The organism is Flavobacterium sp. (genome assembly GCF_046153165.1).
Lineage (GTDB): Bacteria > Bacteroidota > Bacteroidia > Flavobacteriales > Flavobacteriaceae > Flavobacterium.
The window spans coordinates 1-57,671 of record NZ_JBJXEN010000071.1 but is presented as its reverse complement, the minus strand read 5'-3'; the positions used below and the strand labels follow the sequence as shown (position 1 = coordinate 57,671).

The window sequence follows — 57,671 nt, the reverse complement described above, 5'->3', positions numbered from 1 at the left end:
CTGAATCGCATTAAGCGAATTGAATATAAAATGCGGATTCATCATTGCTGAAAGTGCATTTTGTCTCAACTCAACAATTTTATTATTGGTTATATTTTCTTGCTGTTTTTTTGTTTTTATTTTCTTAATTTGGTAACGATAAATCCCGTATACTAATGTCAATAAAAAGATATTTACGAACAAAACAAACCACCATTTCAGGTAAAAAGGATATTCTTTGTAAACAGGAATTATTTTTGTTGTCCAGTCAGAATTTACATCTCGAACACGAACAACAACAATATGACTTCCGTACGAAAGTGACTGAAAATAAAGATTTTTACTTTGAGAAATAATCCATTGTGAATCGTCAGTTTTGTACTGAATTATTTGATTTTTTGTAGCATAAAAATTTTGAATTTTAAGATTTATTTTAATTGAATTTTTTTTAGCTTCAATATCGATATTTTGAATTTTTTTTAAGTTATAAAAAATATCAAAAATGGGGCGATCTGATTTTTTTTCGATTAAACTATTGTTTACTTTGCCCAGACCATCTTTAGTTGCAACTAATAATTCGTTATCAAATAAGGACACATTATACACGTCGTTATTAGGCAAAAAATTATACTTATTTAGAACTCGATTTCTATTTTTAGAAATTTTAAAAAGTCCGTTTCCTGCACAAAGGAAAACAGCATTGCCTATTGGTTTTATTTTGTGAATATTGTCTAGTTTTACATAATTTACTTGGGTAATACTATCTACAATTCTTTCGTTATAAATTTTAAAAATTGTGCTGTTGGTAGCAATCCACATGGTATCTTTTATAAAAACAAAATCTTCTATGTAACCTTTTATTTTAAATTTTAATTCTCTTTTTTGACATATAAAATTATCATCAAAAGTTCTGATATTTATTTTCTCGGCATTGTTAAAATAGTATTCGTTTTTATAAAAAATAACTTGTTTTATTTTCTCTTTTTTGGGGATTTTAGAGTGAATAGAATTAAAATTTACTTTCCCTTTTTCAAAGAGATTAATTGTTGAATTTCCTGCCAAAACATAATATTTGTTATTCTCCATTTTTATGATTTGTTTGCCAGAAACGGTCAGTAAATTTGTCTCGTTATTCCAACTAATCTCATTATTCATAGGAATGTAAAAAATAGGGTAATCATTATAATTTCCAATTTTAATTTCTAATTCAGATTTTTCTAATAGACTTAATTCTTTGGATTTATAAGAATACAGATTGAATTTTGTGGAAACAAATAATGATTTTTCATCTAACGAATTGGCAAAACCGTTAAAATAATTTTCTTTATTTTTAAATTGAATGCTCGAAACAAACGTATCTGGAATGCAAAATAAACCACTTTCATTCGTTGCAATCCATGTTTTTCCTTTTTTGTCACAATATAAAAAATTGATATTGTCGGAAGCATTTAAACCTAAATTTTCGCTAATTGAGTTCCAATTATTATTTTTTAGTATAAATAGTCCTTTGCCTTGAATACTCAGCCAACAATTTTCTTCTTTATCAACAATAAAATCATATTTATATATAGGATTTATAGAAAGTGATTGTGGCAATATTATTTTATTTTTTATTTTTCCTTTGTAATCAACAAAAAACAGGGAGCTTTCATCGAGGAGACAAATATCATTTTTTCTAAAAATCACTTTATGCAAAAGTTTTACTTCATCAGGAAGCGGAACTTTCAAATTATTATAAATCAGATTATTATTTTTAAATCGTATTTCTTGATTATTTTGAACTAATATTGGAGGTGCAATTCTTTGTGAAATAGTTGTGTTTTTTGGTTTAAAAACTAACCAATTATATTTATTTATTTCGTTATAACCATAGCATTTGTTACTATACCTGTTTTGTATTGTGTACAAAAATAATTTATCTTTTATATTGAATAATTGGTTGTAGGTCTCTGTAAAAATAGGTGTATTTACAATTTTATTATTCTTGAATTTTTGTAGTTTCCCATTGTAGTTTATCAACCAAATAGTTCCTTTTTCATCTGTAGAAACTGCCGTTATATAAGGATTAATAAGCCCGTCTTTTATATTATAGTTTCTAAAATCGTTACCATCAAAAAAAGTTAAACCATTGTCAGTTCCCAATACAATATTACCAGTATTATCTTCAGTTATACTATAAATCGAGTTAGATGGCAAGCCTTCATCTGTAGTAAAATGGTTGAATTTGTATTGAATTTGAGCGTTTGCAATTGTAAATAAAAAACATAATAAGAAGGATAAAAGCACTTTCATGACAAAATTATTTATTCAGTACCTCATTTAGATCTTTGTAATTACGCCTAGAAATGGGTAATTGTGTTCCTTCATTCAATTCAAGAAAATAAGCTTCTCGGGTTAAAATTTTTGTTACAAATTTCAGGTTAACTATAAATGATTTGTGAATTCTAAAAAAATTAGTTTGCAAAACAGCTTCAAAATGTTTTAATGTTTTTGCCACTGTAAGCTTCCTATTCCGAGTAAGATAAATTGTTGTTATATTATCGAATCCCTTGAGATACAAAATTTCATCGAAATCTAATATTGATTTTCCTCCTTCGTAAGTTATAGTTAGTTTATTCTCCGTATTGGGTTTATTAGTTAAGCTATAAACTTGCGAAACTTTATGAATAGCAATTCTCAATTCTGAGGTTAAAATAGGTTTTAACAAATAATCTATCGCTCCAACACGAATAGCTTGTATAGCATAATCTTCGTGGGCTGTAACAAAAATTACTTGAAAATCTCTAACCGGAAAATATTCTAATAAATCGAATCCGTTTTCAATTGGCATCGAAATATCTAGAAAAAGCAAATGTATTGGATTATTTTCTATAAACAATTTTGCATCGATAACGGTTTGAAATGATCCTAGAATTTCTATTTCAGGGAAATTTTCATTTAGTATGATTTCTAAATTTTTTAGATTTAGAATTTCGTCGTCAACAAGTATTGTCTTTAGTTTCATAATATTTTTTAAAAATAAGAAAAAGTGACAGACAAACCATCACTTTTTCTAAATTAACCAAGCAAACTAAACTTTTATTGTATTGCATTTATGGCCGCAATCATTTGGGCTTCAGTTCCTACTGTTGTTTCAGCTAACGAAAATGAATAAACGGCTCCTGCTGTTGTAGTTACTGCTTTTATACCATATCTCCATTGCCCGCTTTCTTCGGTTGCAAAAATGATGTGACATAATAATCCAATTGGAATTTGACCATAGTGTTCGCTAAACTGCTGCGTTACTGCATTGTAAGTATCAAATTTCGCTAATTGATTTTGACCTTCGCCATCTACAGACAAATAAATAGAACTATTTGTGTTATCATATCCTGCTGGAACAGTAGCTAGTATTTGAGTTTTAGGTCTAGGATCATTATAAAAACGATCTATATTTGTCCACCCAAAATTTCCAAAAGACATATTGTAGCTATTTTGATTAAATCCTACAGCACCACCTTGACCTCCCGCTGGTGTACCTCCATCTCTTTTCCAAGCTAAATTGTCTGAATCGGTTGTATCTCCTGTCCAAAATGTCATTGTATTATCTAGAGGATCTCCTGATAAGTTATTTGGCACATTTAGTTGTATTGATGACAATGTTACCAATTGCACTCCTCCTTGTGTAGCATTTATATAAAATTCTCCTCCAGAAATTAAAATTCCCTTATCACCACTTGGCATAACACCCATTGTAGGTTTATTTGTTACTAACATGGTTCCTTTGTCAAAAAGTTCTATGAATTTTATATCGAAAGTTCCTGTTACTGGATTCCCGTTTTTGGTAAGATTATTTCCGTCCAATGTTATGGTTACTCCTTTTGCCGATGTTAGTGTAATGATTCCAGTCCCTGCTGTTGCTGTAAATGATTGCGTTTGATGTTGCAAAGCCGTTTCCCTAATTCCTTGAAATTCCTGAGATGATGGCGGTAATTCTTGAATAGGTTCATCATCATTCTTACTACAACTTATTAATGACGCTGTTGCTAATACTGCTAGTGAAATGTTTTTAAAATTTTTCATGATTTCTAATGTTTTAATATTGTTATTATTTGTTTGTATAGCTATATCAATTAAGGTTTGATATTGTTACCCTTGTTTTGAAATTATTTTTTTATTGAAATACAATGTCTATGTAAGGAATTCCGTAGTTAGGTACTGGACCTCCACTTCCATAAAAATTAGAAGCCGTAATAGTTAATACACCATTAGTAGCAGGAAATTGGTTTGGCCCAGCGTTTTTTCTGCAAATTCTACCTATTGTGTTTCCTATGTTTCCAAGATAGTTATTAGCATTTCGTCTAATCGTGTAGCTATTTCCGGCAACAAGTGGTGTTGGTGTAATGGGTTGATAATCGGTCGAGGCAGAATTAAAGACGATGTTTCCAGAATAAACCATAGTACTAGTTGTATTATTATAAATCTCCATCGTGTAAGGAATACTACTCGCAAAAAGAGTTGCGTTGCCTTGATATCCAAGTGTACAAACAGTTTTATTTGTACTAACTGTAAAAGTATATTCGTGAGTAACTAAATCCATTGTGAGATAATTATCATAAAGAGCATTGCTTACTAGAGTTGCAGCATACAAGTTTTGAAAATCTGTTCCTACTGTATTACAAGCCGAAGGAGGAGGAAGTGGTAATGGTGGGTTACTTGGTGAGCAACTTGCTAATGTAATGACTAATAAAGCTAATTTTCCTAATTTTTTAAATTCTGATTTCATGATTTCTAGTTTTTGATGTTGTTATTCATCGTTTATATATTCATATCAACAGAGTATTTAATTTGTTACCCTTTTTTTTATTATTTTCGACAAAAAAGTTTTTTATGCCAAATAATACTATTCCTTCGTCCGTTCGTCTTTCAGGCTTGAGTCATGAAGATCAGTTTTATGTTGACGGTCTTGCTAATAATAATTCAGCAGTAATTCAATCTATATATAAAAAATTTGCACCTAAAGTAATTTACTATATTAAAACAAATTCTGGAGACGAAGATCGTGCTCAAGATGTCATTCAAGAAGTGCTTATTACAATTTACAATCAAGCAAAAACAAAGGGATTACAACTCACTTGCCCATTTGACGCGTATTTTTTCTTGTTGTGTAAAAGACGTTGGTTAAACGAAATAAAAAAAGCCACAAACAAAGAGGTAACAATTAGTGATGATAATGTATATAAAGATGAATCGACAGTAGAAATGGCAAATCAAACTGAAATTTTTGAAGAAAAACAATCATTATTTGATGAGATGTTTCAAAAATTAGGCGAAAAATGTCAAGAAGTTCTCAAGCTAAGTTTTGCGACAAAAACGATGGAAGAAGTAGCTCAGAAACTAAATGTAACCTATGGCTATGTGCGTAAGAAAAAATCACTTTGCACAGGACAACTTACAGAAATGATTCAGCAATCAGGCAAATACAAATCATTAAAATCCTAAATCATGAACGAAGAATTATACCTATCCTTTGAAAATTATCTTAGCAACGAACTTTCATCGGAAGAGAGAATACTATTTGAAAACCAACTTCAAAATGATTTAGATTTTAAAGAAAAATTTGAAATCCACAAAGAATCTAATCAGTTTTTAAAAACTAAATTTTCGACAGAAACTGATGCGTTCAAAGAAAATTTGAAAGCGATCGCAAAAGAATCATTTATAGAAAATAACCCTAAAAAAGGAAAAATAATTCAATTAAAAACTTTTGTATATGCCATTGCAGCAGTTCTTGTTTTGTTTTTTGGTTTACAGCTTTTTCAAAATGACAATCCGGAATATGGAGATTTTAATAAACATGAAGAAGCTCATTTTACAGAACGCGGTGATCTTGTTAAATCACTAAAGCTAGCACAAGATGCCTTTAACAATAAAGACTATAAAAAAGCAATTATTAATTTTGAGTTGGTTATAAAAGAATATCCAAGACCAGAAATTAAATATTTTTATGCCATTTCATTGCTTGAAGAAAACCGATTTACAGATTCTGAAATAGTTTTAAATGACATTATAAAAGGAAAATCTATTTATAAAAACACCGCAACTTGGTACTTAGCATTATCTAAACTTAAACAAAAAGATTATAAGTCTTGTAAAGCAATTTTGCTCACAATTCCTTCAGACTATGAAGATTATTCTCAAGTTGAAAAATTATTAAAATCTTTAGATTAGTAGCAATTTACTTTTTACTTTCTAACTCATCAATTTCCGCATCAGTATGTTCCAAGATATCTATAGTAGGTTCTATAAATTCTTGTTCGTTCGATAATGTTTTGTTTAGTGATAAAACAAGTGCTGGAAGCAAAACTAGGTTAGATAACATTCCGAAGAATAAAGTTATTGCTACTAACCCTCCAAGCGCTACTGTTCCTCCAAAACTGGACAACATAAAAACCGAAAAACCGAAAAACAAAACAATCGAAGTATAAAACATACTAATCCCTGCATCGTTAAACGTTGCAATAACTGATTTTTTTATCTTCCAATCATTTCTAGCTAATTCTAACCTGTATTGGGCAAGGAAACGCAAAGTATCATCGACCGAAAGTCCGTAAGCGATTCCGAAAACTAATATGGTTGATGGTTTTAGCGGAATTCCTAAAAAGCCCATTAATCCTGCGGTAAGTACTAATGGTAATAAATTGGGAATTAATGATACAATTACCATTTTGATAGAACGAAACATAATTAAAACCAATAACGAGGTAATAAGAAATGCAAAAGCTAATGATGAAAGCAAATTATCTAACAAATATTGCGTTCCTTTCTGGAAAACTGAAGCTTTTCCGGTAATAATGACATTGTACTGTGACGACGGAAATAATTTATTGGCTTTGGCTCTTATTTGAGCTTCAATAGCATTCATTTTTTCTCCATTTTCATCTTTAATAAAAGTCGTAATCCTAGCAAATTGCCCTGTCGAATCCACGTAGCTTTTCATCAAGTTCTCTTTAGCATTTTGTGTAGCATTTTTTGCATACGACAAAATAAAAGCTTGTTCTTGTTGTGTTGGCAATTCATAATATTCAGGATTCCCATTATAGTAAGCCTGTTTCGAATATTTAACTAAATTTACTATCGAAAGTGGTTTTGCAAGTTCAGGAATCTCTTGAATCGTCTCTTCAAGTTCTTCCATTCGTTTTAGCATAGATAGTTTCATGACACCTTTTTTACGTTTGGTATCAATCATAATTTCTAATGGCATTACACCATCAAACTCTTTTTCAAAAAACCGAATATCATCAAAAAAAGCAGTTTTCTTTGGCATATCTTCAATAATACTCCCAGAAATCCTTATTTCATAAATGCCTATTATACCAAAAACCAGTAAACATATTGAAGTAATGTAAACGCCTATTCGATTGTACTTTACAGTTCGCAAAATCCAATCCATAAATGAAGTAAGATATTCACGTTCTAAATGTCCTAAATGCCTTGGAATTGGCGCTGGTATATAACTAAAGAATATTGGAATAACAAATAGACATAACAAATAAAGCGCAATAATATTTATCGAAGTTACAACACCAAACTCTGTAAGTAGCACATTATTTGTAACTATAAATGTGGCAAATCCTAATGCAGTAGTTAGGTTAGTCATTAGTGTTGCTGTTCCTGTTTTAGTAATAACACGTTGCAATGATTTAGCTTTATTACCATGAACTTGGTATTCCTGATGGTATTTATTTATTAGAAAAATACAATTTGGGATTCCTATAACAATAACTAATGTTGGAACAAGTGCGGTTAGCACTGTGATTTCGTAACCTAATAATCCTAACAATCCAAAAGACCACATAACCCCAATAATCACAATGACCATAGAAACTAGTGTAGCTCTAAACGAGCGAAAGAAAAAGAAGAAAATAAGCCCCGTTATTAGTAGCGCAGCACCAATAAACAAACCTATTTCATCAAGAATTGTTTTTGCATTTAGCGTTCTTATGTATGGCATTCCTGATGTTCTAAGATCTACACCAGTTTCGGTTTCAAACTTTTCTATTTCAGGAATTAATTTATTAAGTACAAACTCTTTCCTTGCTTTTGTATTAATTATTTTTTTGTCCAAATAAATAGCCGAACGAATTGCCCCCGATTTTTTATTAAATAATAAACCTTCATAAAATGGCAATTTATTTAATAATTCAGATTTTATTTGAGATAAATAGGCTTGATTCTGAGTTTTATTAGCATTTATTAATGGTATAAGTTCAAACTTTTCGAGTGAATCATTTTTAACTAATTTCTTTAAGTTACTAATAGAAATTACTAAATCGACCTCTTTGTTTGATTGAATCCTAGTCATCAAATCATTCCACGCTTTATAAACTTTTGGAGTAAATAATTTTGGATCTTTAGTTGCAATTACAACGAGATTACCTTCTTCTCCAAAATTTTTCAAGAAAGATCTATAATCTACATTTATTTGGTCATCAAACGGAATAAGATTGGCTTCGGTTTGTGTAAACTTAATGTTTTTCCATTGCATGGAAAACAGAATAGTAATTATTACAATTCCTGATAAAAAAACAATTCTATTTCTAAGGATTACTCGAGCAATAAACTCCCAAAATCCTATGCTTAACATTTTTTTCATAAAGCTTAAAAAGGATTGCAAAGGTAATTAAATGCACTAAAAATTAGTTAAATAAAACAAAACTTTTAATTAGATTATCTTCTAATGCTAAATTTAGATGATTAATCTATCTAATGTTTTTATTTGTATGGTAATTTTGTCATCTTTGTAGAATATAAGGCTGATAATTCTCTTATTTTTTTATGAAAAATTTAAAAAATGCATTGTTTTATTTTACTGTTACTGGTGTTTTTACAGCTTTAATCTATTGGGTTGTTGGACAAGGGAAAAACCTTGAAATTGGGAGAAGAATTATAGCTCCTTCGTCGAAAAACACACAATGGAATCAGTTTTTAGAGTCATTAACTCATAATCTTCATCATCCGTTAGCAATTTTATTAGGTCAAATAATTACCATAATTATTGTAGCTCGTTTTTTTGGTTGGATTTTCAAAAAAATTGGTCAACCTTCAGTAATTGGAGAAATAATTGCGGGTATATTTCTTGGACCATCGGTTGTGGGAATGTATTTTCCTGAGTTTTCACTGGCATTATTCCCAACTGAATCTCTTGGAAATCTTCAGTTTTTGAGCCAAATCGGTTTAATCCTTTTTATGTTTGTCATAGGAATGGAATTAGACCTTAAAGTTCTAAAAAACAAAGCAAATGAAGCTGTAGTTATAAGCCATGCAAGTATCGTTATTCCATTTGCACTGGGAATCTCGCTAGCCTATTTTGTTTATTATAAGTTTGCACCACAAGGTGTCGAATTTCTTTCTTTTAGTTTATTTATGGGAATTGCCATGAGTATCACTGCATTTCCTGTTTTAGCAAGAATTGTGCAAGAAAGAGGTATTCATAAAACAAAATTAGGTAGCATTGTTATTACTTGTGCTGCTGCTGATGACATTACTGCCTGGTGCTTACTAGCAGCCGTTATTGCCATTGTAAAAGCAGGAACGTTTATAAGTTCTCTTTATGTTATAGGATTAGCTGTGCTTTACGTTTTACTCATGTTATTTATTGTAAAACCTTTTTTTAAAAGAGTTGGGGATTTATATTCCAATAATGAAAATCTAAGCAAGCCCGTTGTTGCTATTTTCTTTCTAACTCTTATTTTGTCCTCATATTGCACTGAAGTAATCGGAATTCATGCACTTTTTGGAGCTTTTATGACAGGTGTTATTATGCCTGACGTCTCTAAATTTAGAAATGTTTTCATCGAAAAAGTTGAAGATGTTGCCTTGATTCTTTTGCTACCACTATTTTTTGTTTTTACAGGATTGCGTACCCAAATAGGATTAATTAACGATCCATATTTATGGAAAATTACAGGATTTATTATTTTGGTTGCAGTTGTCGGAAAATTTATAGGGAGCGCTCTTGCTGCAAAATTTGTAGGACAAAACTGGAAAGACAGCTTAACCATTGGCGCATTAATGAACACACGTGGATTAATGGAACTTGTCGTTCTAAATATTGGATATGATTTAGGGGTTTTAAATTCTGAAATATTTACTATGATGGTCATTATGGCGTTAGTAACGACATTTATGACTGGACCTGCATTAGATTTAATAAATTATGTTTTCAAATCTAAAAACTTACTAGCTGGCGATGAAGATATTGATACAAATAAATACAAGATTCTTATCTCTTTTGGAAACTACGAAAAAGGGAAATCATTACTTCGATTAGCAAATAGTTTAATTAAAAAACAAAAAGATGCTTCTACAATAACAGCGATGCACTTATCTGTAAGTGATGAAATGCATGGCTTTAACCTTGAAGAATATGAAAAAGAAACCTTCATTCCTATTCTTGAAGAATCTAAATTATTAAACCAAGACATAAATACCATCTTTAAAGCTACAACAGATATTGAGACAGATATTGCTGAAGTAGCAAATCAAGGAGATTATGATTTGCTTTTAGTGGGTTTAGGGAAATCTATTTTTGAAGGAACTTTACTTGGTAAGGTTTTAGGGTTTACAACAAGAATTATAAATCCAGATAGATTACTTGACAAAATAACAGGAAAAGAAGGCTTATTTACTAATTCAATTTTTGACGAAAGAACACGTCAAATTATTGCTAAAAATAAAATGCCTTTAGGTATTCTTGTTGATAACGAATTAAATTATACCGATAAAATTTTTGTCCCATTTTTCGGAAATGAAGATGCTTTTTTAGTAGATTACATCCAAAAATTTATCTATAATAACAATTCTAAAATTAAAATTATCGATGTAAATAATCAGATTAAAAATAATTTTTTAGTAAAAAATGCCATCGAAACATTGGAAGAAACATATCCAGATAACATTACTTTGGTTAGTGATTATCAAATTTTGAAACCATTTTTAATCAAACAAGATTTAATGATGATTAGTCTAGATAGCTGGAAAAAACTAGTTGATTCTCAGAGTGTCTGGTTAAGCAATTTACCCTCTGTACTAATTATTAAGCCTTAATTACTAAAGACCTAAATCTATTTTAACACTCAGTTTTATTGCAATATTATCTTCAAAATCTGGCAACTGATTAGGACCGTATCTGTAAAAAGCAACAAATCCTAAGCCTCTATAAATTTGGTTTAGCTCAAACCCGGATTCCATATAACCTTTTTCTAGGGTTTTAAAGTTTATGTACAAATGTCGATCTGCATTATCTAAACTTCCAACACCGTATTTAGTAATAAGAGAAAAAACTGGTTTTATTCTTTTACTAATTTGAAATTTAGGAAATTGATGTTCTAATTGAAAAAATGCATATTTATTTGAGAAAAACTCATTAAAGTACATTGTTTCAAAACTATCTTTTCCTGCAAAAGTAATACGTTGTATAATTTTATCTTTGTTTAAATTATTTGGCGAATGATTATAAACATTTGTAATTGGAATATCTCCGAAAGCATAACCTCCTTCAAAAAGGAACATTAATTTATGATTTGAATTAAACTTTTTTTGATAATCAAATCTAAAATCTACTTTACCAAAATTGAAGTTATTATTCCATAATTTAGGTATTGTTTTTGAAAACTGAAAAGTAAATTTTGGATAATTTTTATCTATCTCAATTGTTTTATTTGGTGTTTGCATGTATTTGCTAAACGGATTCCATTGTAAGGAAACTGCTAATAAAGTAGATTTAAAATTTGTATATAAATCATCATTTAGTTTGTACTGATAGTCGAATCTAGGGGTAATATCACTTTGCGAAATTTGCCAGATGCTTTCAGTTTTTGGAATAATTTTAGTTTCTATAAATCCTTTCCAAGTAACATGATTATAGAAAGTACTTAGATTAAGTGGTCTTGGATCATAAATTTTGAAAGTTGGTTTATCTATCTCAAAAGAAGTACTTGCGATTTCATTTACATCATCCTTGTATGAAAAACCCAACCAAGTTTCCGAGCGATTATCTACTCGAAATGAATTAGAGATAAAGCCTTTAAAAAACCCATCCTTTGTTCCATAAACATAATATCCTTCTAGTTTATAATTCTTGGCTAATTTTTCGTTAGTGACACCTCCTAACCCCAATCTAAACCCTTCATAATTATTATAACGAAAAATATAACGTAAATCAACATCGAAAAAACCAATGGGATAATAGCCTTTTAGTACTTTTCTTCCAATTTTAATCTTTTTTTCGTACTTTCTTTTCTGAATTAAACTATCTAATGAAAAATAGGTTGTACTACTTCTCACATCAGTCGAGTCATTAAAATAATTATACCAAAGTGATTCTTTTTTTGAAATAGCATTTTCACTTATTGATATAGCAATATCTGGATGTTTTATTTTTAATATCTGGTTAAATTTCGGTTCAAAATAGCTTGTATTAGATCTTATCTCTACAAAATCTGAAGCATACTTTTTCCCTTCTGGATTTAATTTTGAATCTGTTCCTTCAAAAGTAATCGTTTCTCCAAGTATTTTTACTGGGGCTTTACTATTTCCTTTTCTTATGGAAAGGTTACTTTTTATTGGAAACCAATTGCCTAACTCTTTATTATACTGAAAATAATGATTAGATTTTATTTTTATTAATCCTGAAATCCTTAATTCGATTTTTGCAATACTAAGTTTTTCTGAATCAATAAACAAAGTGCCTTCCAGCTGATCCGTTTTTGATTTTTGCTTTGGTACGAATAAAATTTTATAAACTTTCCTGTTTTCTAAAAAAGATTTTTCTAAAAAAGTATAATTATATTTCCTTAATCCTTTAGTAGAAATTGGACTTGTGTATTCTTTTTCTACTAACGAATATTTATCATCATAAACAGAAAATGGTTGCAATTGAAGTGCAAAGTATTCGAAAATAGGCTCCTTAAAACCTGCCATTTTTGTAGCTAGAATCCTTTCTTTCTGTTGGTTATTAATTATTTGATATTTTGATATTTTTTCTACCTGATATAAGTGTTGTTTTGATACAATTCTCTTAAAATTGTAATCAGATGAGTCTATTTTGGAGAAAATTTTCTTGTCTCGTTTAGTGATAAAAATAGAATCTATCCTTCCTTGTATTAGGTCAGGATTCGCGGTTATAATAAGTTTATTATAAGCCGTAATTTCATAATTTTTGGCTTTATTTCCAGATTTATAAAGTATTACTTTTTTGATAATGCTATCATCAGCAAATGAATTTACTTGCGCAATAGTTTTTATATTAACAAAAAGCGTAATGAAAAAGCATATAAGAGAAAGCTGTCTTTTTAAGATCATAAATTTTTAATCCCTTTTTTGAAGGAATATGTACAAATATAGTTGTATTAAATAAAAAATCCGAACAAATCGGATTAGTATATAATTTTAAAAGAGGGAACCTTGTTATGACAGCGTAACTGCCGATTTTAGAATTAGCCTAGATTTATCAAAAACATTAATGAATAAAACACCTTCATTTAAATTTGTAACAGGTATTTCACCTTCAACTTTTATGGTTTTATTCTCATACTTAATTTTCAATAAAGTACTATAAGTCAAAGTATCATCACCAAATTTTTCGGTATTTTTGCTTCCTAAGACATTATTTTTACTATCTATTATTTGGATATAAAAATCTTTTGTAGTGGATTTAACCAAATCATTTTCTGCAATCATGAAACTAACTTTTATTAGATTTATTTTACTCGCTTTATCCGTTTCGGTTTGTTTTCCAGAGCTTTTTGCTTTTAGAAAAGCTGTTTGAAGGTTGTAAAAATAAAGTTTTGTAGCATCGGTAATTTTCTTTGCTAATTTTTTATTAGAAACCGTTAGTGTATCGTTTTTTATTTTTTCTTTGGTTAGAACAACATTTGTTTTGGTTAAAACAAGATTTGTACTATCTATCTTATTTTTATAAGAGTTTATCTCATTAAGTAGCAACTTAATTCTATTATCTACATCGTTTGTACTTTGTTTGTAATCTACAATAGTTTTTTCGGTAACTTCTTTTTTCTTTAAATCAAGTATAAGTTGTTGTACTTTATTTTGTTCTGCAAGTAATTTACCTGATAATGATTTGTTTGAAGTCATTACTTGTTTTAAAAACAATTGAGATTTTTCTAAATCATTAAGCATAGTCGCTTTTTCTTCCCTAAGCTCTATAATAGTTCTTTTAGACTTATTGGATAATTTAGAAATATAAAAAAGACTTCCAAGCATTGAGAAAGCTAGTAAAATTATTATGATTTTAAAACTTTTATTATTCTGACTTTTTTTGACTTTTTTTGACATTCTTTTTATGCTTTTTTTATGTAATTATTTAATTTACTAATTGATATAGGTTATTGAACATCTTTAGCAAGTGTTTCAAATTTAATGTTTTTATCTAATTTGTAATAAAGTGATATAGCTATTAACCCTATAAAACCCATTAATAACCAGTTTGAAAAATAATTGAAGTTATCAATTACGCTAAATCCAACTTTCGGGCTTAATATTTGTGCCGCGCTAAAACTCATAGCATAAAAAGCCATGTATTTCCCTTCTTTTCCATTAACAGCTCTAGTAAATGCAAAAGTATTAGAGAATGAAAAAAGTAATATTTGACCCAAGGTTATTAGAAAAATACTTATAACTAAGACACCTACAGATTTAGAAAAAAGTAAAAAGAAAAATCCTGATGTCATAAATACAGAACCAAATAAAATAATTTTAGTTGGCTGAGTAGTTTTTTTTTCTAAGAAACCTATTAAAGGCATTTCGAAAAGAAAAATCAACAATCCGTTTAGTGCTAAAAGCATTCCTATTTGAAACTCATCCAGTTTTAACTTGTCAGAGTTATATAGTGGAATTGTTGTAAATAACTGAAAGAACAAAAATGCCGTTAAAAAACTAGCAAATAAGAAAATTATATAATTTATATCTGCTTTCCTGTTTAGATCTATTACACCTTCTTTTTCCCTATCTCTATGTATTTTCTTTCTGGCTTTGTATATTTTACTTTCATCTATGAGTAGCATAAAAACAGATATTGCAAGTACACAAGTTAATCCATCTATCCAAAAAAGCATGTCATAATTATCTTTTTGTATTACCAATCCTGCAATAATTGGACCTGAGACTATACCTAAATTTACTGCTAGTCTCACTAATGTTAATGCTCTAGTTCTATTTTTTCTATTTGTGAAATTTGATACAGCAACATACATTGCTGGTTTATACATATCGGCAATAGCAGTTACTATAAATAAACCAACACATATTTCTACAAAATCATACAAAAACATTAAGGAAATGATACCAAAACCCGTTAAAAAAAGACTAGCTAACATGATTGTGTAAAACCCTAATTTATCGGTTAATTTTCCTCCTATCCAGTTCCCGAATAAGGCTCCAACTCCTATACAAACAAGCATCCATCCAATTTGAGTAAGGCTGAAAAAAAGATTCTCGTGTAGGTATTTAGTTAAAAACAACATGACCATTGCTCCCGCACGATTTATGTAAGTAATTAATGTTAAAACCCAAACTTCTCTTGAAAAACCTCTAAAGTTATCAAAGTAGGCATTTAAATAACTTTTCATTTTATTTATTTTTTATCAATAAATAGTATGGGGAATACTATCTAACTAATGTTTTTTGTTATTATAATTGAAAGAAATTTCTAGTAAATTTTTTTAATTTTCTTAGATCTATCAGCAATATAAGATACTAGCCAAGCGATTTGACCTTCTTTAGCGAAGTATAATTTTTTGTTATTTATATCTGGTATTGCTTCTAGACAAACCAAAAGTATATTACTACCTGAAATTAAATGTTTTTGTGAATAAGTTTTTATTACACGTTCCGCATCCTTATCGGTTTTAGCTAATTCCTCAAATCTTCTAAAATTATTTTTTAGAATCGCATCGTAATTTAGAACATCTTCTAAATTAAATTGATTAAAAGTTTCTTTAGCTGCCCCGTTGTAAAGTGTATAAAAAGCCCATACTGCTCCGCCAGACATGAATACTTTTTCTTTCTCTAAGGCCACTGGACTTGTACCATACATCGCGTTTATTTGATCTCTTAATGTTGGAAGAAACCCAAATGACTTTTCGTTATACTCTGAAATATCATCTTTTCTTGTTTTTTTTATTACGGCTTCTGTGAGTGTTATGGTTCCGTAGTTTACACTTAATGGAAAAAACACAAAAGCATCATTATTTCTCACATCGATATATCCTCCTTTAGTGTTTCCTCCACCTATATCTAAAATCATAGAATCTTTGTAATCTGAAGGTGGCACACATCCTTTTAGCAGCATTTTTCCTTCTGTTTGTGCATCAATAAACTCTAATGTTTTATTAGTCGATAATTTTATTTTATCTGCTAATTCCTTAGTGTTTTTTGCCATTGCAACTCCAGAAGATCCAACTATGAAAATATTTTCATCAGCTACTTTAAAATCATTTTTAATTTTTGCGTAATTAGACAAAACTACGGTCGCAGCTTTTTCAATATCTTCTTGGGCTAAATTACCGTCTATAGCTATTCCTCTTGCAATACCAACATTTTCAGACCAATAGGATTTGATTTCAAAATCTCCTTTTCTAATATTTTTAACATCTAAAACAGACATTTTAATTCCTTTACTGCCTATTTCAATTCCAGCAAATATTCCAGTTTCTTGTGAAAATAATTGGCTTTGGAAAAAGAATAATAAAAAAAGGGCATTAAGAAGTATTTTTTTAACATTCATCGTAAGTAAATTTTAAAATTCAAAAAATAGATTTAGGTTATAGGGATTCCAAAAATATCAAATATAATAATATAAATGCAGTATTTTCTTTTTAATATAAAAAAACCGTTAAGTTTTTTTTAACTTAACGGTTTTTAGACTTTTTTAACGAAAGCTAAACCTTCATTATCTCTGCTTCTTTAACAACTAATAACTCATCTATTTTTCTAATAAATGTATCTGTTAGTTTCTGAACACTTTCTTCGGCAGTTTTACAAATGTCTTCTGAGGTCCCTTCTTTTTCTAATTTTTTAATGTCCGAATTAGCATCCTTACGAACATTACGAACACCTATTTTCGCATCTTCTGCTTCGGTTTTGGCTTGCTTAGCAAGATCGCGCCGTCTTTCTTCAGTAAGTGGTGGAACACTAATAATAATTACATCGCCATTATTCATAGGATTAAAACCAATATTAGCTATCATAATTGCTTTTTCAATCACTTGCAACATATTTTTTTCAAAAGGCTGTAACGTAATTGTTCTAGCATCAGGTACGCTAATTTTCGCTACTTGAGAAAGTGGTGTAGAAGATCCGTAATAATCTACAAAAACACTTCCTAGCATTGCTGGCGAAGCTTTTCCTGCACGGATATTTAAAAATTCTTTTTCTAAATGGGCAATAGAACCTTCCATAGATTCCTTTGTACTATCTAGTATAAATTCAATTTCTTCAGTCATTTTTTTTAAATTATTAGATTGTTAGATTCTTCGAAGAATTAAATCGCCTAAAAAATCGAACTATCTCTATTATATATTTACTATTGTTCCTATATTATCTCCATTACAAATTTTAAGTAAATTTCCTTCTTTATTCATATCAAAAACAATTATAGGTAATTTATTTTCTTGACTTAATGTAAAAGCTGTTGTATCCATTACATTCAAACCTTTTTTAAGAACATCTTCAAAAGAAATATAATCAAATTTCACGGCATCCTTATTTTTTTCTGGATCTTCAGAATAAATTCCATCTACACGAGTTCCTTTCAGGATTACATCAGCATCTACTTCGACACCCCTTAAAACTGCTGCCGTATCGGTTGTAAAATAAGGGTTACCGGTTCCTGCTCCAAAAATTACAATTCTATTTTTTTCTAAATGTCTTACGGCTCTACGCTTTATATATGGTTCAGCAATAGCTTCTATTTTTAAAGCTGTTTGCAAACGAGTAAGCATCCCTTTTTCTTCGAGCGCTCCTTGCAAAGCCATTCCGTTTATAACTGTAGCAAGCATTCCCATATAATCACCTTGAACTCTATCCATACCATTACTGGCGCCTGCAATACCTCTAAAAATATTTCCTCCTCCAATAACTATAGCGATTTGAACTCCTAAATCATGAATTTGCTTTATTTCATCAGCATATTCTGCTAAACGTTTTGGATCTATTCCATATTGGCGGTCGCCCATTAATGCTTCGCCACTTAATTTTAGAAGAATTCTTTTGTATTTCATTGCAGTTTTGTGCTTTTTTTGTCCTGCAAATATAAAGATATTCTTCCGTTTTATAAAAATGGTTTTTTATTATTTATTAATCCTCAGAAATATGCTTTTTTATAATATCGTGTCCTAAATAAATAATTGGAGTTAAGGCAATTGCAATAATCAGTTTGAATGTATATCCTGTTAGTGCAGAAGTAATAAATGTTGTGAAATTAATTTTTCCTGGCAACCAAAACGCTATTCCTAAAACAATAAAAGAATCAAATAATTGCGAAATCACAGTTGAACCTGTTGTTCTTAACCATATTTTTTTGTCTCCCGTTTTGTTTTTGAAATACCAAAAAACAGTTACATCGATTAGTTGAGAAACTAGGAAGGCTATAACGCTTCCTACAATTATCCACATACTTTGCCCAAAAACTGCTTGAAACTGATTATCACTTACAGGACTAATACCTTTGGCAGCTGGAATTGCGATTGCAAATAATAAAACAACAAAGGAATATGCTATTAAGCAGGCAGTAATAATAGAAAGTCTTCTCACTCCTTTCTCTCCGAAATATTCGTTTATTAAATCGGTGGTAATAAATACGATTGGCCAAGGTAAAATGCCAATACTCATGACAAACGGCCCTATTTGTATTAATTTTCCTCCTATAAGTTCGGCTACAACAGCATTGGTAATAAATATTCCTGCTAAAATAACAAAGATAAGTTCTCTTTTGGTTTTAAACATAAATTGATGTTTTACCAAAGTTAAGAATTTTAGTTTTAGATTTTAGTTTTAATAGATTGAACAAAAGTTAATTAATGCAAAAATCCCATTTCAAATTAATGAAATGGGATTTATTTATTTGAGTTTAGTGTAAACTATCCTAAAGTAACTCTTTTGAAACCAGTAATTTCAACGTTGAATCCTTTAACATAATCACCTACTTTTTTACTATCATCTTTGATAAAGTTTTGATCTAATAAGGCTTTTTCTTGGTCTAAAGTTGTGTTATCAGAGATGAAACGTTGTACTTTTCCAGGAATAATTTTATCCCAAATTTGTTCTGGTTTGCCTTCAGCTTTTAATTCAGCTTTAGCATCTTCTTCAGCTTGTTTTAAAACTTCTTCCGTTAATTGAGAGAAAGAGATATATTTAGGAACATTTTTTAAAGTTTTTCCTAAACGTTTTGCTTCTTCATTTTCTTTTTCTATTACAGCAATACGAGCAGCAAGTTCAGAAGTAACGAAAGATGGGTCAAAATCTTTGTAAGATAATGTATCAGCTCCCATAGAAGCAACTTGCATAGAGATGTCTTTAGTTAAAACGTCACCATTAGCTATTGGTGCAGAAATTGCAGTTAATGCAGCAATTTTGTTAACGTGAACATAAGATCCAACGAAAGCACCTTCTAAGATTTCAAAACCACCGATTTCGATTTTTTCACCAATAACACCAGTTTGCTCAATTAATTTTTCAGCAACAGTAATTCCGTTGAAATCTGAAGCTAAAAATTCTTCTTTAGATGAGTAGTTGATAGCTCTTTCAACTAATTCTTTAGCCAAAGTTACGAAAGCCTCATTTTTACCTACGAAATCTGTTTCACAATTTAAAGTGATGATCGCTCCTTTAGTGTTGTCTGCATTGATAAAAGAAACAGCAGCCCCTTCAGAAGACTCACGGTCAGAACGGTTAGCAGCAACTTTTTGTCCTTTTTCTCTAAGGACTTGTATAGCTTTATCGAAATCTCCATCAGCCTCAACTAAAGCTTTTTTACAGTCCATCATTCCAGCACCTGTAGTTTGTCTTAATTTATTTACGTCTGCAGCAGTAATTGTTGCCATATTTATTGTTTTAATTGGATTATAAAAAAATTACGAATTACAAATTACGAATTACGCTAAAAAGACATAATTGATAATTCGTAATTCGTAATTAGATAATTACTCTTCTGTTTTAGCAGCTTCTGCTACAATTGCTTTTTCTTCAGCGATTGTATCAGCAACTTCTTCTGGAGCAACTTCTTCAGTAGTAGCATCAGCTTCTTTATCAGATGTTCTGTTTGCAAGACCATCAATAATAGCTTCAGTTACTAAAGTTAAAATTTTATCGATTGATTTAGAAGCATCATCGTTTGCAGGGATAACGTACTCAACAAGACGTGGGTCAGAGTTGGTATCTACCATTGCGAAAACTGGAATGTTTAATTTTTGAGCTTCTTTAATTGCGATGTGTTCAGCTTTGATATCTACTACAAATAATGCAGCAGGTAATCTTGACATATCAGAGATAGAACCTAAGTTTTTCTCTAATTTTGCACGCAAACGATCCACTTGTAAACGTTCTTTTTTAGACAAAGTCATAAAAGTTCCGTCTTTTTTCATGCGGTCGATAGTCGACATCTTCTTAACAGCTTTACGGATTGTAACAAAGTTTGTTAACATTCCACCAGGCCATCTTTCAGTGATGTACGGCATGTTTGCAGCAGCAGCTTTTTCAGCCACGATATCTTTAGCTTGTTTTTTGGTAGCTACGAAAAGTATTTTTCTACCTGATGCAGCAATTTTTTTAAGAGCTTCATTAGCTTCTTCAATTTTTGCTGCAGTTTTATATAGATTGATAATGTGAATTCCATTACGCTCCATATAGATGTAAGGAGCCATGTTTGGATCCCATTTTCTAGTCATGTGTCCGAAGTGAACACCTGCTTCTAGTAAGTCTTTAACTTCTATTTTATTTGCCATTTTGTAATAGTTTACGTTCTGTTGAATTAGCAATGATTAAGTAGCGATTGTATAATCAGGTCTTAACCATTTAGATGCTAAACTAGTTTCCTGCCTCGACAGGAAGAGCAACAATAACTTAGTTTTTAATAAAAAAATATTAACGTTTAGAGAATTGGAATCTCTTACGAGCTTTTTTCTGACCGAATTTTTTACGTTCAACCATTCTTGGGTCTCTCGTTAATAATCCTTCTGGTTTCAAGATTGCTCTGTTTCCTTCTCCAACTTCACACATTACTCTTGCTAAAGCCATTCTTACTGCTTCTGCTTGTCCTGTGCTACCACCTCCGTAAACATTTACTTTTACATCATAGTTAGTTACATTTTCTGTCATAGACATAGGTTGCAAAACTTTGTACTGTAAAGTAGCTGTTGGGAAATAAGTTGCAAACGCTTTTTTGTTAACAGTGATTACTCCTGTTCCTTCCGATACATAAACACGTGCAACTGCACATTTTCTTCTACCGATTTTGTGAATTGCTCCCATTACTTAAGATCGTTTAGGTTAACTGTTTTAGGTTTTTGAGCGCCTTGTTTGTGCTCTGATCCTACAACAACATTTAAATTTCTAAAAAGCTCAGCTCCTAATTTGTTTTTAGGCAACATTCCTTTTACTGCTTTTTCTACTAATAGAGCAGGGTTTTTTGATTGCAAAACTTTTGCAGTCAAACTTCTTTGTCCTCCTGGATAACCTGTGTGACGGATGTAAGTCTTCTCGTCCATTTTGTTACCTGTAAGGTTGATTTTTTCTGAGTTGATAACGATTACGTTATCTCCGCAGTCCACGTGTGGTGTGTAACTTGGCTTGTACTTACCTCTAAGAATCATAGCGACCTTTGATGCAAGACGACCTAAGTTATGACCATCAGCATCAACAACAATCCACTCCTTTGTAACGGTGGCTTTGCTTGCTGATTGTGTCTTGTAGCTTAATGCGTCCATAATATTATTTTAATTAAACATTCCATTCCCAATAAAGGGAGTGCAAAAGTACAATTATTTATTTTAAATACAAATGGGAAAGTGAAAATTCTTTTTCTATTGCTTTTCAGAGAGTTACAAAAGGTTTAAGATTTGCTTTTTAGCCCTGATGGAAGTGAAAATCTCATCTCGTTTTTTGACAACGAGATGGATTGAAACGTACAGCAGGAATATGATTTACAAGTATGCGCAAGCTTTTCGCTCATAAAAGAGAAACAAATGCCACTTTATAAATTATTTTGTTATTTTTACCTTAATATATTATAACAATGAAATCGAAAACGACTTTAAAACAAATTGCATTGAATCTCGGCGTTTCTGTTTCGACAGTTTCGAAGGCTTTGAATAATAGTCCAGAAATTAGTGAGCCCACGAAAATAAAGATTCAAGAGTTTGCAAAACTAAATAATTACAAGCCAAATATTACTGCGCTGAATCTTAAAAATCGTTCTACAAAGACGATTGGGGTTATTATCCCAAATATTTTGAATTCTTTTTTTGCAAAGGTTTTTTCTGGAATTGAAAAAGTAGCCGATGAAAAAGGATATCATGTTATAACGTGCATTTCTAACGAATCTCTTGAGAAAGAAATTCAAACATTACAGATGTTGAGCAACGGAACTATAGATGGGTTTATACTTTCTATATCTGAAGAATCTCAGAAAGCCAATCAGTTTGATCATTTTACCGATATTATAAATGATGGAACACCAATTGTCATGTTTGACAGGGTTGCCGAAAAGGTGAAGTGTGACAAAGTGATTGTTGATGATTATGATTCAGCAATTGAAGCTACTAATTTTTTAATAAAAACTGGCTGTAAGAATATTGCTTTATTTTCTTCGATTGATAATTTAAGTGTGGGTAAGCTTCGTGCTAAAGGATATTTTGAAGCATTATCTAAAAATAATATTTCAATAAATCCTGACATAGTGATTCTTACAGAGAATCAAGAGGATTTTGATATTAAAGTAAAAGATGTTTTAAATAATCATAATATTGATGGCGTTTTTGCTCTCGACGAACATTCGGCTCTTACAGTTATGAAAATGGGGGTGAAAATGCTAAAAAAAATCCCCGAAGAATTAGCTATTATTGGTTTTGCAGATGGCGTTTGGTCGCGAAGATTGACTCCTAGTTTATCGACCATAAGTCAACATGGTCCAGAAATAGGAGAAGCTGCCGCAAAACTTCTTATAGAAAGATTAGAAAGCAAAGAAGAAGAATATAACTATAAAACTGTTGTGATAAAAACTGAATTAAGACAACGCGATTCGACACGTAAAATGTAAATAATCATAAATACCCTATAAGCATTCCATATATAGGAGCTTGTAGGATATTTGCAAATAATTATACAAGGCTACTCTTTTGTAAATGTATATTGACCGCCACCTTGTTTTAAAATCATGTTTTTTGCATCGAAAGTAAGTTTTACTCCTGCGGCATCAAATACAAACTCTGTTTCGCTAATTGGATTTAATGCAAAAGAACTTTGTCCTGTAGCTTGTGCGACTAGTTCTCCTTTTTCTACCTTAATAGTAATTTTTATAGGAAGTTGTGTCGATGCATAAATGCCTTGATAACTATCTAATTTGTCTTTAGGAACTTCAAACGTAGTTAAATTTGGAAACTGATAAGGCATTTTATAATAAATACTTAAAATCCCAATCATAATATCATTACGATTATAATTATCTCCGTTTACAATAAGTGAAATCCCTGTTTTTTCTGCTGGGTAATATCCTACAACAGCTCGAAAACCTTCTATTCCTCCTGTATGTCCATAAAATTTTCTTTCTCCAAAAGGAAATGTAACCAATCCTTTTCCGTAAGATTGTTCTAGTTTTGTCATCTCATCGACCGATGTCTTCTTTAGTAATTTACTATTAAAAATAGCATCTAGAAAAAAAGTCAAATCGGCAGTGGTTGATGAAATATTTCCAGCACCAAAAGATTGCGACATATCCCATTCCTTATTTAAGACCCATTTTTTATCAAGAAAATTATAGGAGTAACTTTCATTTTTTGCAGGATTTACGTTAGTTGCAATCGATGTGTTTTGCAATTGAAGTTTGTTTATAATTCTTTCATCAAGATTGGTTGTGTAATCTTTTTTAGAAACATCTTCTAGGATTCTACCTAATATATAGTAGTTAGAATTACTGTACTCAAATTTAGAATTAGGTTCGAAAACTGGTTTATAACCTGCGATTTTTGCAATCATTTCTTCTTTTGATACTTTTTGGTAAACATTTACGGTCGAATCTCCATTTATAAAGTCTAAAATTCCTGTGCGATGATGCAATAAATCATGAATCGTAATTTTATTAGCATTTGGAATTTGAGGGTAAAACTTTACCAATTTAGTATCGAGTTTTAATTTTTTTTCTTCAATTAACTGCATAATCATTACAGCAGTAAATGTTTTTGTAATAGAACCAATTTTGTATTTGGTATTTTTATTTGCTTTCAAACTATTTTCTACATTAGCAAAACCATACGCTTTTTCGAAAACCACATTTCCCGCTTCGCGAATACAAACTTGCCCCATAAATTTGTTGTTTTGATTTAAATAAACCAGCAAACTATCTATTTTGTCAAAACGTGTTTTTTGTTGCGCCGAAAGTGTCAGCGAAAATATAAATACTAATAATAAGATTGATTTTTTCATAATTTTTATTTTAATTGGCGATTTTGCAATCGTTATTCATTTCTATAATTTATAAGGAAATTTTGTATTCTTAAACTTTCGTAAATCGGCAAAAGACACTAAAAAAGGTTCTTCACAACTTCTTGCGGCTCTAAAAAAAATTGGAGTAAACTCAATTCCTTTTTCGGTAAATGACCATGATGGGAAATCCCAAAATTCTAAATCGGTATAATCGCAACCATCATCATCACTTGTTGGCTTTTTAAAATGTTGTGTTTTGTTTACCAAAGCAAATACTTTTGGTGCAAAATAAGTGCTTCGGTATTTAGAAAATGCATCAAAATTAGTTTCCTGATTAGCACCAACACTTTTATCAAAAGCCAGAATATTGTCTATACTATAACTTTTTCCTGATTTCAGATCCAACAAAATGCCTTGACCTCCAAAATCTGGATGAGCTCCTCCGCAATCATAAGCACTAAAATCATAGTAGCCAATCAAGTTTTCATCTAAATAATGAATAGAAATAGAATATTCAATATTGTTTCCGTTATTATAATCAAAATTAGAGGTGCAATTTAATTGTGCTAAAACATTTTGATAATGATATTTGTTTAAAATAGGATTTATTTTGCTCTTTACAGCATCAGAAAAACCTTTTCCTAGCCTAAAATAATGTGCTTGGCAATGTTTTTCCGAAAACCATTCAATTGTTTTTCCCTTATAAATTGATATTGAATCAGATTTGAATTGAATCAAACTTGCTTTTAAAAGATCGAATGTGTCTCCTTTGAATTGATTTAAAAATTTATTGTTTTTCGCTTTTAATAAAAAATCAGATTTATCAAAAGGTTTCAAACTTACAGGAAATTTCACTCCTTTTGCATCAGTCCAAAAACCATCAAAATTATCGTTTTGAGTTAACGATAATTCGAATTTTTCGTTAATTTTATCATTCGATTCAAATTTGAAAATATATTTATTTTCCGTTTTTTCACCCGACAAAACAATATCTTTCAATGAATTTTTATAAAAATAACGAACATCATAAATCGTAGTTTCTGTTGGTGACGAATTGTCTTCAAAAAACATATAAATTGTCGCTTTTCCTATAGTTCCTTCTAATAAATATTTCTTTTCTGCATAAGAATGTAGCGTAAATAAAATAAGGATTGAATAAAATATTTTTTTCATGTTTTTAATTTAAACGTAAAAGAATTTAATGCGCTTCTAACCAGTTTCTACCTAATCCAATTTCAACATCTAACGGAACATCCATTTTGAACGCATTTTCCATTTCGTATTTAATCATCGGTTGAATCTTATCTAGCTCCTCATTATAAACGTCAAAAACCAATTCATCGTGTACTTGCAATAACATTTTCGATTTCCAGTTTTCTGAAGTTAGTTTTTTGTGAATATTTATCATTGCAATTTTGATAATATCTGCGGCAGATCCTTGAATTGGTGCATTTACTGCATTTCGTTCTGCTCCACTCTTGACCATCATATTGGCTGAATTAATGTCCTTCAAATAACGTCTTCTTCCTAAAACCGTTTGTACATAACCATGTTCTCTAGCAAAATCAACTTGATTGCTCATATAAGATTTCAGTTTTGGATAAGTTGCATAATACGCATCTATCAGCTCAGCACTTTCTTTTCTTGAAAGCGATGTTTGATTAGAAAGGCCAAAAGCAGAAACGCCATAAATAATTCCGAAATTTACGGTTTTAGCGTTGCTACGTTGTTCTTTAGTTACTTCCTCTAAAGGAACATTAAATACTTTTGCAGCTGTACTCCTATGAATATCTTCATTGTTTTGAAAGGCGGCAATCATATTTTCTTCTCCTGATAAAGCGGCAATAATACGCAATTCTATCTGTGAATAATCGGCAGAAACTAAGGTGTAATTTTCGTCACGAGCAATAAATGCTTTTCTTATTAATCTTCCTCTTTCGGTACGAATTGGAATATTCTGTAAATTCGGATTATTCGAACTCAAACGCCCAGTTGCAGCAACCGTTTGCATATAATCGGTGTGAACGCGACCCGTTTTTTTATCGACTTGATTTGGCAACGCATCAATGTAAGTGCTTTGTAATTTCACCATTTGGCGCCATTCGAGAATATCTTTTACGATTGGATTATCATTTGCCAAATAGCTTAAAATTTCTTCGCCGGTGGCATATTGTCCTGTTTTTGTTTTCTTTTGTTTGGCTCCGCCAATTTTTAATTTATCGAACAATACATCGCCTAATTGTTTAGGCGAAGCCAAATTGAACTTTTCGCCAGCCGTTTCATATATTTTTTGCTCTAATTCTGAACTTTCTTTTGCCATTTCAATCGACATTTCTTTTAGAAACGGAACGTCTAAATTAATTCCTTCTAATTCCATTGCTGCCAAAACTGGAATTAAAGGAATTTCAATTTCGTCAAATAATTTTTTAGTTTCGGCTTTATCTAAAATCGGACTGAAATTTTGCTTTAATTGATAAGTAACATCAGCATCTTCAGCGGCATATTCTTTGATTTCTTCCAAAGCAATATCTCGCATTGATTTTTGATTTTTACCTTTTTTACCAATTAAATCTTCAATAGATTTTGGTGAATATTTTAAATATGTTTCGCTTAAAACATCCATATTATGGCGCATATCTGGATTTATCAAATAATGTGCAATCATCGTGTCAAATAATTTCCCTTTAATTTCAATGCCGTAATGCGACAGAATTTTTAAATCATATTTGATATTTTGACCTATTTTTTCGATACTTTCATTTTCGAAAAATGGTTTGAATTTGTCTACTAAAACTTGTGCTTCTTCTTGATTTTCTGGAAACGGAACGTAAAAAGCTTTTCCTTTTTCATAAGAGAAAGACATTCCAACTAATTCTGCATTTAAAGCATCAATTCCAGTTGTTTCGGTATCAAAACAAACTGAAGTTTGATTCATTAAGTTTTGCAGAAGTAATTTAACTGGTAAATCACCTTGAATACTTTGGTAAAAATGTTCTGTATTTTCTAACGTTGCATAATGTGAATTAATTTTTACCTCACCACTTTCTTCATCTGAAAAACCAAATAAATCGAATTGATCTTCGTTTGATTTTTTAACAGAAGCTTTTTTAGTTGGCTGTGGTGTATCGCTTGAAGTGCCATTACCGTTGGTGTCAATTTCATCATATTCTTTTCCAGTTCCAAAATATTTATCAAACTGTGCTTTCATTTGACGAAATTCTAATTCTTGAAACAATTCGTCTGTTTTCTCGATATCAGGTTTTGATAGTTCATAATCTTCCGCATTAAAAGTCACAGGGCAATCGAGCAAAATAGTTGCGAGTTTTTTAGACAAAATTCCCATTTCAGCATTGGCTTCAATTTTATCTTTTATTGCGCCTTTTAGTTGATGCGTGTTTGCTAAAAGATTTTCCATCGAACCGTATTCTGCTAAGAATTTCTTTGCTGTTTTTTCACCAACACCTGGCAATCCAGGAATATTATCGGCTGCATCACCCATCATTCCTAGAAAATCTATTACTTGTTCAGGACGTTCGATTTCAAATTTCGCTAAAACTTCTGGAATTCCCCAAATTTCAATATCATTACCCATTCGCGCAGGCTTGTACATAAAAATATTTTCGGAAACCAATTGAGCAAAGTCCTTATCTGGCGTAACCATAAAAACTTTAAAATCCTCTTTTTCAGCTTGTTTTGCTAATGTTCCTATTAAATCGTCAGCTTCAAAACCAGCAACTTCAATAATCGGAATATGCATTGCTTTCAATAACTCTTGAATATATGGAACGGCAATTTTTATAGCCTCAGGAGTTTCGTCACGATGTGCTTTGTATTCTTGATACATTTCATAACGATAATCGCTTCCACCTTTATCAAATGCTACAGCTAAATGGTCAGGTTTTTCTCGTTTAATAACATCCATCAAGGCATTCATAAATCCCATAATGGCAGAAGTATCCATTCCTTTGGAATTGATTCTTGGATTTTTTATAAAGGCAAAATAACCACGAAATATTAAGGCGTATGCATCGAGAAGGTAAAGACGTTTTTGTGACATAAAATTTTATTTGAGTGTAAAAATAATCAATCAGAAAATAAGATTTTACTTTTTACATAAAATTTGATTGACAATATTTGGTTTTAGAATGAGAGTAACATCAATAGTTACTTTTTTATCATAATTTAAAACCTAAAAAAAGGTTAATTTTTCATTTTCAGGAAAATCTTCATCTAATCTTCATTTTACAAAAATACTTTTGGGTCATAAATAATTCAATTTATAAATTAAAATCTAATATCATGAAAAAAGTATTTATGTTAGCTGCTTTATTTTTAGGAACAACTGCAATGGTAAACGCACAAACTGAACCAGCTAAAAAAGAAGTGAAAAAAGAAGTGAAAAAAGACGCTAAAGCGGCTAAAAAATCAGCCAAAAAAGAAGTAAAAGCTACAGACGCAGCTAAAGAAAAAAAATAATTAAATAGTTTAATTATTTTGAAACCGACAAAGTTATTTGTCGGTTTTTTTTATACCTTTTCTTTTTTTATACTAAAAAGTTAAAGTCTAGTTAATGTTTTAAAACGCTAAAAATCTTCATTTTAGCTTCATCATAGAAATGTAATTTTGACGTAATAAATACAATGAAGTATTTATATAAATTTTAGAAATTATGAAAAAAATTGTAATGTTAGTTGCCGTAATTCTAGGAACAAGTTTTGCAAATGCTAATACAGTTCCTGCAAAAGTAAATGCTTCTAAAGAAGTAAAAATAAACAAAATTAGAAAACACAAAATTTCCAAAAATACCAAAATTATAAAACCGGACGAATCAAAATCTGGAACTCTAAAAACCAAAAAATAACAAGTTCTTTTGTTTTGCATATTTTTCATATAATTCATTTATAAAAAAGAGATGCAAAACAAAAGGTTGGTTATAAAGAGAAAAGTCGGTAAAGCAATTTATCGGCTTTTTAAATTTAAAAGCATTCTAAAAAACTTATTTTAAAACATAAAAATAAGTTAACATAGTACCATATAGTAAAGAGAATTCAATTACTTCATTAACTTTAATAAAAATTTAAAAAATATGAAGACCGATACTCAAAATATTCTCCAATCTGAAAAAAATCAATTAGCTAAACTTCAAAAAATTGTAAATGATACTATTGATGAAGAAAAATTAATTGTCGAAAATTTACTACATAAACCCGAAGAAATACTTACAAAAGGACAGTCAATTTCTGATAAAGTAGCTTCATTTGGTGGAAGTTGGAAATTTATTATTCTTTTTGGAGTCATTCTTTTTATATGGATTTTATTTAACACACTAACGCCAAAAATATTAAATTTTGATCCATACCCATTTATTTTAATGAATCTTATTTTATCTTGTATTGCCGCATTACAAGCTCCAATTATTATGATGAGTCAAAACAGACAAGAAGAAAAAGACAGAAAACGTGGAGAAAATGATTATTTAATTAATCTAAAAGCCGAATTAGAATTAAGAAGTCTACATCAAAAAATTGATTTACTTTTAGAAGAACAAATCAAAGTTTTATTTGAAAGTCAAGCCAAACAACTCGAGATTTTAAAATCAATCGAAAAAAAAGTTAACATATGAATATCCTTATTGTAGAAGACAACATAGAATTAGCTAAAGAAGTGAGTCATTTTCTTTCTAATTCAGGATATATTTGCAAAATTTCGAACAGTTGCAACGATGCACTCGAGGAAATAAGCAGCAACGATTATGATGTTATTTTATTAGATTTGGGTTTGCCTGATGGGAGCGGATTTGATATTCTTAAATCTGTTCGAAAAACAGCATCAAAAACAGCAATCATAATAATTACAGCTCGGGGCGAACTTGATGATAGGATAAATGGATTACAATTGGGAGCCGATGATTATCTTACAAAACCTTTTGCACTTACAGAACTTCAAGCCCGATTATTTGCTGTTATTAGACGAATTCATGGATTTACGAATAATGAATTAAAAGTACACGATTTCAATCTTCAATTGCAAGACTATAAAGTTAGTTTTAATGAAATTTCAATAAATTTAACCAAAAAAGAATTTGACATTTTTCAGTATTTGGTTTTAAATAAAAACAGAGTAATTACACGCTTGCAACTTACTGAACATGTTTGGGGTGATATTCTTGAGGTTAATTCCGATTCTAATTTTATAGATGTTCATGTGCGTAATCTTAGAAAAAAACTAGACAAACACTCTAAAATCGACTGGTTTGAAACCGTTAGAAATGTAGGTTATCGAATAAACATTTAAGAAATGAAAATAAAGCATCAGCTCGCCATTTTTAATGCCATTTCGAGATTAATTCTTATATTGATATTGTGGTTTGTATTGCCAATTTTGGTCGAGAAAGTAGTTTATCATAACGCAAATAAAAATTTACTAGAGAAAAAGGAAAAGTTTGTAAAAAATCTTGACAAACAAGAAATTTATGATTTTATAGTTAGAAATGACACAACCGAAACGTATTCCAGTTTTTCAACTTTACATAGCGAATTCTTGCAGTTGTATCAAATATCGAAAGAAGATTTTTTAAAAAAAGATGTTTTTTTGAAAGAAAATCGGACTATCGAAAATGAAGAAAATGAATACTTAATTTTGCAACACGATTTTGTTTATGACAAGATATTTTACGAACTCGAAATAGGTTCAAACCTTTCGGAAATTAATGATTTTACACACGTAATTCGCCTTTTCATAATTGTTGTATTACTTGTAATAGTAGTTTTTACTTTTCTAATTGATACTTTTTATATAGAATATTTACTAAAACCCTTTTATAGAATTATTGATGAAAAAATTCGTCGTGTAAATGAACCCGAAAATTTTGACAGCGCTCCTATTTTCTCCCATTCTTCTGATTTTCAAGAATTAGACACTGTCCTTAATGAGATGATGAACAGAATTAGTGAGCTTTTTAAAAAAGAAAAACAGTTTATTGCTAATGTTTCGCATGAATTACTAACTCCAATTGCGCTATTGAAAAACAAATTCGAAAACCTAATTCAAAACGAATCACTCGACGATAATACAATAGATAAAATTTCTAGTTCTCTAAAAACGCTAGATTTATTAAAAAAAGTTATCAATAATTTATTACTGATTTCTAGAATTGAAAATAACCAATATTTAATAAACGAAAAAATTAATCTAGAAGAATTATTTTCGGAATTAATAGAAATTTTAGAGGATCGAATTGATGAAAAAAAATTAATTGTAACAAAAAATATTAAACATTCTATTTATTTTACGGGAAACAAAACTCTCATACATGTTTTGTTATATAATTTATTAGTAAATGCAATAAAATATAATAATGAAAATGGTAGCATTTCGATTTCGGACGAATTTATAAATGAAAAATACTGCGTTATAATAAAAGACACGGGAATTGGAATGAACAAATTACAAATAAAAAATATTTTTGAGCGTTTTTCTAGATTTAGTCATCATCCCGAAGGACATGGTTTGGGATTAGCAATTGTAAGTAGTATTGCTCATTTTCATAAAATAGAAATAGATGTCGTTTCGGAACCAAATACAGGAAGTTCTTTTTGTTTAATATTTCCTGATTTCGACAAAAGTTAAATTTTTCTTAAGCGCTATAATCTTCATCTTAACTTCATTTTATGATTATACATTTGGTTTATAATTATAGGGACAATAATTATAAACTAATAAAAAAATAACAATTAAATCTAAAAAAAATGAAAAAATTAGTAATGTTAGTTGCATTGATCGGATTTTCTGCAATGTCTTTTGCTCAAGATGCTTCGGCTGTAAAACCAGCTAAAAAACATCACAGAAAACATCACAAAACCGAGATGAAAAAAGAAGAAGCTACAAAATCAGAAATGGGAGCTCCAGCAAAAAAATAATTTAATTTTCTAATTACTTTATATTAAAAAGGTTAAGTTATTAAGGTAAATGTTGAATTATGAAAGGTAGTATTTGGAAAGTTTTTTCGAATACTACCTTTTCTTTTTAATAAACATCTTAGAAATTTAAATAAATTATTTTAGATTGAAGCAAACATTTAAAGTAATTTTGCAATCAAAATAATCAAAATGCTACTAGTAGATACTCATACCCATTTATATTCTTCAGAATTCGATTCAGATCGAGACGAAATGATTCAAAATGCAATTTCTAAGGGAGTTTCTAAACTTTTTATTCCATCGATAGATGCTAGTTATACTCAGAAAATGTATGATTTAGAAGCACAATATCCTAAAAATATTTTCCTCATGATGGGTTTGCATCCTTGCTATGTAAAAGAAAATTATCTCGAAGAATTGAAACACGTAGAAACCGAATTATCTAAAAGAAAATTTGCCGCCATTGGCGAAATTGGCATCGATTTATATTGGGACAAAACCACTTTAGACATTCAGAAAAAAGCTTTTCAGTTCCAAATACAATTAGCAAAAAAATACAAATTACCTATAAACATTCACGGTCGTGATGCTTTTGACGAAATTTTTGAAGTCCTAGAACTCGAAAAAAGCGATGATTTGTTCGGTATTTTTCATTGTTTTTCAGGAGATTACGAACAAGCCTTACGAGCTATTTCATATAATATGAAACTCGGAATTGGTGGAGTTGTAACTTTCAAAAACGGAAAAATAGATCAATTTTTGAATCAAATAGACATAGAAAATATTGTTCTAGAAACCGATTCGCCATATCTCGCTCCGGCTCCTTTTCGGGGAAAACGTAATGAAAGTGCTTATGTGACGTTAGTTGCTGAGAAACTCTCAGAAATTTACAATCTTCCAATAGAAGAAGTTGCTAGAATTACAACTAAAAATGCTTTGTCCATTTTTAAAAACTGTTAATTATATTTCAAAAAAAAATCCGTTCTTTGTAAGAGATAATTTAAGTTGTAACATGTCAAAATTTGATGCCATTCGTCCTTATTATGATGCGGAAGTAAACCAAGCGCTCCGATCGGCTATTCATCATCCTATTCTAAAGGCCATGATGAATTTTACTTTTCCTGGTGTTGATGAAGAAGTATGGAAAAACCAACTTCGAAAAACACATTCTATAAGAGATTTTCAATGTAATTTTATATACGAAAGTATTCAAAAAGTACTTGAAAAAAGCTCGGAAGGATTAACAACTTCAGGTTTCGAAAAATTAGAAAAAAACACGGCTTACCTTTTTATATCAAACCATCGCGATATAATTCTAGATACATCTTTGTTAAATGCTGCACTTTTCGAGCATGAATTGGTCATGACAGCATCGGCAATTGGTGACAATTTAGTGAAGAAAGATTTCCTAAAATCACTTTCAAGATTAAATCGAAATTTTATTGTTCAAAGAGGACTATCTCCAAGAGAATTGCTACAAAGTTCTCAATTAATGTCGGAATATATTGAGCGATTATTATTGCACGAAAACCGTTCTGTATGGATTGCACAACGAGAAGGAAGAACCAAAGATGGCAACGATGCAACCCATTCTGGCGTATTAAAAATGCTAACGATGGCTTCCAATAAAAATGCGATGGACTATTGTAAAGAAATAAAAATAGTTCCTGTTTCTATTTCTTACGAATATGATCCGACCGATGCGCTAAAAATGCCACAGCTTATGGCGGAAGCCAATCAAGAAATATATGTTAAAGAGAGTAATGAAGACTTTCAGAATATTTTGAGCGGCGTTATGGGGCAAAAAAAACGAATTCATATTCATATTGGAGATATTTTAGATTCTGAATTAGATGTTATTAAAGCAGAGTTTTCAAACACAAACAAGCAAATTCAAGCTTTGACACAAGTTGTTGATGAATCGATTTTGAAATCTTATAAATTGTGGCCTACAAATTTTATAGCCTACGATATATTGTATAAAACTAATAAATTCTCAAACCATTATACCGAAAACGAAAAATCGCTGTTTGAGCGTCGTTTAGAGTTAAAAATAGATTCTAAAAATGCACAAATGGTAGAAGGTTTCCTTGCCATGTATGCCAATCCTGTTGTAAATAAAATGAAATATAATGATGTTGTCTAAAGCCAATATACTTCTAATATATACAGGTGGAACTATAGGAATGGTAAAGGATTTTGAAACTGGCGTTCTCAAAGCATTCAATTTTAAGAAATTACTAAAAAACATTCCAGAACTTAAATTATTAGACTGCAATATTGCAACAGTTTCCTTCGATAAGCCTATCGATTCTTCGAATATGAATATCGAAGAATGGAAAAAAATAGCTATCCTTATCAAAGACCATTATGATGATTATGATGGTTTTGTTGTTTTGCACGGATCAGATACGATGTCATATTCGGCTTCAGCATTAAGTTTTATGTTAGAGGATCTAAACAAACCAGTTGTTTTTACAGGTTCTCAATTGCCTATTGGAGATTTAAGAACCGATGCTAAGGAAAATCTAATCACGGCCATTCAAGTGGCATCATTAAAAAATAAGAATAAGTCAATCATCAATGAAGTTTGTTTGTATTTTGAATACAAATTGTATCGTGGTAATAGAACTACAAAAATAAGTGCCGAACATTTTAGTGCTTTTGCTTCACCCAATTTTCCTGCATTAGCAGAATCTGGTGTTCATTTGAATGTTAATGAAAATATTTTATTAAAGAAGGTAACTACTAAAAAACTAAAAGTAAATACCAATCTTGATGACAATGTGGTAATCATTAAGATTTTTCCAGGAATAAATGAACGAGTAATTCAAACTATTTTATCAATCCCAAATCTAAAAGGAATTGTTTTAGAAACTTATGGTTCTGGCAATGCTCCTACCGAAAAATGGTTTATCGATTTGCTTGAAAACTCAATAAAAAATGGATTGCATGCTATAAATGTAACCCAATGTTCTGGAGGAAGTGTTAATATGGGTCAGTACGAAACCAGCTCACAACTTAAACAAATTGGTGTTATTTCAGGAAAAGATATTACTACCGAAGCCGCCATTACAAAACTCATGTATTTGTTAGGGCAAAAAGTCGCCCCAAGTGTTTTTAAAACCATTTTTGAAACTTCTTTGCGTGGCGAGATGAATTAATCAAGTAATTGTTTACTTCCCAAGAAATTTATTCTTTTATTTGCAAAACATAAAAAGAGAGGTGGCCGAGTGGCTGAAGGCGCACGCTTGGAAAGCGTGTATATGGCAACATATCGAGGGTTCGAATCCCTTCCTCTCTGCTAAGAAAACCTAAACGAAAGTTTAGGTTTTTTTTGTTATTTTATACTTTATTTTTTTGTGTGCACGTTTGCAAATCATAAGTATTCGAAACCTTTGTACTTGCGAATGTGTCTGACTTAGTAGAAGTAAGTAAATCAATACTCATTATATCTGACAAAGGAATTAGAATTTAAAACATCAACTATAGGATTGTCTGCTTTTTCAATAGGCAGTAATCCTTTATCTAAAACATAGTTACTTGCACTAGAGTAACTATATTGAGAAGCTTTTTCGACAATTGCAGATCGAACAGGATTTAAATGTATATAATCTAATTTTGACCACATGAATTTATTACTATAAATCTCCTCAGGATGATTTCCATATTGCCAAAACTGATAGTTCTTGTTACGAGAATGACTTTCGATAGCTAGTTTAAAACGTTCTAGCATCCATTCCCGACGACTCTCTGGCTCGATTTGAATTTTTTCTAAAATTGTTTTGGCGGTAAATTTCTTGAAATCTCTAATTAAATCAGATAACTTTCCATCGTTAGATTGTACAATCATGTGAATATGATTGCTCATAATCACATAACCATATAAAACCATTCCTTTATTGGTAATACAAAAATCTAAACATTCTATAACACAATCTCTATAGGACTTTCTTGTAAAAACATCTATCCAATCGACTACTGTGGCTGTTATAAAGTGTGGTAAAGCTTGATCTCTTATTTTGTATCCGTCTAACATTTTTTATATTTTTTCAAATATAATATTTTCTTATTAATTATTTAGTTGCTCTATTGTAGCATTGCTCTGCGATGGTCTCCCGACCTCGCAGTATTTAATATTATACTTTGTTTGTGACTGCGTAGTCAGAGACATTCGCCGTTTCTTAAAAAAAATAAGCAACTCTTTTAGAAGTTGCTTTTATTTATTCGCTGCGAAGTCAGAGACATTCGCAGAGCCGTTCTAAGATTATTCACTCTTCGCAGAGCGGGGGGGACAATAATTATCGTAATTTAACATATTTCTTCTTTAGTGAATTTTTAGAAACATATATCAACGGCTCATCTTTAGATTCTAAACAATGGAGCAAAAATGTCTCTGTTTTATCACATTCCCAACCTGCGCAGGCAGCAGCTAAACCATATCTAGGATCTGTAAGACCTCTTAACCTATCTATTCCAAAATTCCAACACAATGATATAATTTTTTCTTGATTTTCTATTGAAGGTATCATTTTATCATATCCTAACACTTCTAATACCCCTTCTTTCTTTGAAAAATCATTAGTCCTTATAAAATCAATGATAGATGTAACATCACTATTATCAACTCTATCTAACCTTACATATGCAGCACATGATGTAGCTAAAAAAAGACCTTTATCGACATAGTTTTCTTTTATATATAATTTAGCCACTTCATCACCCTTGAAGCCAAGTGTCTTTATTAATTCAATTATAGTTTCAGGATGTGTTTTATTGCTTTCAATTTTTAATGCATCTAATAATATTGCTGAATAACCTTCAATATTATTTTTTCTGATTTCTATTGCAGCTTTTCTTCTCTTAACTGTGGAATTTCCAAGTAAATCTTCTTTCATATAAAATTATTAATTATCCATTTACTATTTTTATTTTCTCTTATTGCAATCTTATTTCTTGGCAAACTTAATAATTCTGAAATTGATTCGTCATACTCTAATATTTGTTGTAATGATACAACTAATGCATCAGATTCAACCACATTATCATTTGTTAAAAATTGCCAGTCACCATCAGAATCATGTATGACCCGGATTATGTTTTTCTTTTCTATTAAAACATATTTTGTTGTAATTACCATACCTTTACCTATTTGATTTTTTAATATTTTGCGTTTTAGAGAGAACTTGTGCGTTTTCATAACTGTTTGATCCCCTAGGGCCTTCTGCTGCATTTTTTGCGGTTATATGATCTATCTCCGCTTGATTCATATTAGCTGCCTCACCCTTCTTAGATTGAACAGGAGCGTCAAGAATCGTACCGTCTAAATCAGATCGCAAATACCCTCCATTTGCTTCTCTATTAGCATTTAAAATATTAGCTTTTTGAGTTGCAGTAAAGTCTTTACCTGGACCAACAAATTTAGAATCTTTTAAATTTGAATAATCAACTGGTCCATTCCATTCAGGCATATTTTCAACTTTACGTGGAGTATACCATGCTTTATCGGTAAGAGGACCATACATTACAGTATTATTCTGAATATTAATAACTGTTTGAACAGTTGATTGATAATTTGACTGTGCTTCAGAATTGAATGTTCTTTTAAAGTCTGATAAACTCCATTTAGAATGTGTATCACGTATAATTTCAAAAACATCGCTTTTGTCTTGATTGCCATTTCCATAAGTACCTGCAAAACCAATATAATATTTAGTTTTGTTATGAGTAACCAAATACCTTTTTACTGGAATTTTATAATATCTATCAATTAAACCCCACAAGAATGTTACATGATTATGTGTTTTAACACTTGTTAGACTAAATACAATCTTCCCTTTTTTGTCTAATGTTAAAGTATAGTGATACTCTTCAGCTCCATCTAAATCTATTGCTTGTATTGGAGTATTTCCAGCAAATTGATAAGGTGTGTACCAAGGGAATTTTTTTTCTAAAGGATCTATTGATAAAAATCTTCCCACTCTCGGGTCGTAAAATCTTTTTTCATAATCAATAGCGTTTCCTTCTCCCTTTAATTCATCATCTTTTTCCTTACCATTAAACCCGTAACGGTAGGCTGTGCTTGATCCGTGGCGGTTTGGTACGAGGGAACCAAAAGGATAGTAGTCATTATAACTAATTACATCTGGTAAAAATGTATATGTTGGGTTCTTAGCAGGACCAAATTCTGTAAATAATTTACGATCTGTAATTACAGAAAGCACATTTCCTAAGTGATTAGATAACTCATAATTTTTGTCTCCTACATAACGGTAACCTTCTATTGGAGTACCAGCAATTTCTAGATCTCCGTTACCTTGGTCTTCTCCTTCGCAGGCATCTCCTATACCATCATGGTCAGTGTCTAGTTGGTTACCAACATTTGGAATTAGGGCTTGAGCAAGTCCATTAGCAGTTTTCTTGCAATTATCACAAGCGTCTCCATAACCATCTCCATCTTCATCTGGTTGGTATAATCCATTTAGAGTTGTATTATCACTTTCAACCAAAGGATTTGCAGGGGTTGGAGGAACTGTTACAATAACTCTAGGGTCTGCTACTCTAGGATTATAGTTTGAAGGACAATTGTCGCAAGTGTCTCCAACGCCATCACCATCTGCGTCTGCTTGATAATCTAACGCATTATTTGCGGTTGGATTTGGTAATCTACAATTATCACACACATCACCATAACCGTCGTGGTCGGTATCTAATTGATTTGGATTGAACGTAAATCGACAATTATCCCATCTTGTTCCGTCTGGATGATAATCTAAAATTCCATCTAAATCTGTATCTAATAATTGTGGACCACAATAGGTGTTAGAATAACCAACTTGATTTCCTGTAGGAGTTGTATCTAAAGGAGCAATATTATTCATATTTATAGATCCTACTACATCATCTGCATAATCTGTGTTTGAAGATATCGAAGTAGATACTCCATCAAAACTAAACTGGTGTTTAATATCATCAATTGAATAGGTAAAGTCGCATATTTCTACTGGTAATCCAGAATGATTATTATTATATAAATTTCCTAATTCTCTATAACTTCCTATATTACTTTCTGATTGAAAAATGGGCTCACTACAATTATAAATATCACCTGATGTAACGTAATTATTTTCAACAATTGGAACTATACCATGATTTATTGTTGAATATATGTTATCATTTAACTTTAATTCAATAGTATAACCATTCCTCGTTGAATTTAATTTAATCACATAATCTATACTCCATTCTTTTTCAGGAATACCAGTACTTGTAGTGAAACGATATGCATTTGAATCGTATCCTCCTCTCCAAGAATCGTGATTTGTATCATTATAATAGGTAGATTCTGAAATATATTTAAATTCTAAAATTGGAAAATATAAGTTCCCTACTTTTTTTACAGAAATATTTAAATCTGAATATTGCGTATAACGCCAATCAGTATAATCATAAGGAACTTGAGCCATAGCACCTCTTAAATGAAATAATGCACCATTATCAAAATTTGCATCGCTAATTTTTAAATGAGTACTGATTTTTATTTCATCTGTTAATTCGTCTAAATCAGGACGAAAGAGATTCAAATTAGAATTAGGATATTGCCAACTAGTATTATTATTGCCATTAAAAACTAACCCTTTTATAACAGGTGTTGGTGCCAAATTAGCAACAGGAGCTACCCTTGCTGTTGCAGCAAAAACAGGCTCTTGCTTTAAAATGGGAACTAGAGTTTCATCACTTAAGTCGAGGTTTTCTCCTTGTATTCCTAATCGACTACTACCATATATATCGTGCTCTACTAATCTTAGTGTCCCAGTCGAAATTGGATCGGCTACAATTGGTTTTATTTCGGCCAAAAGCTTTCCGTTTCCTTCGGTAGTAAAGCCGTTAGATAAGGTAATAGATTGTGATGCTTGTAGGGTTAGATTACCCGTAGTTGTCACTTTAGATACACTACCTACATTATCGGAAACATAAATACTATTTGTTGCTTGCTTAGTTTCGGCACCTGTTACCGTATAATTATTTAGATGCAAATCTGGAAGTATCGGATTTGCTATGATTCCAGTACTTGTACCTTCATAAACGGCTAGTACATTTCCTTGTGCATCACGCTGATAGTAAGTTGTTTTACTAGCAGCATTGGGTGCATTTACCGTTTTAGAGATTCTGTTACCCAAACCATCATAATCGAACTTAATAATTGTTCCGTTGTCTTTTGCTACTTGATCTACTTTACCATCTACTCGCCAGTAAATGCTTAATCCTTCTTTTACGTCCCTTGTTAACTGACCTATTGCATCGTATTTATAATTGTCTATTTGCTGGTCATCAATATCTAAAGAGGTATCATTAGGATTTGCAGAATCGTTTGTGAAAGTACCATTAGGAACTGTATCGTCTACATGAGATAATTTGTTTGTTCCTGCGATATAATTGTATGATAAATCATCCATCAAGGCGTATGCGGTTGTTGGACTATTAGTAAGCGGTGCTGTTCTTGTTAAGTGTTGTAAGTTTCCGTTTCTATCATAAATATAACTAGACTGATAACTAGGGGCAGTTGTATTTGTTGGTAATACAGCTGTCGAATTCATTTCCTTAATACGGTTTAGCTGATCATACTTATAATGATTAAACTGAGAATTTAGCAAGGTTTGGTCTTCTTTTATTAATGAGGTTACCATTTCCTTAATATTCCCATTATACAGATTTTCTGCACCTTCTAGTGACATTCCTTTACTTAAACTAAATACAATATTGTCATTTGTATTGTGTCTAGAAATATAATCGCCACTATAGTAGTTTAATGCAAATGCCATGGCATCTTGTGCTACGTTTCCTGTACCATCATAATCTCCGTCTTTTCCTGCATCTTTATTTACGCCTATTTGTTCAGAGTTTACTCCTTTTAGCCAGCCTTGTAGGGTATATATATAATCTAATCCTTGTACTTTCTTATCTCCAATTTCTACTCTAGCTAATGGCCCATGTTGGTAATACTGATAGTTAGCATCTTTTTCCCAAATTATATCATCATTACTAGTTTGCACATTCGTTATACGATTGTCAGCATCATAAGTATATTTGTGAATAAACTGGTCTTTTTTGTTGGGCTGATACACTACTTTATTTACGTTTCCGCTTATTAAGTCATAATCATACACTACAGTTTTATGCTTTTGCGTTTCTGGAAGCGCAGGGTTTGTATTATGTTGTACGAGTTGTTTTACATTTCCGTGCACATCATAATCGTAAAATATGGCATTATCATAACTATTGATATTTATTGCCAATGGTGATGTTTTGAAATACAACACTCCTGTAACTCTTTTTTGCGTATTATCTGACGAATAATCTGCAAAATAAGGAACTGCTTGCAAATAAGGTTCATCATATAAAGTATGAGTTACTTCTCTTTTGCTTGCTGTTGACGCTAGTGGTGCTAATGGTGGCGTATAATTTTCGAAACCTTCAAAACCTTCAACAATGGTAGTTCCTCTTAGTAATTTTCCGTTTTCATTGATAGTAAATACTTCTGAAGGTGGTAGAATAATTTCACCTGCTTGGTATATTCTGCCCAATTCGTCATACTTGGTATAACTAAACCACTTTTCATTAGTGATATTATTTCCTATTTTCTGCTTAGCATTTTGAGAAGCGATTATTCTACCCAATTTATCATATGCAAAACGTGTCTCACCACCATCTGGTGTTTTTTGCCATACGAGCTGGTTTAGCGAGTTGTATTGGTATTGGGTCTGCAAAGTATGCGCAGGTAATACGATTAAACCCGCAGCTGTATTATCCTCTTTATCTTTATCAATTTCTAGTTCCGAATTTCGAATTCCATTAATCTGAACATTCAGAGGATCAGTATCTGAGGTCATTAAAAGTCTTTGCCCTGGAACGCCATCTGCGCCTTCCGGCGGTACAGTTTGTACTAGATTCCCTGCTTGGTCATAATAGTACAAAGTATATTGATATTCTTTGTCGTCAGCATTTTTTGTAAATGTTTCCTTAAGATTGTTTACCGCATCTTTAATGTATTTTTTAACAAACTCTTCGCGTTTGTTTGCAAAAAACTGTTGTGTAAAAGCTTGCGAATAAGTTGCTGTTATATTGGCATTAAAAATATCACAAGGTGTTTTAACATCCTTGATGCTTAAATCTAAATGAGGGACTAGTGGTGCTGGCGGACAAATACTATTGTGTTTAATATATACATCTTGTATGTAATTTACCCACGGCATTCTTGGATTTGTAAGGTCTGCAAGATAAGCTTTGTAGCTATCAATAGCGAGGTTTGTTCCTGCGTAGCCATAGTTTAGTTTAGAAGAACCAAACTGTCCTATGCTAATATACAAAGGATGTTCGATATAAGTAATTCCTAATTGATCTAAATAATAAATATATTGTGTACTTATGTATCCTAAATTTGCCCCACAAAAGTAGGTGTCGTCATTTAATAAATAATCGGGTAGCACATAAGGGATGATGATACCATTAGTTGTAATCTCATTAGTTGTAATACTACTCATTCTTTGTTTAAATTCTCGCCATTTTGCGCCACAAACTACTGGCTCTACTTGTGGCGGAATACAGCTTACACAGGGTACTTCTACTTCTTGTAGGCAGGTATCTAGATTTAGGCAGGAGATACTTCCGGTTATAACAACACCTGATCCAGCTGGTTCAGCACCTGGCCAAGTGCCAATAGCAGTAAATGTTGTGTATGTATTATCTGTGAATTTTAATTGATGAATATTCCTGATGTTCGCTGTATAATCTCTATCTAATTTAATAGTCATTCCACAATTCGAATTTGCTGCAAATTGAAAAGAATATGTCTCTAAACTTGAAGAATTGTCAAATAAATAATTATTTACTGAAGGGTTTACTCCGTTTGGTAGACTTAAAAAGGGAGATAACCCACTTAAATCAGTACTTGATCCTTGTTCAAATCGAATTAATTGACTTAAAATATTTGTCAAACTATTCTCTGCCTCTATTTGCTGTGGACATACAAAACTTTCTAAACAATCTACTGAACCAGTTCTTATATCTACGCCAGCTGGAATAACTTCATTTTCCACTTGATATGAACCATGATGAACCATAACTGTAAAAGTTTGATTGTCTGGATTAATATGAAAATTAGAAAAGTTTGTTATTGAATTATAGTAATTCCTCCAGCCAAAAGTTCCACATCCTCTAAAACTACAACTACTTAGTACTAATGAGAACTCACAATACGCATCTCCTCTTTGAGAAAATTTAAATTTCATTCCTAAACTAGTACCTATTTCAAGGGGATTTGTTGTACTCCACTCAGTGTCAAACTCATTAATTGTTGATCCATTAGGAATTACATACGAATCTAAATCCACCCACTGCTGTGGATTATAACCATCAGGAACACCTTCTTGAGTATTTTTTTTAACCCAAAGATGATTTATCAACTTCAAGAAATTAGCTTCTGCAGCTTGTTGTGCAGGAATTTTATCATGACAAATACAACCAAAATCCAATAGGTTTATAGTTCCTGTTATGGTGTTTAAAGAGCCATTATTTAATACATAATTAAATACTATCGTTGTTCCTGTGATATTAATTCCTGAAAAATGGTCGAATGTTGCTGGTAAAGGTGAATTTAAAGTTACATTCACAAATGTAGTTGGATTAATATTTATACTGAAACCGTTTGTACTACCGCTATATTCAGCTAACAAGGTTGTGTCACCCAAAAATTCGGCAATAAAACTACTTCCGTAATTATATAGTCCTGGATTAGGAGGAGTTACTAATGGATTATAGTCCTCTTTTAATGGTATTTCAGCAATGCTAAATAATTTATTTTTTTCTTTTAATTTATTTAATAATTGTTGTAAATTCTTTTCGAATTTAAATTTTTTAGGACATCCGCCACCTGCTTCAGAGCTTGCATTCCCTGTACCATCAGCCATATCGAAACTACAATTAGCTAACTGAACTATCGTTGTCCCTTCTATAATTATCTCTTCGTAACAATGAATAGCAGGATTAGCATTAATATTTTCTATTACAGCTACTACTCTAAATTTTTCTGCTCCTGCAGGACTTCCTGGTACCAAGTAAATGTTTTTGAATTCTTTGATTGTAAATCTAGAATTATTTAGATAGTTTAACCATGATGGATGTGTACTATTTCCACTAACACATGGGTTTACATACGAAGTAGGTTGAATAATTTTTAATATTAATGGGTTAGCAAAATCAACACCATTATCATTTTTTACAATTAATTTTAATGTGTAGTCGCCATCCATTTCTCCTCTAATTGTAGGAGTCAAAGATCCTGTTAGTGGGAAAGTACCACCAAGAGCTTTATACAAATCGCTAGAAAAAGGAGTAATTGTGTTAGCAGGAATTGGGGGAGTTCCATTTATAGGTAATTTCCCTGAAGGATTGTACAAATAAGGGAGTACATCCTGACCATATTCATTTTTACTTTGACGAACAAATCCGTTAAGGAAATGCTCGAAATCTAATAATAAAGGACATTTACCCGTTTGCATAAATATTCCTTGATCGGTAGCGTGTTCGGCGGCAGTTAATGCCGCTGCATCGTCTGTTCCTGAGTTGAAAGAAAAATCAGCAGAAATAAAACGCTTGGTTTTGGCATTGTAGTAAATTCTTGTAATATCTGAATGAACTGCTTTTTGTGAATTTGCTGTAACCAAAACTGGTGTAAGTGGATTTGCGGGTATTACTGGACTTGCTGAAACTAGAGATAGAGGATTGTTAGATGCATCATTTATTGCAAATGTAATATCTGCGACTCTAGCTGAATTATACTTTCTGAACAACGTTTTATAATTATCGGTGTTTTGTGCATCACCAATAAAACCATTGTACCCGCCATTTTTTAAAGCATAAATATTAGAAAAGACAGTTTTCGTTTTCGTTTTTAAAGAAATATAATTACTTCTAAAAGTTAACCAGATGCGGTCTTTTTGAGCTGTAGTGATTTCTGATTCTGGCGCAAGTTTTATATGACTAATTAATTGAGAGTTTGTTGGATTACTAGTAATAATGTTGTCAAAAAAGCTTATTGGCGCCAAACCACCACCAAACATGACTACATATAGTGAAGCTTGTAGCATGTTCATTGGTTTTTTTCCATTAGGAGCTGAAGCCCAAGGATAAGTTAGTCCATCATAATTTGTTGTAAGTGCTTCTAGCATTATTGCTTTTCTCAAACCATCTTGAGTAGCAGTATTATTTATTGAGGGATAAATATTTACACTATAAAAAGGATCTCCAGAAACACTTAGGTCTTGCAAATCATAAAGTAAAGTTGATACCGGTGTTGTAGTAGTGTTGGCTACCGAAGAAAAAGTACTATATGAATTCAGGTTTTCATCAAATTCGTCAGTATTCTTTCCACCGTTATAGCGTTTATCACATAGTTCTTTATGGTATTCTAAATAGTTATATTCTGGATGGTATTTGATTAATGAGTTTGCCCAATTTGGATCCCATGCTTTAATAAAATCAGCCACATTATCTAAGTATTGTGGTTTTACTTTAAATATAACTCCTTCTGAATCACCTGTTGATACAATTTCATTTATAGGTGTATTTGGCTCAATAGCAGGACTATATGAATTATTAGCGATTTTAGTAACTGTAATCATAGAAGCTGTCCCATCAGCCTTCGTGTATTCTGGTGAAGGGTATTTCCAGCTGTATCTGGATTGTGCTGATGTTACAGTTGCATTTGCGCTAATAGCATCTTGACCACTTGGATATGATCCTCCTTTTAGCAAAAAGTTATACTCGTTAAATATACTTAAGTTGTCCGAAACAACTTGTATAGGACTTGTTGCTGTAGGAGGAGGGGTGTTGTCGTCGACTGTGGGTGTCACTACTCCTTCTTCTGTATCAAAAACAATTCCTTCTATTGAGCCATATTGTCCACTTGGACTAAGGTCATCTAGTAATTGAGATTCGTTTATATTACAGGTTAATGGAGCACTATTACATATTTCTCTACAAGTTTGTAGCGATAAGTCGAACTCGAATTTATATGTTTTTTCAGATTCAATAATTTGTGCATCTGCATCAGAAGAATTGTGAATAAGATTGTCTCCTGAATAACTAAAGTTTAGGTTTCCGTAAAATGTAGTTAATGAATTTACGACATATTTTTTTCTTGCAATATCAATGTAAAGTTTTCTTGCTGTAACATTTCCAACTGTAGTAGTGTCTGTTGGAAATAATGCTTCATACTCTAATTTATCAGCTGCTGATAAATGCTGACTAACCAAAGCTTTCTCACATTCATGACAATTAATATTACAATCTTCTACATGAATATCAACTTGATATTGCGAAGTTTTAGGAAAACAATCATTATTTTGATTTGTTGGATTTGCTTTTAAAGTTGCAATATAATCATCAGCATAGGCTTCAACAGCAACTTGATTTACTCTAACATCTTTAGCGATGGTATAGCTTTTTGCTTTCTTTAAAAAACTTTCTGTAATACTGGTGTTATAATTGATTGCTGCTGGGTTACCAGTATTATTTAGAATGATGGAACCAATTGTAAGATACTTTTGAGGATCTAGATTATTGAAGTTATTATAAAAATGAAGATTCTCTATTCCGCAATCATCTTTAAGACTCATCCCTAAATCATAAACAAATGGATATGATTTGGGTGTGAGACAAGTATCTGAAAAAGTATTATTAAAATGAGGAAGAGTGTAGTTAAAAATTACATTTATATTGTCCTTAATAACATTAAGTGGCGCACTTATCCTAATAGCATCTTCTTGTATGCCATATCTTCCTGTTGTATATTTATCGTTATTAACTAATAGATTAGTAGTGATAGGTGCTGAAGGATTAGTAGCGTCATATAAAGGGTCCAAACTACCCGCTTTATCACCTTGCAATGCAGTAGCCACAGTTCTTCCTTGAGGATCTAAATAACTTACGCTTACTTGTCCGTTGGGATCTATAACTGTATTTTTTTTGTATCGCTTACTATCTCCCACTTTATAGCCAAAAAGTCTATTTAGCTCTAGCTGAGATGGAGTATCATACTTATACAACATTTCGTGACCATTACCTAGTTGGTGTGTTTTTCCAACCCCACCTTTTCTGGTTATCCTTCCAGTGTTGTCTGGCGTGTATTCTATTTGAGAAAATGGGAAACCTTCGGCATTAGGCACATAATCCTGAAAAGTATTTGTAGGTGACGATAGTTCCGAATAGTATTTACTGGCTCCAGATGTCTTTCCCATCTCTGAGACAAGTGGTATTGTGCAAATATTTCCTACTGAATCCCAATCGAAGTCTTTATGAGAATAAATTTGTCCAGTAGTATTGATATTTAAATTACCAAAATACTTTATTGCCGCATTCTCTATAGGTACGGGCAAAACCTCAATCGCAGCACGACCTTGGTTGTCATATATAACTTCCCCAACAACAGATTGGTTGTTAGAATTTATTTTAGTTACTGTTTGACGATTTCTTAAGGAACCATCAAAATAACTAACCACTTCTTTTTTCTTGCCATCCTCTGCAAAGGAAGATTGATATTGCCAGTTTTTACCACCGTTTTCATGACTTTTAGCAATAGTAATTTTATTAGGCCAATCTTGAATTGTTGCAAAAGTATCGGTCACACCAGACGACCATAAACCATAATAATTTTTAGTAGTATTATCTAAAAAACGACCTACAGGACGAACCCTATAAACGAGGTATCCTCTAGAAAAAATTAATGGAATATTATAGCTTAAATCTTTTGTTTGAATACGTGTACTGTTTAATTTGAATTGTTGTTCGGTAAGTGAAATTTGATTTTCAGTTAAAAACACGTTCTGTACATCACTATAACTGTCTATCCAAGTCCATTCTAATTCGTATTCCAGTGCTGGAAAATTTGGATCTTTTGCCCAAGCGATTTGTAATTCATCCTCACCATTTGCAATTGCTCCTGGCACAGCAGTAGCTAATTGACCTATATAAGTTACTAGACTCGTTGTAGGAGAAACATAAGTCCCTTTCATATTAAAATACCTTTCGGTATTAAACCTAGCTTCGACGTATAATGGTGAATTTGTTAAAGAAATTGAATTTCCAGTTTGGTCGAAATATTGAACACCTCCTATTTTAATATCTGCCTTATGTATTCCTGGTAGCTTATATATTAGAAAATCATTTAACTTAAAATTTTCTGTTGAATTGTTATGAACAATAGTAATTACTTTATTTTCAGAATCAATTTGAGAACCATCAGTGTTATATCTTGCAATATCTAAAGTTACTTCCGCAGTAAAAATAGTATTATAAGCAGCAAAATCATTAGATTCATCTATAAAACCAACGTGTATGTTTATAGCAGAATTTACCGAAGTAAAGTCATTTACATTTGCTAAATCTGCAAATTTAGAATCTTCAACTGGGATAGATCCTCCTATTAATGCATTACCAACAATTCTGTTAGAACCCAATGGTAATGGTTCATCTACTTGTTGTGCAAATCCGATGGTTGCAGAAAAAATAATTAAAAACTGAAGAATTTGTTTGATGGCTTTCATACTTACTTGGCACATTTATTTTTTATTCGAAATATTCGTTCTCACATCAGAAACCTCATAGTCTTTGTACTTTGCGGTTGCTGTAATTTTATTGTTTTTGCTAATACTAAAAAACGAATAAACATTCATTTTTGATGAATCAACTGGATTGTTACTGTAATTACTATATACAATTTCCAATCGTGGCATACTTAAATTCTGTTTTTTATAATCAGTCGAAAAATTAACTTCTGTATTGTAATAAAACACTTGTTTTTGGATCGTAAAATTTTTATTTATATTTAAAATAATTTTTGAATAGGTCAACCCTGAATATTCACCAGGAATCATTACAATTTCCCAATAAACCTTATAATCTTTATAAGATGCTATTTTACAAAGTGCTAATAACTTATTCATGTCGAATTCTGCAGTAGAAAGACCAGGTTTATTAGACACATCCATTGCTTTCTCTGTATGATTTACTTTAACAGAAAATAGTTTTCCGTTAATGAACTCCGTATTGTCTATTTTCATATAAACTACGTTATTGGCTGTTTTTATAAAACTGCCATTATAACTTTGACTGGCTACTTTTGTTTCATAGTCTTTGTACAAGCTATACTTAGTTATATATTGTAATGGCTTTGAGTTTGTATACTGTGCATTCAATTTTTTGAATACATCACTTACTGATTGTCCAAATGTTGTTGTCGACAATAGAAAACTAATAAGTAACAAAATTGCATTTTTTACTTTCATTATTCTACTTTAATAACATTACCTGAACGAGTTTCCTGAATCGTTTTGATTCCCTTAACCGTTTCTTTTTTAATTCTAACTAAACCACCTTCATTATCATATTCGTAATAAGTAGCATAATTATTCTCGTCTAACTCGGACATGAGTCTAAATGTTTCTGGATCATAAACAAACGATTTCATATTTCCTTTAACAGGATAAATACGAATGTCATCAAAGAATACGGGAATGCTATTACTCTCGTTAACTAATTCAAACTCCATGAAAATTGTGTTAGCTGGGATTTCAAATTTACCTCCAATACGTTGCCAGCCTTCAATAATGTCTCCTTTTGGTATGAAAAATATTTCTGAATTAGTTATTGGAAGCGGGTTAATAGGTTTTCTATTGTAATCTAGAAATCTTAAAATAATTTTTGGGCTTGTATAATTTTTAACTTGAACATTTAATTCTTCTTTTACCCAAGCACTTAGCACATATCCACCAACTTTTCCAGGCTCTGGTTGGAAAGAAAAACAATCATCACATGGATCCTTAATTGCAGTCGATCCACATTTAGCATAAACATCGTCCATGTTGTCTGATAAAAAGGTCGATTCTGGATCACCAAAAATATCCATATTAGCCATTCCTATAAAATCATCATTTTTAAAATCTGGATCAGAACTAGCGTGGTTAGATGTGTTAATTGTATTTATTGGAAAATCAGGGCTTGGTATTTGCAATAAATACTTTAATGATAAGGCAAGGGCAGGCGTCACTCTACTGGTAGGAGACGAACTTCTTAAATTTGGCACATAATTAGGATCTTCATTTCTTGCCTTATTTCCGAGAGCACTTTGCTCATCATAAACATAAAAACCATTGTCTATTCCTACAACATATAAATGGGGTTTAGCCTCATTTAAAGGCAATATATGTTGATAGTTATTAAATTTTGCCATTGTTGCTTTAAGCCCAGTTAAGTCATTTGTTTCCGACCCATCTGTAATCATAACAACTAATTTTGGTGGGACCGCAGAAAAATTTGAGGTTGCTTTGTCTAGACCGCTTTTCCAGAAATCCGAACCGCCGCTTATACCAGTTGTTCCGTTTCGAAAACCATAACTGTTTACACCATCTAGGGCTGGACCATCTACCCATTTCATTAACTCAGTAAGAGTTGAATTAGGATCAGTAATAGTACCACTAACTCTTTTGTATAAAACATGATCTGTTCTATTGTTTATATCAGTATCCGACATCCCTATTAGTGAAACGTACATATTCCAGTTAGGATCTAAATCATTCAGATAAGCTTGTTGATTCAAAAAGGCTTTTAACTGACGTTTTATATTTATTTTTTCAGAATTATCTATAGAACCTGACTCGTCAACGACAATAGCTACATGGTTTACACAAAAGTCATCTGGACAGAAATTGATGTGACGAGTATGTCCTAGAGCAATTCTTGATCCATCTGCTAAAATAATTTTATTATCAATATTAGTTTCTAAATTAGATTGTGTATAATTAACTACATCTATATCGCTAAAAGGCGCCATTGTACTATTCCAATTACTTAGATAAACGTCTGGAGAACCTGCATTTTGATCAACTGGGTGAAACCAAAATGCCATAGTATTTCCACTAACAGTAAATCCATAAATTTTCTGTTTTTCATCAGTAATATATAATTCAAAAGCTTTTAATTCAGGACATGTATAACCTGTAATCGGTATATCTTCATTGTTTATTACTTTAGTTCTTAGGTGATTTAGTAAAGCTATAAATAATTGTTTTGCACGTGGTGTTCTAGGATTTGTTGCTGTACAAGGATCGCATGCAACAACAGGTACTATTTTCGTAAATGTAGTTGTACAGCCGTTAGGCTCTGTGATAACTAATTCAGCTTTATTATTTCCTACCGTGGTAAATGTATATTCTGTGTATAAATCCGTAGCTGTTGATAATGCATAACCATTTTGATCTTTGAAAGTCCACTGAAAAGTTGCTCCAATATTTTCTATATCAATATCATTTGCTTGAGGAGAGAAATGTACCCTTCTGTTACCACATGTATAATTAGACCCTTCTGGAAAATCGATAAAAGTAATTTCTCCTATAATTGGGACACAAGAAATCTCACAAAGATTAAGATGTTTTAATGTTAATTCAGCCAGATTACTTCCAAAAGATGCTGGGACTTTATACATGAAATATTGTGAAGAGTAATAACCAGTAGATACAAAATTTGTCATTAATCCAAAACTTGGCGAATAGCCTGTTATTTTGACATCTTTTCTGAGGGCATTGGGATGGTCAGAAAATGAAAATTCTAATGTACCGTTTAGATAAGAAAAATTATATATAGCAGGATTAGGATCAGCTATATATTGCGCTAGATTTTGTAATACAGTAGGATTATATCCATTTGGGACAGAACCACCTGAATTTACAATACCTAAAAGATGATTTATTAAATTTACAAATAATGAAACTCTTGTGTTTACCTCTATAGTATTTGTTTTTATACATTGATCTAGAGAAATTCCTCCAATAATAACACGGGCATTATTCCAATTACTATATCCATTTACTCCACAATTTGACCTAGCATAACATTCATACACAATATCTGGTTCTAGGTTAGTAGCAATATATGTAGATGTATTTACAGGAATTCCTGTAAACTGTCCAGCTTCCCCAAGAGGTCTTATAAATATCTCCCAATTATTTTGCGCTGGATAAGAATTTAAGTTTTGTGAAGTCCAAGTAATATTTGCAGAAACACCATTATAACTACTTGAAACAATAGTTGGTACTGGACAAAACGTAGAAAAAGTGTTATAAGACCAAGCACTAAAATTACCATTGCCACAATTTTCTCTTACCCATAAGCGATATGTGCCTAAATTTAATCCAGTAGCACTATAATTATTAGTGTTTATTGTAATGGGGTTTAAAGGTATATAAGAGCCGTTATATGCTGTAACTTGCACCATTTCTACCTGCCATGAATTTGCTCCTGAAGCGGTTGCCCAAGAAATATCAGCTGATGTATTAGTAACATTTGTTGTAGAAAAATTAATAGGATGAAGACAATTCGCTCTTTCAATTATTAAATCATATAGAATTCCTGTTGTAGGAGTTGTACTAGAAGACACCACAATAATATAAGTTTGTCCTGAAATGACAGGTAGCGTTATTTCTCTTGAAGTATCGCTTATGTTTGCAACACCTGCAAGACATGAAACACCTACATTGCTACAACCATTGTAAACAAATATACTAGAGTTATTGTTCCCACTATAAGGATTCATTGTAATTTTAATAGTTTCAGAAACTGAAGCTGTGTAGGAATAAAACACTTCTGCTCCTTCCAAATAATTAGTAGTTCCTCCTTCACATCCTGTTCCTTGTGGTGTATCAACTTCATCACCATAAACGTTTGTACTAGTACTATGGTTGTAAGGTAAACTCGAAATGGTTATTGGTGTACTGCATATAGATCCAGCAGGTGTTGTAAAAAAATTAAAAGGTCCAACCCACTGACTAAAATTACCACTACCACAATTTGCTCTCACATAATATTTGTAAGCTGTTGCCGGCATTAAACCTGTCACTACAAATGGATTAGTAGGTACTGCTATTCCAACTCCTGTTGGTGTACTTGCTGCTGGAATAACTTCTACTTCCCAAGAGGTTGCAGAACCGTTGTTTGTCCAGTTTAGGCTAACTGTTGTAGGTGTTATAGTCCCAACATTTAATATCGTTGGATCTAGACATTGTTGCACTACTTTTACGTCGTCTATCAACCATCGGTCTCCAGATATTGTACCTGTAGGCTGTGTATTAAGTTTTACAAAAGCAATATATAGCTGTGTTCCAGCTGGATAATCTGCTAAATTTACAATTTTTTCTTCGTAAACATTGAAAGTAGCATTTAGTGTTGTTTCTGTCCAGCTTTGAACTGGCAAATAGGCTGCTTGATTATTTTGGGTAGCATTGGTAGATATTCGTATCTCATACGTAGATCCACTATTACCCGTAAAACTTTGTCTGGTAAAAAACCGTAATTGCGAATTGGCACCAACTGTAATTTGCGGCGAAATTAACCAGTCTATAGACGTATTACCAGCACCCACATTCTCACGATCCACAATGGCCGCTTTTAGACCAGAGTGAACTCTTGTTGGATCGGTCGTTTCGGTCCAACTCATAATTGTGCCTACACCATTATCTAAAACTGTCCAGTTTCCTGATGTGGTAGGTGGAAATGTTGTTCCTTCAAATCCTTCGTTTAGAACTTGAGAAAAAGCAGCGTTTGTAACACAAAAACATACAATACTAAATATTATTTTATTTATTAATTTCATCTTACCTAAATTATTTTTTTGCTACTATTTTAGTATTTGTTTTAACTGTTACTTTTGGAGTACAGTTTACTATTTTCTTCTGAATTGTAGAAGTTGCTTTAGGCTCTAATCTGATACTTCTTCTACCTGTATGTGATTGCTTATTTGTGATAGAGATTTTATTTTTTACCAAAGCACCTTCATAACTAAAATGTGATTTTTCATTACAATCTGCAAAATCATAATCTTCGAAACCATCGTAAGCAAGCTCTTTATACTTCGTATTTGAAGCTACTGCAACTGGAAAACGATTGTTGTAGCCGTAAAGTGCAGACGAATATCTTTCTAGTGCATCCTTATTTTCTACCTCTTGTCCCCAAGCATTGTATTGCGATACTTCTGATGCAAATGTCCATCTGCCACGTGCTTCTCCTGTTGTAACCGTCCAATTTTCATTAGCAGAATTATGAACATAGAACGATCTAAAATCGTTAAAGAAACCTGTTTTTCTTGGAGTTGGGTCGGCAGTATTGTTCCTTCCTGTTAAATAGGCATGCGATTTTACAGCTCTCCAATTTCCTAATACATTGTATCGGTATGGGTTGTAAGATTTTTTTTCAACAATGTCAAAATCTAAAGAACTATTATTTAAGTCATATTGAAATGGTAATAATTCTTTGGATTCATCAATTAGTGTTTCGGGATTATCTACTTTAAATTTCATTTGTGGCAAACCACATTCACATTGTGATGGCCATACATCTTTGTATTCAATTGCTGATGCATTTACAATTCTATTACTGCTCCAATCATTACTTAAAAAAGGATCGTTTCCAATGTTACTTCCTATAGTTAACGAAGGTTTTTTCATTAAAGTAACACTTGCCATAGAAGCCCCTTGCATATTTTTATGTCCAGATTTAATTACTTTTATAGATCCTGATGCAATTACTTTTGCATTTGGATTTTTAACATCGTCCGTTTGTTGGACAACCTTGATTCCTTTTTCATCGATCAAATTGAAAGAATGATCCGGTTTTACATTTACAACCCAAGCCTTAAACCCAACGCCTCTTTTTTCGGATGGAAGAGATGGGGTTGCCCATACTTCATCACCATCTATTAAATAATCATCGGCATTTGGATTAACACTATTAACAGAATCAAATTGGTATTTATTTTGACCGGAAATATTTTTAATATTCCATGTTAACCCTAGATTTAGAGCTGCTTGACTCATTCCTGGATTAGCCCAATAGGCTGGAAAATTGAAATTATAATACTTGTCATTGTATTCGTTTATTGTTTCTGTTAATAAAACATTTCCAGTATCGGCATCCCAAGCTAGGTTCTTGGTTGATACTTTAGCATTTTTATCGAAAGCAATAGTTTCACGAAGTATTCCTGTTGTATGTATAACCTTTGTAGTTATTGCCGTTCTTAAAATATTTACATGTTTAGCAAATCTAGGAATTGGACAAGGAACCACAAGAATAAGAAGCGTTATAGGTAATGTTTCTGTCTGAAAATGAAGCCCCGCCGATTTAGTCTCAGAATAATTCTCTCTAAAATCATTTACTACATCATAATCGACAGCTACTGTATTTTTTCCAATTACTCCTTTAGAGTCTATGGTTACAATTTCATTATTTAACTTTCCTTGATTTGAAGATGAATTATTAGGCATTTCTTCATATTTGTATTCCATCCCTGAAACTAATTCTTTACCTTCAGAATAAACCTCTTGTGATTTCATTTTCCCATCCATATCATTTGTATGTATAGAAAAACCTTGTGCCATCGTTAAATGTGTTTTCACATTAATATTCAATAAACCAGCTAATGGAGAGTTATCATATTTTGCGCTAATCATTGAAATATCTGAAATTGTAGGATAATCTCTAGTGGTAAAAAAATCTGTAACCACATCGCCTGTAGCATGTTTTTTTAATGTAATTACTTCGTTAGCATTTGTTTTCTCTCTTGCTAAGTTCTTTACACTAACATGACTGTAGGTGATTTTTGGAGATGGGAAAAAACATTCTCCAAAAGGAAGTTCTACATAATTTTGAGTGCCTGGTCCGAGAACACTATCTGGTTTATTATGATCATAAAAAGGATATACAAAAGGATTTTCTTTACAACCTAATGGCTCATAGGATGCAACACCTGAAGAACCATTACCATCTTTATCAACATAGGAGTATTGTTGTCCGTAAAATTGTTTGTAAACTTCTTGGCCTTCATTGTTTGTCATTCTATCCCAATTGTCATGAATTTTTATTTCTTTAACCCTAACACCACCACCTAGTTTTTTAGATTCTGGTTGCATAAGGCGGATCCATGATTTATTAGCAATGAATTTAGATGCAATTTTAAGTTGGATTAATTTTTGATTCGGGCTAATAACTATATCTTTTAGATCTGTTATCATTCCAACTAAACTCTTTACAACACCTTCAACATCTTCAATATTAACATCTTCTCTTCCTGTATGACTATATACAGTATTGTTTAAATACTGTCTTCCGAAATACCAACCTGCTTTTGTGATTGGACTTACAGGTATTCCACTTAATGCGCCACCATCACCTCGAGTTGTATGAGCTATCTTTACTGCTGCATAAAGACCATTAGTTCCTCCTATTATTTTATGAACTCCAGCTTCATTAGATAAATTTAAATAACCAGTAACATAATCATATTTGTCGTTATCTGAGACAAAAGGACTGGTCATATTAGTTAAAAATCTAAAATAAATAGGTAGTCCTTTTAATTTTCTAATATATTTATCATAAAATTCTTCATTAGAGCAAGGTTTGTCTAATTTTATATATAGATAATCATACGACATGTCTATAGGGTTCGAAAGATTCGAAAGATTCTTATTGTCAATTTGGTCACTTAGATCATTAGGATTATCTTCATTACCTGCACCTACAACTTTAAACATTTGCATGGCTTCTTTGTTTTGTACGTACTTATAATCATCGGATTCATACTTAAGTTCCATCTCACCACCAGAAGGCAAACCTATAGACCTAAGAAGCCATACAGAAGCATTTTGATCAGCAGACACTTGGTTACTTTGGTCTACATAAGGATATTCAGCATTTGATAATGCACTAAGTGTTTCGCAACCAACACCTTCGTTAGATTTTTTGTAATTCCCCCAAATGTCATAATTTTTTTGGTTGTAATTTGGGTTACTTGATTCGTTGAGTTCATCATAATTAAAAGTATAAGGCGTATATTTGCCCATATTTGAATCACGATAAGTAAAATATACTTTTTTAAGTGTTAGTTTTCCACCTTCAGTGTTTTCTAATCCAGATGTTTTATTAATAAAGTCTATGTTGTTTTCTATTCCTTTACACAAACTATAATTATATTCAAAA

39 protein-coding genes and 1 tRNA gene (1 of these 40 running past the window's edge) are annotated in these 57,671 nt (G+C 31.3%); 14 read left to right on the top strand and 26 right to left on the bottom strand.

From position 1 onward, the window contains the following. The 4 genes from ACKVOV_RS08315 to ACKVOV_RS08300 form a co-directional block, all read right to left on the bottom strand. Positions 1-2,271 carry the 5' portion of a histidine kinase gene (locus tag ACKVOV_RS08315; RefSeq protein ID WP_409206294.1) on the bottom strand. Its footprint begins 552 nt before the window's first position, so only the first 2,271 of its 2,823 coding nucleotides appear in the window; its start codon is at positions 2,269-2,271; the stop codon falls past the left edge of the window. A 7-nt stretch (positions 2,272-2,278) separates the two neighbouring features. After that, positions 2,279-2,983 carry a LytR/AlgR family response regulator transcription factor gene (locus ACKVOV_RS08310; RefSeq protein ID WP_409206293.1) on the bottom strand — a complete coding sequence of 235 codons (705 nt, stop codon included), beginning with the start codon at positions 2,981-2,983 and terminating at the stop codon, positions 2,279-2,281. A 74-nt stretch (positions 2,984-3,057) separates the two neighbouring features. Next, positions 3,058-4,041, bottom strand: coding sequence for a hypothetical protein (locus tag ACKVOV_RS08305; RefSeq protein WP_409206292.1), 984 nt, complete (start codon positions 4,039-4,041; stop codon positions 3,058-3,060). Between the two features lie 91 nt (positions 4,042-4,132). After that, on the bottom strand, positions 4,133-4,744 hold the full coding sequence (locus ACKVOV_RS08300; protein ID WP_409206291.1) for a hypothetical protein: 612 nt from the start codon (positions 4,742-4,744) through the stop codon (positions 4,133-4,135). Between the two features lie 104 nt (positions 4,745-4,848). On the opposite strand from ACKVOV_RS08300, the gene ACKVOV_RS08295 reads away from it, so the two are divergent. Both ACKVOV_RS08295 and ACKVOV_RS08290 read left to right on the top strand, forming a co-directional pair. Further along, positions 4,849-5,460: an RNA polymerase sigma factor gene (locus tag ACKVOV_RS08295; protein WP_409206290.1), complete on the top strand. Its 612-nt coding sequence runs from the start codon at positions 4,849-4,851 to the stop codon at positions 5,458-5,460. 3 nt (positions 5,461-5,463) lie between these two features. After that, entirely contained in the window at positions 5,464-6,189 is a 726-nt protein-coding gene (locus ACKVOV_RS08290) for a tetratricopeptide repeat protein (RefSeq protein WP_409206289.1), read from the top strand. 7 nt (positions 6,190-6,196) lie between these two features. Here the strand turns inward: ACKVOV_RS08290 and ACKVOV_RS08285 are convergent, their stop codons facing one another. After that, a complete protein-coding gene (locus ACKVOV_RS08285) occupies positions 6,197-8,614 on the bottom strand; it encodes an efflux RND transporter permease subunit (RefSeq protein ID WP_409206288.1) in 2,418 nt (805 codons plus the stop codon). Between the two features lie 182 nt (positions 8,615-8,796). On the opposite strand from ACKVOV_RS08285, the gene ACKVOV_RS08280 reads away from it, so the two are divergent. Beyond that, positions 8,797-11,067 (top strand): cation:proton antiporter, encoded by a 2,271-nt coding sequence (locus ACKVOV_RS08280; RefSeq protein WP_409206287.1) that lies wholly within the window; start codon positions 8,797-8,799, stop codon positions 11,065-11,067. 3 nt (positions 11,068-11,070) lie between these two features. On the opposite strand, the gene ACKVOV_RS08275 is transcribed toward ACKVOV_RS08280, so the two are convergent. The 11 genes from ACKVOV_RS08275 to rplM all read right to left on the bottom strand — a co-directional run bounded on the left by ACKVOV_RS08275 (position 11,071) and on the right by rplM (position 21,962). Then, complete coding sequence (locus ACKVOV_RS08275) at positions 11,071-13,323, bottom strand: DUF5686 family protein (RefSeq protein WP_409206286.1); 2,253 nt, start codon at positions 13,321-13,323, stop codon at positions 11,071-11,073. 105 nt (positions 13,324-13,428) lie between these two features. Continuing rightward, a complete protein-coding gene (locus ACKVOV_RS08270; RefSeq protein WP_409206285.1) occupies positions 13,429-14,316 on the bottom strand; it encodes a hypothetical protein in 888 nt (295 codons plus the stop codon). A 50-nt stretch (positions 14,317-14,366) separates the two neighbouring features. Next, on the bottom strand, positions 14,367-15,608 hold the full coding sequence (locus tag ACKVOV_RS08265) for an MDR family MFS transporter (RefSeq protein ID WP_409206284.1): 1,242 nt from the start codon (positions 15,606-15,608) through the stop codon (positions 14,367-14,369). 80 nt (positions 15,609-15,688) lie between these two features. Further along, positions 15,689-16,765: an exopolyphosphatase gene (locus ACKVOV_RS08260; protein ID WP_409206283.1), complete on the bottom strand. Its 1,077-nt coding sequence runs from the start codon at positions 16,763-16,765 to the stop codon at positions 15,689-15,691. Between the two features lie 154 nt (positions 16,766-16,919). Next, entirely contained in the window at positions 16,920-17,483 is a 564-nt protein-coding gene (gene frr / locus ACKVOV_RS08255) for a ribosome recycling factor (protein WP_409206282.1), read from the bottom strand. 69 nt (positions 17,484-17,552) lie between these two features. Then, a complete protein-coding gene (pyrH, locus tag ACKVOV_RS08250) occupies positions 17,553-18,260 on the bottom strand; it encodes a UMP kinase (RefSeq protein WP_409206281.1) in 708 nt (235 codons plus the stop codon). Positions 18,261-18,336: 76 nt separating this feature from the next. Beyond that, the gene (locus ACKVOV_RS08245; RefSeq protein ID WP_409206280.1) at positions 18,337-18,984 is read right to left on the bottom strand and encodes a queuosine precursor transporter; all 648 of its coding nucleotides are present in this window, start codon (positions 18,982-18,984) and stop codon (positions 18,337-18,339) included. Positions 18,985-19,118: 134 nt separating this feature from the next. Beyond that, positions 19,119-20,081 carry a translation elongation factor Ts gene (gene tsf, locus ACKVOV_RS08240; RefSeq protein WP_409206279.1) on the bottom strand — a complete coding sequence of 321 codons (963 nt, stop codon included), beginning with the start codon at positions 20,079-20,081 and terminating at the stop codon, positions 19,119-19,121. 99 nt (positions 20,082-20,180) lie between these two features. After that, complete coding sequence (rpsB, locus tag ACKVOV_RS08235) at positions 20,181-20,981, bottom strand: 30S ribosomal protein S2 (protein ID WP_409206307.1); 801 nt, start codon at positions 20,979-20,981, stop codon at positions 20,181-20,183. A 139-nt stretch (positions 20,982-21,120) separates the two neighbouring features. Beyond that, positions 21,121-21,507 (bottom strand): 30S ribosomal protein S9, encoded by a 387-nt coding sequence (gene rpsI / locus ACKVOV_RS08230; protein WP_091476560.1) that lies wholly within the window; start codon positions 21,505-21,507, stop codon positions 21,121-21,123. After that, positions 21,507-21,962 carry a 50S ribosomal protein L13 gene (gene rplM / locus ACKVOV_RS08225; protein WP_091476558.1) on the bottom strand — a complete coding sequence of 152 codons (456 nt, stop codon included), beginning with the start codon at positions 21,960-21,962 and terminating at the stop codon, positions 21,507-21,509. The genes rpsI and rplM overlap by 1 nt, the downstream gene beginning before the upstream one ends. A 308-nt stretch (positions 21,963-22,270) precedes the next feature. On the opposite strand from rplM, the gene ACKVOV_RS08220 reads away from it, so the two are divergent. Continuing rightward, positions 22,271-23,293 carry a LacI family DNA-binding transcriptional regulator gene (locus tag ACKVOV_RS08220; protein ID WP_409206278.1) on the top strand — a complete coding sequence of 341 codons (1,023 nt, stop codon included), beginning with the start codon at positions 22,271-22,273 and terminating at the stop codon, positions 23,291-23,293. A 71-nt stretch (positions 23,294-23,364) separates the two neighbouring features. Here ACKVOV_RS08220 and ACKVOV_RS08215 read toward each other — a convergent pair whose 3' ends face one another. From ACKVOV_RS08215 to polA, 3 genes are read right to left on the bottom strand one after another with little or no spacing between them, the layout of a single operon-like run. Continuing rightward, positions 23,365-24,675, bottom strand: a complete 1,311-nt coding sequence (locus tag ACKVOV_RS08215; protein ID WP_409206277.1) for a serine hydrolase domain-containing protein — start codon at positions 24,673-24,675, stop codon at positions 23,365-23,367. Between the two features lie 42 nt (positions 24,676-24,717). After that, positions 24,718-25,848, bottom strand: a complete 1,131-nt coding sequence (locus ACKVOV_RS08210; protein WP_409206276.1) for a hypothetical protein — start codon at positions 25,846-25,848, stop codon at positions 24,718-24,720. Between the two features lie 25 nt (positions 25,849-25,873). Next, complete coding sequence (gene polA, locus ACKVOV_RS08205; RefSeq protein ID WP_409206275.1) at positions 25,874-28,732, bottom strand: DNA polymerase I; 2,859 nt, start codon at positions 28,730-28,732, stop codon at positions 25,874-25,876. 242 nt (positions 28,733-28,974) lie between these two features. Here polA and ACKVOV_RS08200 point away from each other — a divergent pair, with 242 nt between their 5' ends. The 10 genes from ACKVOV_RS08200 to ACKVOV_RS08155 all read left to right on the top strand — a co-directional run bounded on the left by ACKVOV_RS08200 (position 28,975) and on the right by ACKVOV_RS08155 (position 35,898). Continuing rightward, positions 28,975-29,151 (top strand): hypothetical protein, encoded by a 177-nt coding sequence (locus tag ACKVOV_RS08200; protein WP_409206274.1) that lies wholly within the window; start codon positions 28,975-28,977, stop codon positions 29,149-29,151. Between the two features lie 193 nt (positions 29,152-29,344). Beyond that, positions 29,345-29,536, top strand: coding sequence for a hypothetical protein (locus ACKVOV_RS08195; protein WP_409206273.1), 192 nt, complete (start codon positions 29,345-29,347; stop codon positions 29,534-29,536). Positions 29,537-29,761: 225 nt separating this feature from the next. Continuing rightward, positions 29,762-30,298: a DUF1003 domain-containing protein gene (locus ACKVOV_RS08190; RefSeq protein ID WP_409206272.1), complete on the top strand. Its 537-nt coding sequence runs from the start codon at positions 29,762-29,764 to the stop codon at positions 30,296-30,298. Further along, a complete protein-coding gene (locus tag ACKVOV_RS08185; RefSeq protein ID WP_409206271.1) occupies positions 30,295-30,969 on the top strand; it encodes a response regulator transcription factor in 675 nt (224 codons plus the stop codon). The genes ACKVOV_RS08190 and ACKVOV_RS08185 overlap by 4 nt, the downstream gene beginning before the upstream one ends. 3 nt (positions 30,970-30,972) lie before the next feature. Beyond that, positions 30,973-32,304 carry a sensor histidine kinase gene (locus ACKVOV_RS08180; protein ID WP_409206270.1) on the top strand — a complete coding sequence of 444 codons (1,332 nt, stop codon included), beginning with the start codon at positions 30,973-30,975 and terminating at the stop codon, positions 32,302-32,304. 119 nt (positions 32,305-32,423) lie between these two features. Continuing rightward, complete coding sequence (locus ACKVOV_RS08175; RefSeq protein ID WP_409206269.1) at positions 32,424-32,594, top strand: hypothetical protein; 171 nt, start codon at positions 32,424-32,426, stop codon at positions 32,592-32,594. Between the two features lie 189 nt (positions 32,595-32,783). Beyond that, positions 32,784-33,554, top strand: coding sequence for a TatD family hydrolase (locus ACKVOV_RS08170; protein ID WP_409206268.1), 771 nt, complete (start codon positions 32,784-32,786; stop codon positions 33,552-33,554). Between the two features lie 52 nt (positions 33,555-33,606). Further along, the gene (locus ACKVOV_RS08165) at positions 33,607-34,740 is read left to right on the top strand and encodes a 1-acyl-sn-glycerol-3-phosphate acyltransferase (protein WP_409206306.1); all 1,134 of its coding nucleotides are present in this window, start codon (positions 33,607-33,609) and stop codon (positions 34,738-34,740) included. Further along, entirely contained in the window at positions 34,730-35,758 is a 1,029-nt protein-coding gene (locus tag ACKVOV_RS08160; protein WP_409206305.1) for an asparaginase, read from the top strand. The genes ACKVOV_RS08165 and ACKVOV_RS08160 overlap by 11 nt, the downstream gene beginning before the upstream one ends. A 55-nt stretch (positions 35,759-35,813) precedes the next feature. Further along, positions 35,814-35,898, top strand: a tRNA-Ser gene (locus ACKVOV_RS08155). 135 nt (positions 35,899-36,033) lie between these two features. Here the strand turns inward: ACKVOV_RS08155 and ACKVOV_RS08150 are convergent. The 7 genes from ACKVOV_RS08150 to ACKVOV_RS08120 all read right to left on the bottom strand — a co-directional run. Next, entirely contained in the window at positions 36,034-36,633 is a 600-nt protein-coding gene (locus ACKVOV_RS08150) for an REP-associated tyrosine transposase (protein WP_409206267.1), read from the bottom strand. Positions 36,634-36,895: 262 nt separating this feature from the next. After that, positions 36,896-37,492, bottom strand: coding sequence for a hypothetical protein (locus ACKVOV_RS08145; RefSeq protein WP_409206266.1), 597 nt, complete (start codon positions 37,490-37,492; stop codon positions 36,896-36,898). Next, on the bottom strand, positions 37,489-37,734 hold the full coding sequence (locus ACKVOV_RS08140; protein WP_409206265.1) for a hypothetical protein: 246 nt from the start codon (positions 37,732-37,734) through the stop codon (positions 37,489-37,491). Before ACKVOV_RS08140 ends, ACKVOV_RS08145 begins: the two co-directional genes overlap by 4 nt. A gap of 4 nt (positions 37,735-37,738) precedes the next feature. Next, positions 37,739-49,210, bottom strand: a complete 11,472-nt coding sequence (locus tag ACKVOV_RS08135; RefSeq protein WP_409206264.1) for an RHS repeat-associated core domain-containing protein — start codon at positions 49,208-49,210, stop codon at positions 37,739-37,741. Further along, on the bottom strand, positions 49,211-49,936 hold the full coding sequence (locus ACKVOV_RS08130) for a hypothetical protein (RefSeq protein ID WP_409206263.1): 726 nt from the start codon (positions 49,934-49,936) through the stop codon (positions 49,211-49,213). After that, entirely contained in the window at positions 49,936-54,294 is a 4,359-nt protein-coding gene (locus tag ACKVOV_RS08125) for a choice-of-anchor J domain-containing protein (protein ID WP_409206262.1), read from the bottom strand. The genes ACKVOV_RS08130 and ACKVOV_RS08125 overlap by 1 nt, the downstream gene beginning before the upstream one ends. A gap of 10 nt (positions 54,295-54,304) precedes the next feature. Further along, the coding region (locus tag ACKVOV_RS08120; RefSeq protein ID WP_409206261.1) for a hypothetical protein at positions 54,305-57,671 on the bottom strand (3,367 nt) is incomplete at its 5' end.

Excerpts from the sequence above, each read along its gene's own strand:
- ACKVOV_RS08265 (WP_409206284.1), bottom strand. The coding sequence starts at position 15,608 with ATGAAAAGTTATTTAAATGCCTACTTTGATAACTTTAGAGGTTTTTCA.
- ACKVOV_RS08300 (WP_409206291.1), bottom strand. The coding sequence starts at position 4,744 with ATGAAATCAGAATTTAAAAAATTAGGAAAATTAGCTTTATTAGTCATT.
- tsf (WP_409206279.1), bottom strand. The coding sequence starts at position 20,081 with ATGGCAACAATTACTGCTGCAGACGTAAATAAATTAAGACAAACTACA.
- ACKVOV_RS08195 (WP_409206273.1), top strand. The coding sequence starts at position 29,345 with ATGAAAAAAATTGTAATGTTAGTTGCCGTAATTCTAGGAACAAGTTTT.
- rplM (WP_091476558.1), bottom strand. The coding sequence starts at position 21,962 with ATGGACGCATTAAGCTACAAGACACAATCAGCAAGCAAAGCCACCGTT.
- ACKVOV_RS08270 (WP_409206285.1), bottom strand. The coding sequence starts at position 14,316 with ATGTCAAAAAAAGTCAAAAAAAGTCAGAATAATAAAAGTTTTAAAATC.
- ACKVOV_RS08175 (WP_409206269.1), top strand. The coding sequence starts at position 32,424 with ATGAAAAAATTAGTAATGTTAGTTGCATTGATCGGATTTTCTGCAATG.
- ACKVOV_RS08170 (WP_409206268.1), top strand. The coding sequence starts at position 32,784 with ATGCTACTAGTAGATACTCATACCCATTTATATTCTTCAGAATTCGAT.
- ACKVOV_RS08215 (WP_409206277.1), bottom strand. The coding sequence starts at position 24,675 with ATGAAAAAATCAATCTTATTATTAGTATTTATATTTTCGCTGACACTT.
- ACKVOV_RS08275 (WP_409206286.1), bottom strand. The coding sequence starts at position 13,323 with ATGATCTTAAAAAGACAGCTTTCTCTTATATGCTTTTTCATTACGCTT.
- ACKVOV_RS08245 (WP_409206280.1), bottom strand. The coding sequence starts at position 18,984 with ATGTTTAAAACCAAAAGAGAACTTATCTTTGTTATTTTAGCAGGAATA.
- ACKVOV_RS08210 (WP_409206276.1), bottom strand. The coding sequence starts at position 25,848 with ATGAAAAAAATATTTTATTCAATCCTTATTTTATTTACGCTACATTCT.
- ACKVOV_RS08150 (WP_409206267.1), bottom strand. The coding sequence starts at position 36,633 with ATGTTAGACGGATACAAAATAAGAGATCAAGCTTTACCACACTTTATA.
- ACKVOV_RS08130 (WP_409206263.1), bottom strand. The coding sequence starts at position 49,936 with ATGAAAGTAAAAAATGCAATTTTGTTACTTATTAGTTTTCTATTGTCG.
- ACKVOV_RS08140 (WP_409206265.1), bottom strand. The coding sequence starts at position 37,734 with ATGGTAATTACAACAAAATATGTTTTAATAGAAAAGAAAAACATAATC.
- ACKVOV_RS08125 (WP_409206262.1), bottom strand. The coding sequence starts at position 54,294 with ATGAAATTAATAAATAAAATAATATTTAGTATTGTATGTTTTTGTGTT.
- ACKVOV_RS08180 (WP_409206270.1), top strand. The coding sequence starts at position 30,973 with ATGAAAATAAAGCATCAGCTCGCCATTTTTAATGCCATTTCGAGATTA.
- ACKVOV_RS08295 (WP_409206290.1), top strand. The coding sequence starts at position 4,849 with ATGCCAAATAATACTATTCCTTCGTCCGTTCGTCTTTCAGGCTTGAGT.
- ACKVOV_RS08190 (WP_409206272.1), top strand. The coding sequence starts at position 29,762 with ATGAAGACCGATACTCAAAATATTCTCCAATCTGAAAAAAATCAATTA.
- ACKVOV_RS08220 (WP_409206278.1), top strand. The coding sequence starts at position 22,271 with ATGAAATCGAAAACGACTTTAAAACAAATTGCATTGAATCTCGGCGTT.
- ACKVOV_RS08305 (WP_409206292.1), bottom strand. The coding sequence starts at position 4,041 with ATGAAAAATTTTAAAAACATTTCACTAGCAGTATTAGCAACAGCGTCA.
- ACKVOV_RS08285 (WP_409206288.1), bottom strand. The coding sequence starts at position 8,614 with ATGAAAAAAATGTTAAGCATAGGATTTTGGGAGTTTATTGCTCGAGTA.
- ACKVOV_RS08310 (WP_409206293.1), bottom strand. The coding sequence starts at position 2,983 with ATGAAACTAAAGACAATACTTGTTGACGACGAAATTCTAAATCTAAAA.
- frr (WP_409206282.1), bottom strand. The coding sequence starts at position 17,483 with ATGACTGAAGAAATTGAATTTATACTAGATAGTACAAAGGAATCTATG.
- ACKVOV_RS08165 (WP_409206306.1), top strand. The coding sequence starts at position 33,607 with ATGTCAAAATTTGATGCCATTCGTCCTTATTATGATGCGGAAGTAAAC.
- pyrH (WP_409206281.1), bottom strand. The coding sequence starts at position 18,260 with ATGAAATACAAAAGAATTCTTCTAAAATTAAGTGGCGAAGCATTAATG.
- ACKVOV_RS08185 (WP_409206271.1), top strand. The coding sequence starts at position 30,295 with ATGAATATCCTTATTGTAGAAGACAACATAGAATTAGCTAAAGAAGTG.
- ACKVOV_RS08145 (WP_409206266.1), bottom strand. The coding sequence starts at position 37,492 with ATGAAAGAAGATTTACTTGGAAATTCCACAGTTAAGAGAAGAAAAGCT.
- ACKVOV_RS08160 (WP_409206305.1), top strand. The coding sequence starts at position 34,730 with ATGTTGTCTAAAGCCAATATACTTCTAATATATACAGGTGGAACTATA.
- rpsB (WP_409206307.1), bottom strand. The coding sequence starts at position 20,981 with ATGGCAAATAAAATAGAAGTTAAAGACTTACTAGAAGCAGGTGTTCAC.
- ACKVOV_RS08290 (WP_409206289.1), top strand. The coding sequence starts at position 5,464 with ATGAACGAAGAATTATACCTATCCTTTGAAAATTATCTTAGCAACGAA.
- ACKVOV_RS08135 (WP_409206264.1), bottom strand. The coding sequence starts at position 49,210 with ATGTGCCAAGTAAGTATGAAAGCCATCAAACAAATTCTTCAGTTTTTA.
- ACKVOV_RS08260 (WP_409206283.1), bottom strand. The coding sequence starts at position 16,765 with ATGAATGTTAAAAAAATACTTCTTAATGCCCTTTTTTTATTATTCTTT.
- ACKVOV_RS08200 (WP_409206274.1), top strand. The coding sequence starts at position 28,975 with ATGAAAAAAGTATTTATGTTAGCTGCTTTATTTTTAGGAACAACTGCA.
- rpsI (WP_091476560.1), bottom strand. The coding sequence starts at position 21,507 with ATGGGAGCAATTCACAAAATCGGTAGAAGAAAATGTGCAGTTGCACGT.
- polA (WP_409206275.1), bottom strand. The coding sequence starts at position 28,732 with ATGTCACAAAAACGTCTTTACCTTCTCGATGCATACGCCTTAATATTT.
- ACKVOV_RS08280 (WP_409206287.1), top strand. The coding sequence starts at position 8,797 with ATGAAAAATTTAAAAAATGCATTGTTTTATTTTACTGTTACTGGTGTT.